A 57,671-nucleotide genomic window follows, 5' to 3' on the forward strand; every position below is an offset into this window, starting at 1 on the left:
GCAACCCGTTACGAAAAAACCGCACGAAACTATTTGTCCATGGTGAAATTAGGCTGTATTCGACTCTTTTACAGGCGGTTATCTAATTAAGGGACGCAGTCTAGTTTTCATGTTATAGCCATTGAGCAAGTCCTGATATTGTTTGCTCGTATATTGACTTCCTCTATCACTATAAAAAACAGAATAGAGTTAAAAAACAATAACAATTAATTTAAATTTATATAAATAAAAAATATTATTTATCCATGATTTATTGTTATTATTTAATATTGGAAATATATATTATTACAACTTATAGTTTCATCAATAAAATCAAACTGAAATTTAATTTAAAAAAATAAACATTAAGTTTGTTTGATTTAAATCAATAATCACATCTTTATTAATTTGTTGTTAATATGCTATATTTCAACTCAACGAATTATGAGATCCCTAAATTAAATTATATATTTTTCTTACGTCAGCAATGGGATATGCAAGGAAATTAATATGCAACTTGTAAATATAATAAAACCAACCCATAGATGTAATTTAGCGTGCAAATATTGTTATAACGAAGATATAAGACATCCTGTTATGACACTGGAACTTCTTGAAAAAACAATTAAAGATACGTTTGACTATGCCAGTGATAAGAAAGTATTTACTTATGTTCATTTTATATGGCATGGTGGTGAACCAATGCTACCCGGCATTAGTTTCTATGAAAATGTTGTTTCTTTTCAGGAAAAATACAGCAATGGTATAAGGTACTTAAATGCCCTTCAAACAAATGGAACATTAATAACTCAAAGATGGTGTGATTTTATTAAAAAAAATAAATTTTTCATGTCTATATCTATTGATGGACCTAAAGATCTAAATGATAAAAATCGAGTTACACACAAGGATACTGGGAGTTTCAATAAGATTATTGAAGGAATCAATAAACTAAGGAAAAATGATATTGATGTTGGTTGTGCTTTAGTAATGAGCAAGACAAACATGAATCATACGGATGAAATATATAATTTCATGTTTGAAAACAAACTACCATTTAACGTGATTCCATTAAATAAATCAGGAAATGCCGTAGATAATTATCAAGATCTCGGATTAGGGCCTGATGAATATTATCTACCATGGAGTAAACTATATGATAAATGGTTTTATGCAGAACCTGAAAATTACATTTTTGTTTCTGATTTTGTAAGGAAAACTCAGGCAATTCTAGCAGGAAGAGCGGCTGATTGTATAGGAATGGCTCAATGTGGAAATACCTCCTTTTCTGTTGATCCTGTTGGAGATTTATATCCATGTGCAAGTCTCTCAGCTCAACCTGATATGAAATATGGTAATTTACAGAATAATTCTATTTTAGAATTAATGAGTGGCACAAGGGCAACAATATATAGAACAAGAGAAAGCACTGATTCATGTAAAAAATGCAAGTGGCAACACGTTTGTCATGGCGGTTGTCCTGCAAGGGCATATAAATATCACGATAATGATATATCTCATAAAGACTATTACTGCCCAAGTTTGTATAAAATGTATGAACATATAGAAAAAAGATTAAATGAAAAAGGGCTAACTGCAAGTAAGCCATATAGTAAACATATGAGTGATGGTCTGCTTGGAACTAGTGCTTTTTTAGAGATAGAAAAGCATAAATCCAAGTTAATAGAAGTAATAAATATTAAATAAACATGATAAGGAACTTACTATGAAAGACTTAAAAAAAAGTAATTTATGGAATAAAGCACTATTAGATTGCGTAGGTGGGACAGGAAAAGATGTTGGTCAGTCTGTAGAACCTAAGCAAGTAAACAAACTTGTAAAACGAGCAGCTAGTCCTGGTTGGGATGGTAATATATATAAATATGGTTTTTAATTAGTTATAGGGAGAGGGAGTCCCCTCTCCCACTCATATTTTTATTGCACATCTAAACATTCATAATAAAAAAACGTCCTATTAATCCGTTAAAGTTTCGTAGTTCTGTGGCTTTCACCACAGATGGAGTTTTTTCAGATGGTTCTAAGATCTTTAAATATTTCAAAAATAGCGTGAAAGTTTTTTTTATAAAGCAGAATGATTTTCCTTGAAAACTTTGATAGAAATCAAAAAATTAACTTTTGAAATTTTTAAAAAAATGATTAAACTATATAATTATTATGAATCGTAAATTTTAGAGGCTTATGTGATGAGTAACGAAAAAAAAGTAGTTTTTTTTATTATTTTAATTGTATCTATATTTACTGCGTTTATTGGATTTATAGTTCATGTTATTAACGTTGAATGGTTAATACCATACATTAGAAGTGAAGTAAATAACGTATCTGTTTTACCCTCTTGGGATGTTAGGTACTTGGCTGCATTCACAAGTATAGAAACAGGTTTTGGTATAACAATCTTATATATACTCATAAAAAAGGGAATGCCTACATATAATTCTTTCACGAGAGGAATTATTATGTGGTTACTTGAATTGGCGATCATGGGTAGACTAGTTCGGCAACCATTAATGGATTTTGCTATAGGAAATCCTTTCTTAATATCTATATTACAAAACTCAATATCGTGGATTAATTGGTTTTTAATTTGTCTTATAACTACATTTTTATATGATTATTTAATTAAATCATGGTGTGAAAATAATAATGGATGAAGGAATATTCAGGAACACAAATAAAAAAAACAATGAGAGAAAGTGGGTTCCTAATACAATAATTAGGATTTACCCACCCTCAGTTATTTTGTATATAATAACATTTTTTTTGATGAGCTTTCTTCTTATTTTAATTTTTGTATTAAAGATAAGTAATAAAATTGAAATAGAAGGTGAAGTTAACTCATTTCCTTCAACAGTAATAGTAAGATCGCCGATAACGGGATATATTGAATTATCTAATGTTAGTATATTAGAATCTTCTAAATTACTTAAAGGGGATGTTATTTTAAAAGTAAAAAATATTGATGAAGATATCAACGGAGATTTAAAAAATCAAAAAATCAAAAAATTACATTCAATAATGGATAAGTTAAATAAAAATATAAATGATAAAAAAGAATTAAAAATAAAAATAGATGAATTTTATGAAAAAAACATCACCTTTACTGATCAAGAAATAAAAGTCCTAAAAAACGAATTAAATGAATCAAATAAAATCATTCAAAAACATAATGATACTAGAAAAAAATATGAGCTTTTCTTGAAGAAAGGATATGTAACTATAGAGCAACTAAATTCAATAAGTAACAATTATGCTCAGAATAAAATTAGTTATATAAACATACATCAGCAATTAAATTCTTTATTGGAGAAAAAGTCTCAATTTTTTATAGATAGAGATAGCAAAATAAATGACATAGATAATAAAATTTCATCATTGCAAGAGCAAATAAATCAAATTGAACTAAAAAAAATTGATATAAACTCTGATACTAACAGAATTATAACATCGCCTATTGATGGAGTTTTGGATTATCAATATAAGACATTAGGACAGGAAGTAGTCAAAAATGATCCTCTACTCAAAATATCGCCCAAAAAAATAGAATCATACTTTATTGTTTTTAGTATAAAGAGTGAACATTATCCTTATGTGAAGATCGGTGAAAAAATCAATGTAAGATTTAAGTCATACCCGTTTCAAAAGTATGGCTCTTTTGATGGTGTAATAGATAAAATTTCTCAATCTATTACAAATAATGAAAATATTATTTCACAGAAATTAAAAAGTGATACTATAAATAATGGTGATAACCTTTATTCTATACAAGTTAAAATAACTGATAAAAATATAGATAAATTAAAGCTAGTTGCAGGAATGAAAGCAGAAACATCTTTAATCATTGAAAATAAAACTATTTATAATTTTATGGTAGACAAAACTAAATATAATTTTAAAAAATACATGGAGTAATTATGATAAATAAAGATGCATTGTTTTACTTTGTCCCCAGTGTCTTTTTTAAAAGAAAAATTAACATTATCTATCAAGAGAATATTGCAGATTGTGGAGTTGCATGTATTGCCATGATATTATGTTATTATGGACATGATACGACTCTAAAAGAGCTAAAAGAAAATAATAACTTTTACTCAAGAGGGTTACGCTTAAAAGATATGCTAAGTATATCAGAAAACAATAAATTAAATACTAATGTATATTCTTTAGATGTTGATGAAATAAACCTTTTAAAAAAACCATGCATACTGCATTGGGATATGAACCATTTTGTGGTTTTAGAAAAAATAACTAAAAATAAATTCTTTATATTTAATCCTGAAAAAGGAGAGGAAGTATTATCTATCCATGACATTTCAAAGCATTTCACGGGAGTAGCAATAGAATTAACACCCGCCCCAGAATTTAAAAAGAAATCAACCAATTATAAAAATACAATTAAATTAATAGATCTTTTCAAGAGCTCCAAAGGCTTGGCAAGTTCTCTTTTTAAGATATTTGCAATTTCTATTCTTATAGAGAGTATCGCGCTTACTATTCCAATTGGAATCCAGTTAATAATGGATCATGTTATAGTAACAAAAGATACGCTATTGTTGTCATCAATCTGCATATTCTTGATATTTTTCACTCTAGTTAAAACTTTTTCTGATGTAATAAGATCTTATATGTCTCTTTCTATAAACGTCCTTTTGGATATGCAATGGAAAAATAGTCTTTTTGGACATTTGTTGAAAATCCCTCTTGATTATTTTTCAAACAAAAAATTAGGAGATATTCAATCTAGATTTAATTCAATAGAAGATATTAGAGAAACGTTTTGTAATAATATAGTGAATTTAATTATTGATTTTTTGATGATACTAGGCTTGTTGAGTATGATGATTATTTATGGTGGAGGTCTAACTGCTGTAGTAATATTATTCTCAACTTTATATTTTATGGTTAAATTAATTGTATATAGAATATATAAAAAATCATCAGATAAAAAAATCAGAAATGAGGCTGCTATAAATTCTTTCTTTATGGAAAGTCTTTACAGTATGCCAACAATTAAAGTACTTGGATTACTTAATAATAGATTAAGAAATTATGGTGATAAAGTTAAGAATTTAAATAAATCCGAAATAAAAAAGAAAAAAATAGAAATTATTACTAGTGCGCTAAGTTCTATAATTGTTTCTCTAGATCAAATCATTATTCTTTGGGTTGGTTCATATTTAGTAATAAATAATTCTATAACTATAGGTATGTTTATAGCTTTCAATACTTATAGAGGCCAATTTTCAGATCGTGTTACTAATGTAATTAATAAATCCGTAGAATTGAAATTGCTCTCATTACATAATGAGAGGCTATCTGATATTGTTTTACAAGATAAAGAAGTTTTCAAAAATGATATTGATATTAATATTGATAATAATATGGCATCTTTAGAGCTATCAAATATTTCTTATACGTATGATGGTGCATCTTATCCAGTAATATCAGATTTTTCAATAAAAATTAACGAAGGAGAATCTGTAGCAATAATAGGTCCATCCGGCACAGGAAAATCCACTCTTATTAAAATAATGTGTGGGCTTATTCAACCGCAATCAGGAGAAATACTATTCAATAATAATGATGTGTATTTTCTGGGAATTAATAACTACAGAAAAAACATCTCTTGTATTTTACAGGAAGATAAGCTTTTTTCTGGGTCAATTGCAGAAAACATTTCAGGGTTCGATGATAATATAGATATGGATTATGTTATTGAATGTGCAATTAAGGCCAATATAAATAGTGAAATAGCTAATTTCCCAATGGGATATTATACACAATTAAGTGAACTAGGAGGAAGTATCTCAGGTGGTCAAAAACAAAGAATAATGATAGCTAGAGCACTCTATAAAAAACCAAAAATTATTTTTATGGATGAAGCAACAAGTCATTTAGACACAAATAATGAGTCATTTATTAATAAATCAATTGCAAATTTGAATATGACTAGAATAATAGTGGCGCACAGAGAATCCACCATTAAAAGTGCAGATAGAATTATTCATTTAAATGCTGAACTAGAGCAATAAAATGCGTATTTTTTTCAATAATGGCTCGGATTTTATAAAAACTAACGTGCCTTGTTTTTACATGTGTTCAGATTTTTCACTCTGAATACATGTACTGTTCTTTAAAACCTTTATCGCAGTGAGTGGTAAAACGCAGGAGGCCAGTTTATTGCGTCAAATCTAATTTTTGTAGGATTTTATCCACACCCACACATAAATTATGATTGCTCACCGAGTCCCATTATAAAAATTTGACCCTGACTCATTCAATAGATACAGTGTTTAACTGTAATCACTAACGATCCTATCGCCTGCAAGGATCACCTATCGGGTGGCGAAACAAATCTATGGTCTTCTGAAAGGGAGTGCATGCAATGCGGTACATCTGCGCACTTTTGGAAGCAGATATCATCAGACCAATAACCCACGGTTGGTGATGAAAGTTTACCGGTGTTATTCGCCACCGGCTACCCACACAACAGGGCAGAACATTCTCTGTCTCAGGCTGAACGTTACCATTTTAACCGGTACAACATTCACCCACATTTTGCATTTATCACGATAAACGTCCCGAATATTGCGCGGCGTCACTTGTGTTAAAGCGCAGCGTTTACCAAGTGACGCCGCAAAGCGGCAAACGTCCATAGCCCATCCGGTCTGGTTTTACGACCGATTAGAACCCCGCATTACTCAGTGAAACCACGCAAAACAGACTATTAACCACCCTGTTAAACGATTGTCCTATCGGATTTTCAACCCACTGCCTGATTGTAGGCTGATGCAGTAAAAATTAAGGAGAAATGAATCACGTCAAGATAATGAGGCGTTCATCCTGATGAGATCAGGCACTGAACGGGGAGCATGTCATCGCTGTGCTGAGCACGTCGCGAGCTCCTGCAATAACTCAACACAATCCCGCCCTGCTACACATTATCTGACGCACCACGGAACGGTGAACCTGAACCGACACGCAGGGAATTGTTTTAAAAACGACTAAAAATGAATAAAACAAACGCAAAGTAGCAGAAGAGGCGAGAATGGCGCAGGGATCGACACGTTCAAAGGTTGAGCAGTTCAGAAAAGCCTTTATCACGCATGCCCGACAGGCGGGCGGAAGTTTTGTTACGGTGGCGGATCGTGAACGGATTGCCCGGCAGTTCCTTGATTATCTGAAAGACAATGGCATCAAACTCCGGCAAATGGATAGCCTGAAGGTGAAATATATTGAGCGCTACATCGCTGAACGCAAAGCCAACAATCTCAGTTATCGGACACTGCAAAATGAAATGTCGGTGCTGCGAGCCATTTTAGCGCAGGCGGGAAAGCATAAGCTGGCTGATCCCAATAATGCCCGCCTGAGTAACCGGACATTGGGTATCGCGGATACCAGCCGCAAGGGAACGAAAATGGCGCTGGCACCGGCTGCATTCCGGGATATTTTTCAGCAGGTGGAGCAAAAAGACCGGCGTGTCGCGGCTGTTATGCAACTGGCGTATGTGCTGGGACTGCGTACCAAAGAAGCGGTGGAAGCCTACAAATCGTTAGCGACCTGGAAGAAAGCACTGGAAAACGGGCATACGTCTGTGCGGGTGGTGTTCGGTACTAAAGGTGGACGCCCCAGACAGACGGTCATACTGGATCGGGAAGCCCTGCAACACGCGATTGCTTATGCTGAACGCGAGCAGGCCAGGCGCAGTGGTAAACTGATTGATAAGCCGACGATCACGCAGGCCATCGACCGTTACCGCTATATTGTCAGAAGCTCAGGATTGACGGGTAAGAACGCCCCGCACAGTATGCGTTACCATTTTGCTCAGCAATCCGGGGAGCATTATATAGCGCAAGGATTTAACGAGCGGGAAGCGCTGGCACTGGTCTCAATGGATTTAGGGCATGGCGATGGGCGAGGGCGTTATATTAAGCAGGTGTACTACCAGAATATTGAGGGCGAATAAGTTGTATTGGAGCACACACGCTCTGTTGCTCTGGTCATTGGAATATGAGCAAAGCAATCTTGAATCTTAGGCGATTATCCCTATGTTACGCTAACTCACTTTTGGACAAAACCAAGCTATATACCTTTTATAATACAGCAGTTTTGTTGGGATACCTAAAGTTTCAACCGCCTGCGGGACGGATGTAATCCTGTTAAACAACTAGATTGCCTGTTTCTCTTTAAAGTTATCGGTAAATTTTGAGGGATGATTTTCTTTTCATAAAGATACCTTAATTAAAGTCATTCCATTCCTTTACTAAAGTGTCCTAATTTATTAAATCATAACACTATTTTTAATAACTTATTGATAAGTCATTTCATGATACTATTTTGTTGAATTGAAAAAAGCCAGCATGTTATTCCAGCCACTAAAGAAACAATGATGATCAAACTCCAGGTGCTCACATATCCATCTGATTGAATATAAGCACCGATTAAAATATAGGTAGGCATAAGAAGCACGTGTCTGATTGTTGTCAATATCCCGCTTATACGCCCGCGATGGCTGCTTGGAGAGTGATTAGCCAAATATACACCTTCTTTGGTTAAAAGTAGAATTTCTCCAATAGCAAGGAAAAACCACGCTATAAACTGCATACTGGCTGAACTATAAAATAGTATCAAACTATAGCCTAGTGCAAAAATATAACCGGAGATGGAAAGACTTTTAATGTCGCATAAATTTGACGTCAATCTGATTATTGCAGGTGTAATAATAACTACTAAAATGCTTACAAATGTCATTAATTGTCCGTATAAAATTGGACCTTGCTTGTCAAATACATGGCTTAAGTAGAGAGGAGTGGTTATTGTCATTTGATTTAAGGCAAACCAAAGAAAGGTACACAAGACACCGAAAATAAGTAATCTGGGTCGCTCCTTAAATACCTTCCATACTGAACCATCAGTTGCTTTTTCAAGTTCTGACAGCTCTATTTCACTGGTTTTATGATCGCGAATATGATTGCTTACACCGAATAAAACGATGAGAACAGCGATTAAGCTTGCAATCCCATTTCCCCAAAAAACCCAGGCCGTAAAGTTCCAAAAAAGGTAGCCAGCCAATATAGGTCCAATGCCGGAGCCTAAGTTGTATGCAAGGTAACTTAATGACATGACAGCACTGCGATTATTTGGAGACGATATATCTGCAACAAGTGCATTACTGGCAGGAATAGACAGGCCATAGAAGGAATAGCTTAGAAAAAGTAAAACAGGAAGCATCACAGGCCAGTCTGAAAAAAAACCGCTAACGATTAGAACCAATGAACCGGCAATTTCTCCATATACCAGTACCCTTTTATGCCCGAAGGAATCAGCTATTTTACCGCCAATAAGACTACCTATAAGAAAAAGCGCAGTTATTCCCATAGCTAACCCGCCGGCTATTGTTGTTGAGTACCCAAGTTTTTGTGTTAGCAAAAGAATAATGAATGGTATAATAAAATTTCCAAGGCCAAGAACAAATTTTGCTAATGCAATAAAATATATATCTTTAGGTAATCCTCGGTACATCAATAATGGCGTAAAAAGCTTCATGGGTATTTACATTTTCCTATTATTTTGTTTAAAAAATTGTTTTATTGGAAAAGGAAGGACTCAATATTAAGAATTTTATGCGAAAAGGTAATGATAACATACATGTTAAATGTATCATGCTAAATCTCATATGATTTTAATTCAGGAAAACAAACAAAAATATCAACAAGTATAATGAATTTTATGATGCTGATTGATTATATGATATCTCAATGTATAAAATTAAAAAATATTCATTAACAATAAATTATCTATTTATTATGAAATGTATAATATAATTGTTTTGGTGTTTATTAAAATATATCTATTATGAATTTCAAGTTAAGGCTCTTAATGATGAAATAGTGATATAAACCTCAAATAAATAAATATAAAACATGTGATAAAGTTAAAGTGGTCGCAAGAAAAAAGAATTAATGATTGCTTCAGATTTTAAAGCTTCGGTATTTTTTCTTTTTGATATGATTAACAGAGGAATTATAAATGAAAAATGATAAGGTGATGACTTCGGCAAGCAGACGTGATAATAAATATTTATCGACATCAAAAAAACACATGCAGCCAGATCATCATACTCCTGTAAACCACCGATTGTCAGTATATTATAAGCTAAGCGGCTATTTGAATATTGAGCTATTTCACCAGGCTTTAAATGTTTTATTGATTCGGTATGATTCATTATTATCAACATTAGTTGAAGATGATCATGAATCAGCGATTAATACTCTGAGTAATAATATTGAATGCCTTTTTTTAATTTCTGATATTCGCACCTCTGAAGACAAAGAAAATAAGGTTGCTCAGATTATTGATAACACACTTAACACTTCTTTTAATCTTGCTAATGGACCCTTGTTAAGGAGTTTATTAGTATTATTGAAAGAGGATGAATATATCTTTCTGTTAAATATTCACCCTATTATTGTTGATAGTTTATCTGTTAAAATTTTGATTAATGAATTATGTATCATTTATAATGACCTGTTGAATCATCGAACGCTTTCTTTACCTCTTATTGCTCAACACGAAGATAGTGAAATTAGCTGGACTGAAGAACAAATATCAATACAACGTGAATATTGGCAGCAAAAACTTGCTGGTGCACCTCCTTTACTCACTTTACCGACAATATCTCCCAGACTTAATCAGTTATCCTCAAAAGGAGATACCTGTTCGTTTACTCTCGATAAAGAATTCACGAATCAGCTTAAACAAATTAGCCAAGAACACGGAATAACACTGTTAGAGACAATCATGACGGTTTGGGCGGTTGTGCTTCATCGCCTTTCAGGGCAGGACAGTATCATCATAGGGACCTCCTTTACGAATAGCAATATAACAGGTACAGAAAAAACGGTGAGGCCCTTAGCCAATATTTTACCAATCCGGATTGATATTGATGATAATGCCACCGTTGCAGCAATGTTTGCACAGGTAAATCATACCGTCATTGATGCGCAAAATAATCAAGATATTCCGTTTAAGCACCTTATTGAAATCATCAATCCGGGATCTCATGTCGCTGATTCACCTATTTTTCAGGCTATCATGACCTGGCCAGATTTTTATGATGGAGAGTTTGAACTGGAGGGAATTAAAACGTCACCCATGGGTTACAGATCTAATTACATAAAATCAGAGATTGAGTTGTTTATATTCCACCGAGATGATGAGCTTGTCGGAGGAATAACTTATGCTACAACGCTGTTTGAAAAACAAGTTATAGAACGTCAGATAAATTACTGTCTTACTGTGTTACACACTATCGCAAACAATGTGACTCAGCGCCTTAAAGATCTCGATATTCTGTCAGCAACTGAGAAAGAACTGTTATTAAATCAATGGAATGACACTGCGGGTTATTACCCTTCAGAATATTGTATCCATGAATTACTTGAGCAACAGGTGACAAAAACACCAAATGCACCTGCATTGGTATTTGATGATCGTATTCTGAGTTACGCTGAATTGAATCAACAGGCTAATCGCTTAGCCCATCGGTTGATTGTTGAAGGGGTAGTGCCGGATAGTTGCGTAGCTATCTGCGTTGACCGAACACCCCTGATGGTTATTGGTTTGCTGGCAATACTTAAAGCGGGCGGGGCTTATGTGCCGCTTGATCCCAGTTATCCATCAGCACGCCTTCATTATATTCTTGATGATGCTGCTCCTGTTTTACTATTACATGATGGTATCGGCGCAGATAAGTTGTATGACATTTCTGCGACAAAAAAACAGTTGGATATTGGTACTCTTCTGTCGGAGGACGTTGAATTCTCGGCAGAGAATCCCTGTGTTATGGGACTCAGCTCACGTAATCTGGCCTATGTTATCTATACCTCAGGCTCAACCGGCAACCCGAAAGGTGTGCAGAATGAGCATCGTAGTGTGATAAATCGGTTGTATTGGATACAGCAAACTTATCAACTTACCCCTGATGACGTGGTTTTGCAAAAGACCACGTTTAGCTTTGATGTTTCTGTTTGGGAGCTGTTTTGTAGCTTCATGAGTGGTGCCAAAATGGTATTGGCGACGACAGTGCAACAGAAAAACCTCTCTCAGTTAATTGAACTAATCAGTCAGGAGAAGGTAACCACTCTGCATTTTGTGCCTTCGGTGTTGACCGCATTCTTAAAAGAACCGGATGTGGCCCGTTGCTTAACGCTAAAACATCTGTTTTGCAGCGGCGAAGCGTTACATCCTATTACAGTGAAGCAGTGCCAGGCATTGATGCCTTGGGTCAGAATATACAATTTATATGGCCCGACTGAAGCTGCGATCGATGTGACATACTGGCATTGTCCCGATCATTTTGAGGGCCAGGTGGTGCCGATAGGTAAGCCCATTACCAATTCCCGTATTTATTTATTAGATAACCAACAACGGCCGGTCCCTTTGGGAGCGATTGGTGAATTATATATTGGTGGTATCGGTGTTGCCCGAGGCTATCTGAATCGACCAGAGCTAACAGCAGAACGGTTTCTGACAGATCCTTTTCATTCAGAACCGGATGCCCGCATGTACCGTACTGGCGATTTAGCCCGTTATGATAATGACGGCAATATTGAATATCTTGGGCGTAATGACCATCAGGTCAAAATTCGTGGTTTTCGTATTGAGTTAGGTGAAATTGAAACTTGCCTTGAAATCCATCCGTCTGTACAGCAAGCGGTTGTTGTTGCCCATGCAGAGAATGGGGAGGATAAACGGCTGGTGGCTTATATCGTCTTGGTACAAGGTAATGAATCAGATCAGATTACGGCAGAATTACGTCAATATCTGTTGTCTGTATTACCTGAATATATGGTGCCGGCTGCGTTTATGGTGATGGCACATTTCCCACTGACGCCTAATGGTAAACTTAATCGAAAGGTACTACCGGCACCAGATGCCACCGCTTATCAGCGTCAGTATTATCAGCCCCCGCAAAGCGAAACAGAAAACCTGTTGGCAGAGATGTGGGGCCAATTACTGAGTATCAATAAAATCAGTCGATTTGATAACTTCTTCGCACTAGGTGGTCATTCGTTGTTAATAGTACAACTAATGGGATTATTGCGGGAGAAAGGCTATACCGCCCAACCTGGGGCGCTGTTTTCCAGCCCGGTACTGGCAGAGCAGGCCGCTTTGCTGACAAAAATGGATGATACCTTCGCTATTCCGCTAAATCTGATAAGCCATGAGTGTGAACGGATCACGCCGGAAATGTTACCGTTGATTGATATAGAACAGGCAGACATTGATAGGCTGGTCAGTCAGGTGCCAGGGGGAATCGCCAATATTCAAGATATTTATGCCCTGTCACCATTACAGGATGGCATTTTATTCCACCATCTGTTGAGGGAAAAAGGCGACCCGTATTTGCTAACCAATCGGATAATTTTTGATAGTCGATCGTTGTTGGATCGCTATCTGGCCGCAGCGCAAAAAGTGGTTGATCGTCATGATATCTTGCGCACCGCTTTTGTTTGGCAAGGGTTATCAATTCCAGCTCAGGTGGTTTGGCGTCAGGCGCTTTTGTCCGTGACTGAATTGAAATTAGACCCTGCTGATGGTCCAGTGAGTGAGCAACTGGCTCAACGTTTTGATCCGTTTCATTATCGTCTTGACTTGGGGCAGGCACCGCTGCTGCGTTTTGTGGTAGCCCAGGAAGCTAATGGCCGTTGGGTAGCATTACAATTGTTGCATCATCTGGTTGGCGATCATGTAACGATGGAGGTGATGAACCATGAAGTTCAGGTCTGTTTTGCTGAACAGGAAAATAGCCTGCTTGCGCCAACGCCTTTCCGTAATCTGGTTGCCCAAGCCCGATTGGGTGCCAGCCAGACAGAGCATACCCGTTTCTTTACCGACATGTTGGCGGAGGTGGAGGAACCAACGTTGTCATTTGGGGTAACGGAAGTACATAGTGATGGCTCTCAAATGATGGAATATCATCAGATGCTGGCGGCCGCATTGAATGATCGCTTGCGTACTCAGGCCAGACGGTTGGGAGTGAGTTTGGCTGCTTTGTGCCACCTTGCCTGGGCGCAAGTATTATCACGTACCAGCGGGCAGGAAAAAGTGGTATTCGGTACTGTGTTGTTTGGACGTATGCAGACGGGGGAAGGGGCTGGCAGCGGGATGGGATTATTTATCAATACCTTGCCACTGCGTTTAGATATCAATGAGACTCCGGTACGGGATAGTATTCGTGCAGTTCATAACCGTCTGGCCGGATTACTGGCACACGAACATGCTTCGCTAGCATTGGCTCAGCGTTGCAGCGGAGTTGCCAGTGGCATGCCATTATTCAATACCTTGTTGAACTATCGGTATAACTTACTGCCAGAGGGTTCGGATAAGACTTTGATTGGCATTAAATTTCTGGGTGAACAGGAACGTACTAACTATCCGTTTTCCTTGTCAGTGGACGAGTTTGGTGACGCATTGGGTCTGACTGCTCATGTCGTACAGCCGTTTGACCCGGCAAGAATATGCAGCTATATGCAGCAGGCACTGGAAAGTTTGGTGGAGGCACTTGAACAGGCCCCGGAGACACCAGTACGGACATTAGAAATTCTGCCTGAAACTGAACGGACGTTATTGTTGAAAACCTGGAATGCGACGGAGACAGCGTATCCCGATTCGTTGTGTATTCATCAATTATTTGAACAGCAAGTGGAGAGAACTCCGGATGCGACAGCGTTGGTATATGAAGAACAGACGCTCAGCTATGCGGAATTGAATGCCCGTGCTAACCGACTAGCCCATCAACTGATTGCATTAGGTGTTGTACCAGAGCAACGAGTAGCCCTTTGTGTCACACGATCACTGGCTATGGTGGTGGGATTGCTGGCGGTGCTGAAAGCGGGTGGGGCATATGTACCACTGGATCCCGCCTATCCAAGTGAACGTTTAGCGCATATCTTAAGTGATGCGGCTCCGCTAGTGGTACTGGCTGATCAGGCGGGGCAGATAGCGCTGGGTGAAAAAGCGCTTACCGGATTGGCTGTAATTGATCCGAATTCATTGCCAGATCAATCGGACAGTAACCCCCAAATACAGACATTGACTTTACGGCATCTGGCTTATGTCATTTACACCTCCGGGTCTACTGGTACGCCGAAAGGCGTGATGGTTGAGCATGGCTCTGTATTGAACTTATACGGAACACTGATACAACGTACTTTTGCAAAATTATCTATCACTAGGATTGGCCTGAACGCTAGTATTTCATTTGATGCAGCAGTGAAAAACTTATTGAGTTTGTTGAATGGCTATACGTTAGTCATTGTGCCACAGGATGTACGAGCCAATAGTGTGGCTTTTTTGCAATTTTTAACCACAGCTAATCTTGATGTAATAGATTGCACACCAGTGCAATTAGAGATGTTGCTGGCTGCGGGGTTAGACCGGTATAACAAACGATTGGTAATATGGGTTGGTGGTGAAGCCATATCTCCTCCAATCTGGCGCACTGTTGCAAATCTCCCGTTCTTGACAGCCTATAATGTCTATGGTCCAACCGAATGCACAGTGGATGCAACATTGGCAGTTATAGAGCCTGCGCATCTTTACCCGACGATTGGTCGCCCCCTTTCCAATATTCAGCTTTATTTACTGGATAACTTTGGTCATCCGGCGCCATTAGGCGCAGTGGGAGAATTGTATATTGGTGGTGCGGGCGTAGCCAGGGGTTACCTCAACAGGCCTGAACTCACCGTTGAGCGTTTTCTGGCTTGTCCTTTCGTCGCTGGATCTGATGCGCGGATGTATCGAACAGGGGATCTGGCGCGTTACTTACCGGATGGCAATCTGGAATTCCTGGGCCGTAATGACTATCAAATCAAAATCAGGGGCTTTAGGGTAGAACCTGGAGATATTGAGACACGATTAACTGAGCATCCGGCTGTGAGTGAAGCGGTGGTGCTGGCATTGGGAGAAGGGCAGGAGCAACGTTTGGTTGCCTATGTCGTGGCTGAGCCTGATGACGGATTGGCTAAGTGTCTGCGTGATTATATAAGTGCTCTTTTACCTGATTATATGGTGCCGGCGGCCTTTGTCCGATTAGAATCACTGCCGCTAACACCAAATAACAAGCTGGATCGTAGTGCATTGCCGGCTCCAGATGATAAAGCTTTTGCCCGTCAGATATATGAAGCGCCACAAGGAGAAATGGAGATTACTCTGGCCGCTATCTGGCAAGAATTGTTGAAAGTTAAGCGGGTAGGGCGACATGATAATTTCTTTGCCTTAGGTGGGCATTCGCTACTGGCAGTGCGGATGATGAGCCGGATAGTGGCCTTGGGTGTTGAATTACCGTTGACCACATTATTTAAGTCCCCGACTTTGGCTGCTTTTACTGAGGAGATAAAGGGGCGATTTTGGGAGCAAAAAGTTAGACTTCCCACTATCCTGCCGGTCTCTTCTGGAGATCAGTTACCATTATCATTTGCTCAACAGCGTCTATGGTTTTTAGCTCAATTTGAGGGGATCAGTGAAATCTACCATATCCCGATAGCTCTGCGTTTGCGTGGTCAGCTTGATATTAATGCCTGGCAGCAGGCACTTGACGCTCTGTTTGCCCGCCATGAGACTTTGCGTTCGGTCTTTATCACGATGGATGGTCAACCTCGGGTTAAATTATTACCGGCAGAATCAGGCTTGCCGATGAAAAGACATGATCTACGTAAAGTTGCTGATATCCATGAACAGCTCGAGCATTTATGTGTGCAAGAAACAGAAGCAGAATTTGATCTTATCGAGGGCCCCTTAATCCGCGCTAATCTGATACAACTGGCTGACAGTGATTACGTTTTTTTACTGATTCAACACCATATCGTGTCAGATGGCTGGTCTGTTGGGATACAGATGCGTGAGTTAAGTGTCCTCTATTCAGCTTTTCTGACAGAGCAACCCAATCCCTTCCCACCGTTGTCAATTCAATATTCTGATTATGTGGCGTGGCAACGCCAGTGGTTATCGGCAGAACGGATACACATTCAGTCCGATTATTGGAAGATGAATCTGGCCGATACACCCATCTTGCTGGATTTACCGACTGACCGAGTCCGCCCGCCTGAACAATCATTTTCCGGGAATGCTGTCTCTATCCATCTGGGGACAGAATTAACAACATCTCTCAAACGTCTGGGTGAGCGACACGGTGTCACACTATTTATGATTCTGTTATCGGCCTGGGCCACAGTTTTGTCACGTTTGTCGGGACAGGATGATGTTGTGATAGGTACCCCAAGTGCAGGCAGAAATCGTCAGGAAACGGAATTATTAGTCGGGTTTTTTGTTAACACGCTGGCCTTACGTATCGATTTATCGGGGGCGCCAGATGTCACAGAATTGCTCATGCGTGTCCGACAAACTACACTGGCAGCACAGGAACATCAGGATCTGCCGTTTGAACAGGTGGTGGAAATCGTGCAACCACCACGCAGATTAGCGCATACGCCGCTGTTTCAGGTGATGTTTGCCTGGCAGAGTTTTACCGGGCAAAGCAGTGAACACCAGAATTGGGAACTGCCGGGCCTGGCCGTTACCCCAATGGATCAGGTTGTTAATAAAGTTAAATTTGATCTCGAACTGAGCCTGTTTGAGGAGAATGAGCAGATAGTTGGAGCACTGCATTACGCTACTGCACTTTTTGACCAGCCAACCATCGAGCGGCATATCGGGTACTTACATACAGTACTGCAAGCCATGGTAATTGACCATCAACAATGGGTCGGAGAAATCGATCTGCTGTCGGCGGTGGAACGTAAGTTATTACTGGAAACGTGGAATACAACTGAGACTACGTTTCCTGATACCTTACATATTCATCAGTTGTTTGAACAACAGGCAGCGAAAACCCCGCATGCAACGGCGCTCGTGTATGGAGAACAAAAATTCAGTTATGCGGAACTGAATCTCTGGGCTAATCGGCTGGCACATCAATTAATCACGCTGGGTATAACCCCTGATCAGCGGGTTGCGGTTTGTGTAACACGCTCACCGGCTATGGTGGCAGGACTGTTGGCTGTGTTGAAAGCGGGCGGAGCCTATGTGCCTCTGGATACTGATTATCCGGGTGAACGTCTGGCTTATATTCTGACGAATTCAGAGCCTGCTATCGTCTTAGCGGATAAGGCCGGACGTCTTGCTTTGGGCGAAAAAGCCATTGCTGATTTAACGGTACTCGATCCCAATGTGTTACCAGACCAGCCGGCGAACAATCTACAGATACTCAATCCACAGGTACTGGCCCTGACCCCACAGCATCTGGCGTATGTGATTTATACCTCCGGTTCTACCGGTACGCCAAAAGGCGTGATGGTAGAACATCAGCAATTGGTGCATCAAATTACTGCACTGAATCAAAAATGGTCCTTTAACACGTCTGATCGGGTATTGCAGTTCTGCAATCCTTCTTTTGATGTCTGCGCGTCAGAAATATTTTGCGCAATAACTCATGGTGCAAAACTCGTATTGCGGACAAATCAATGGACATCCAGTGCGCAGGAATTCTGGCGTCTGTGTGAACTTTATCAAATTAGTTATGTGTCAATTCCGGCTCAATTTTGGCGGGTAATTGCCGAGGCTAATGAAGCCGCTATCTATCAGGGCTTACGAGTCATGTGTATTGGTGGGGAAACGGTACCGTATCATGAATTAAAACACTGGTTATCTGTTCACCGAAAACGGCCTGTTTTGGCGAATTGCTATGGACCGACAGAAACGACAATTACCACGACGATTTCGTGCCTGAATGAAAACACAGAACAGGCCAATATCATTGGTCGGCCCCTTGCGAACACGCGTGTTTACCTGCTGGACAATTATGGTCAGCCAGTGCCATTGGGAGCAATCGGTGAATTGTATATTGGTGGCGCGGGTGTAGCTCGGGGTTATCTGAACCGTCCAGATCTGACGGCAGAACGTTTTCTGGTCGATCCATTTAGCCATCAACCGGGGGCTTGTATGTACCGTACCGGTGATTTGGCCCGTTATCTGCCGGACGGCAATCTGGTATTTGTCGGCCGCAATGACCAACAGATGAAAATTAGAGGCTTCCGTATTGAACCGGGTGAAATTGAAATACGGTTAACCGAGCATTCGGCAGTGCGTGAAGCCGTGGTGATATCGTTGGGAGACCAATATGATAAGCGTCTGGTTGCCTATGTCGTGGCAGAAGCGCTTGATGAGTTGGCTAATAATTTACGAACTCATCTGAGTACAGTTTTGCCGGATTATATGATACCGGCAGCTTTTGTCCGTTTAGATACATTTCCGCTGACACCAAACGGCAAGCTGGATCGCCAAGCACTACCGGCACCGGACGAAAAAGCTTTTGCTCGTCAGATGTATGAAGCGCCACAAGGAGAGATAGAAATCGCTTTGGCCACTATCTGGCAAGAGTTATTGGGAGTTGAACAGATTAGCCGTGATGACAATTTTTTTGCCTTAGGTGGTCATTCTTTATTGGCTGTACAGATGGTGGAGCGCTTACGTCATCAAGAGATAATGCTGTCGGTACGAAATTTATTCCAATCGCCGGAGTTGTCTAAACTTGCCAGAACAGTTGCCGAAAAATGGGGACAATATCGGATTGTGACAACGCCAGCCAATGTGATTACACCGGCAACGACAGCATTAACACCGGAAATGTTACCACTGATTGATTTGACCCAATCTGAGATTGACCTCATTGTCAAACAAGTACCGGGTGGTATTGCCAATATCCAAGATATCTATGCCTTATCACCATTGCAAGACGGTATTCTATTCCACCATTTACTAGCCGATACAGGGGACCCATATCTGTTAGTCAGACAAGCGCGATTTGCAGATCGATTTTTGCTGAATCGCTATCTGGCGGCCGTTCAATGGGTTGTTGATCGGCATGACATTCTGCGTACGACCTTTATTTGGCTGGGGTTATCTGTTCCGGTTCAGGTGGTCTGCCGTCAGGTTCCCTTATCAGTGCTTGAACTCACATTAAATCCTGCTGATGGACCTGTTTGTGACCAACTAATCCAACATTTTGATCCTAATCAGTATCGTCTTGATGTGAGTCAGGCTCCGCTATTGCGTTTTGTCTTGGCACGGGAAGAGGATGGTTCCTGGCGAGTATTGCAACTGTTGCATCATTTGATTGGTGATCACACAACGTTGGAAGTCATGAATCGTGAAGTTCAAGCATACTTTGCCGGAAAAGAGAGTAATTTGCCTGCTCCGGTTCCTTTCCGTAATTTGATTGCACAGGCACGACTAGGTATGAGTCAGGAGGAGCACATTCGCTTCTTTACTGATATGTTGGCTGAAGTAGAAGAACCAACGTTGCCATTCGGGTTGACTAGCGTACATCACGACGGTTCTAAGGTGACACAATCACACAGGATGTTAACCACTGCACTGAATGAAGGCCTTCGCCGTCAGGCCCGACGTCTGGGAGTCAGTTTAGCGGCGCTATGTCATGTCGCCTGGGCCCAAGTGCTGTCGCTTACCAGTGGGCAACAGAAAGTGGTATTTGGTACGGTATTGTTTGGACGTATGCAGGCGGGTGAAGGTGCGGATAGCGGGATGGGGCTGTTTATAAATACCTTACCGCTGAGATTGAATATGGATGATACCCCAGTACATCATTGTGTACAGGCTGCACATAATCTGCTGGCGGGATTGTTGGAACATGAACACGCTTCATTGGCATTAGCTCAGCGTTGTAGTGGCATCCAAGGCGAAGCGCCTCTCTTTAGTTCCCTGCTTAACTATCGACACAATACACCGTTGGTGGAAATAGATGACAATATGGCGGGGATTGAGTTTCTTGATGGACGGGAGCGAACCAATTATCCGTTAACATTATCGGTAGAGGATTTTGGCGAAGCACTGGGTCTGACTGGACAAATAGTGCAGCCATTTGAGCCAGAACGGATATGTAGTTACATGCAACAGGCACTGGAAAGTCTGGTGGACGCGTTGGAACAGGCCCCGGAAACACCGGTATGGCAGTTGGACATCCTGTCAGAAGCAGAACGCACGCTGTTATTAAAAACCTGGAATATGACGGAAACCCCATATCCTGCGACCTTGTGTATTCATCAGTGGTTTGAACAGCAGGTGGTGAAAACCCCGCAAGCCACCGCACTGGTCTATGAAAACCAGACGCTCAGCTATACGGAATTAAATACCCGGGCTAACCGGCTAGCGCATCAGTTAATCGCCTTGGGGCTAGTACCGGAGCAACGGGTCGCTATTTGTGTGTCACGCTCCCCGACCATGGTGGTTGGGGTTCTGGCCGTCTTAAAAGCCGGCGGGGCCTATGTGCCGCTGGATCCAGCTTATCCGGGAGAACGCCTGACTGACAATCTGAGAGATGCAGCTCCGGTAATAGTGCTGGCAGACAGGCTTGGTCGGTCAGCCTTAGGTGAGAACGTATTGGCAGAGTGCAACATACTCGACCCGAATACCAGATTTGACCAGCCGGACAGCAACCCGCAAATACTGGCATTGACTTCACGGCATCTGGCGTATGTGATTTACACTTCCGGTTCGACCGGCAAGCCGAAAGGGGTAATGGTTGAACATCGTGGATTTGTTAACCTTATCCAAGAAAAAATTACGCAATTTGCAATTGGTGCGGAGAGTCGGGTGTTGCAGTTTGCTTCATTGAGTTTTGATGCCAGTGTCTGGGAAATCATGATGACGTTGTGTAGTGGTGCTATGCTGGTTATTCCCGCAGACCATGTGCGTCAGGACACAACCCAGCTATGGCGTTATCTGGAAGCGCAAGCGGTAACACATATTTGTCTGACACCGTCTCTGCTTCATAATGGGGCAGATGTACCAGTATTAACGAAAAAATTCACTTTGACATTGGCGGGGGGAATTCCCAGTACGGCGTTAATCTGGGCACTGTGTGGCCGGGTCACTCTGTTCAATGCCTATGGCCCGACCGAAATAACGGTGTGTGCTACGATTTGGCAGTGTCCGTCAGACTATACCGATTCCGCAGTACCTATTGGGCGTCCAACGGCGAATACCCAGATTTATTTGTTGGATGCGCATCATCAGCCGGTACCGCTAGGAGCAATGGGTGAACTGTATATAGGTGGAGTGGGAGTGGCTCGGGGTTACCTCAATCGGCCTGAATTAACTGCTGAACGTTTCCTTATCGATCCATTTAGTGATAGCCCGGATGCGCGCATGTACCGGACCGGGGATTTAGCCCGTTATCTGCCGGACGGCAATCTGGTATTTGTCGGCCGTAATGACCAGCAGGTGAAAATCAGGGGCTTCCGTGTTGAACCGGGAGAAATTGAAGCCCGGTTGAACGAGTATCCAATGGTGAGGGAATCACTGGTGTTAGCGCAGGGAGAAGGGAAGGATAAGCGATTGGTGGCTTATGTAGTAACAGAACCAGTAGTAACGGAAATGGGGGACACAGAAGCGAAAGCGGCGGAAACCAATAAAGGACTGGCGAACAGCCTGCGTGCTCACCTGAGTGCTTTATTACCGGATTATATGGTGCCGACCGCTTTTGTCCGTCTGGATGCGTATCCACTAACACCGAACGGAAAGCTGGATCGTCGGGCATTACCGTCACTAGATGAGAAAGCCTTTGCCTGTGAGATCTATGAAGCACCACAAGGAGAAATGGAAATTGCTTTGGCTGCTATCTGGCGAGAATTGCTAGGAATTGATCAGATTAGTCGGCATGATAATTTCTTTGCCTTAGGTGGTCATTCATTACTAGCGATACAAATGATGAATCGAATAATCACTTTAGGCATTGAGCTACCTCTGGCCACACTGTTTAAATCCCCCATTTTGTCTACTTTTGCTGAGGAGATGAAATGTCAGTTCGGTGAACGTCGATTGGATGAACATAGCAATAAACTGCCTGCTATTTTGCCAATATCCCGTGATAGCTACTTGCCGTTATCATTTTCTCAGCAACGGCTATGGTTCCTGACACAATTTGAGGGCGTTGGTAACACCTATTTTATTCCGATGTCTCTGCGCATGCGTGGTCAGCTTAATATTACTGCCTGGCAGCAGGCACTTGATGCTCTGTTTGCTCGCCATGAAGTACTGCGTTCAGTTTTTATCACGATTGACGGTCAGCCTCAGGTTGAATTATTACCGGCTGCATCTGGTCTGCCGATGAAAAAACATGATCTACGTAATTCACTGGATTCAGATAAAGATATTGAACGTTTATGTACACTAGAAATGGAAGCACCGTTTGATCTTGTTAAGGGACCCTTAATTCGCGCTCAATTGATACAACTAGCTGATGATGATCATGTTTTCCTGCTGACTCAACATCATATTGTGTCAGACGGCTGGTCTATAAGTGTACTGATCCGTGAACTGAGTGCTCTCTATACGGCTCTTTTGGAGGGAAATACTGAGCTGTTGCCGCCATTGGCGATTCAGTACCCTGATTATGCCGCATGGCAGCGTCAGTGGTTATCGGCAGAACGGGTAAAAATTCAGTCTGACTATTGGAAAATGATGTTGGCAAATGCTCCTGTCCTGCTGGATTTACCGACTGATCGGTCCCGCCCGCCTGAACAATCATTTTCCGGGAATGCTGTCTCTATCCATCTGGGGACAGAATTAACAACATCTCTCAAACGTCTGGGTGAGCGACACGGTGTCACACTATTTATGATTCTGTTATCGGCCTGGGCCACAGTTTTGTCACGTTTGTCGGGACAGGATGATGTTGTGATAGGTACCCCAAGTGCAGGCAGAAATCGTCAGGAAACGGAATTGTTAATCGGGTTTTTTGTTAACACGCTGGCCTTACGTATCGATTTATCGGGGGCGCCAGATGTCACAGAATTGCTCATGCGTGTCCGACAAACTACACTGGCAGCACAGGAACATCAGGATCTGCCGTTTGAACAGGTGGTGGAAATTGTACAGCCGCCACGTAGTCTGGCACATACCCCACTATTTCAGGTGATGTTTGCCTGGCAGAATTTTACCGGGAAAAGCCCGAACGCCAGGATTGGGAACTGCCGGGACTAGACGTTACCCCAATGGATCAGGTTTTTGATATAGCGAAATTTGATCTCGAACTGAGCCTGTTTGAGGAGAATGAGCAGATAGTTGGAGCACTGCATTACGCTACTGCACTTTTTGACCAGCCAACCATCGAGCGGCATATCGGGTACTTACATACAGTACTGCAAGCCATGGTAATTGACCATCAACAATGGGTCGGAGAAATCGATCTGCTGTCGGCGGTGGAACGTAAGTTATTACTGGAAACGTGGAATACAACTGAGACTACGTTTCCTGATACCTTACATATTCATCAGTTGTTTGAACAACAGGCAGCGAAAACCCCGCATGCAACGGCGCTCGTGTATGGAGAACAAAAATTCAGTTATGCGGAATTGAATCTCTGGGCTAATCGGCTGGCACATCAATTAATCACGCTGGGTATAACCCCTGATCAGCGGGTTGCGGTTTGTGTAACACGCTCACCGGCTATGGTGGCAGGACTGTTGGCTGTGTTGAAAGCGGGCGGAGCCTATGTGCCTCTGGATACTGATTATCCGGGTGAACGTCTGGCTTATATTCTGACGAATTCAGAGCCTGCTATCGTCTTAGCGGATAAGGCCGGACGTCTTGCTTTGGGTGAAAAAGCCATTGCTGATTTAACGGTACTCGATCCCAATGTGTTACCAGACCAGCCGGCGAACAATCTACAGATACTCAATCCACAGGTACTGGCCCTGACTCCACAGCATCTGGCGTATGTGATTTATACCTCTGGTTCTACCGGTACGCCAAAAGGCGTGATGGTAGAACATCAGCAATTGGTGCATCAAATTACTGCACTGAATCAAAAATGGTCCTTTAACACGTCTGATCGGGTATTGCAGTTCTGCAATCCTTCTTTTGATGTCTGCGCGTCAGAAATATTTTGCGCAATAACTCATGGTGCAAAACTCGTATTGCGGACAAATCAATGGACATCCAGTGCGCAGGAATTCTGGCGTCTGTGTGAACTTTATCAAATTAGTTATGTGTCAATTCCGGCTCAATTTTGGCGGGTAATGGCCGAGGCTAATGAAGCCGCTATCTATCAGGGCTTACGAGTCATGTGTATTGGTGGGGAAACGGTACCGTATCATGAATTAAAACACTGGTTATCTGTTCACCGAAAACGGCCTGTTTTGGCGAATTGCTATGGACCGACAGAAACGACAATTACCACGACGATTTCGTGCCTGAATGAAAACACAGAACAGGCCAATATCATTGGTCGGCCCCTTGCGAACACACGTGTTTACCTGCTGGACAATTATGGTCAGCCAGTGCCATTGGGAGCAATCGGTGAACTGTATATTGGTGGCACGGGTGTAGCTCGGGGTTATCTGAACCGTCCAGATCTGACGGCAGAACGTTTTCTGGTAGATCCATTTAGCCATCAACCGGGGGCTTGTATGTACCGTACCGGTGATTTGGCCCGTTATCTGCCGGACGGCAACCTGGTATTTGTCGGCCGCAATGACCAGCAGGTGAAAATCCGGGGTTTTCGCATTGAACCGGGTGAAATTGAAACCCGATTGGAAGAGCACCCTCTGGTACGTGAAGCGCTGGTATTAACCTTAGATGACGGGCAGGACAGACGTCTGGTGGCTTATGTGGTAGCGCACGCTAATGAGGGATTGTCTAATAGTTTGTATGCCTACTTGAGTACCCTTTTGCCAGATTATATGGTGCCAACAGCGTTTATACGACTGGATGCATTTCCATTGACGCCAAACGGAAAATTGGATCGGCAGGCATTACCTGCTATAAACAATGAAGCCTTTGTTCACCAGATTTACGAAGCCCCAAGAGGAAAACTGGAAACGACTTTAGCGGCTATCTGGCGGGAGTTATTGGGTGTTGAACAGGTAAGTCGATATGATAATTTCTTTGCATTAGGAGGTCATTCATTGCTGGCTGTACGGATGATAGAACGCTTGTGTCACCAAGACTTAACATTGACTGTGCGTGACCTGTTTCAGTCTCCGGTGTTGTTTGAGCTGGCTCAGTCATTAGATCAGCATCAGGTTGTGGAGGTGCCGCCTAATATCATTACTTCGCTAACCACGACGCTCATACCAGAGATGTTACCCCTGGTTGAACTGACTCAATCTGACATTGACTCTATTATTGAGCAAGTACCGGGTGGGCTTGCTAATATTCAGGATATCTATGCTTTGTCTCCGCTACAGGATGGTATCTTGTTCCACCACTTATTGGAAAATAAAGGTGATACCTACCTGTTGATCACTCAACAAGCTTTCGCTGATAGAGCCTTATTAGACCGTTATTTGACAGCAGTTCAACAGGTCGTTGATAGGCACGATATCCTGCGTACCACTTTTATCTGGGAAGGGTTATCGGTTCCGGTTCAGGTAGTCTGGCGTCAGGCTTCTTTATCCGTCACTGAACTGACATTAGATCCGGCTGATGGCCCGGTGAGTGAGCAACTGGCTCAACGCTTTGATCCACGTCACTATCGCCTTGATCTGAGGCAGGCACCGTTGTTGCGCTTTGTGGTTGCACAGGAAAAAAACGATGGGCGTTGGCTCTTGTTGAGGCATCAGCATCACTTGATCGGTGACCATACTACACTGGATGTGATGAATCGGGAAGTTCGGGCATATTTGTCTGGTGGAGAGAATCACCTGCCTGAGCCGGTTCCCTTCCGGAATTTGATTGCTCAGGCACGGATGGAAGCCAGTCAAGAAGAACATATTCATTTCTTTACCGATATGCTGCTTGAAGTCGAAGAGCCAACGTTACCGTTTGGACTAACGGAAGTGTATGGCAGTGATTTACAAATGACAGAATATCACCAGATGCTGACGTTTACTCTGAATGACAGCCTTCGTAATCAGGCCAGACGCCTGAACATCAGTTTAACGGCTTTATGTCACGTGGCTTGGGCACAGGTGTTATCACATACCAGTGGGCAGGAAAAGGTGGTATTTGGTACAGTGCTATTTGGACGTATGGCGGGAGGAAAAGGGACTGATAGTGGTATGGGGATGTTTATCAATACTTTGCCATTACGGTTGGATATAGATGAGACCTCCGTATGGGAGAGCGTACAGATAGCGCATAGCCGACTAGCTGGCTTGTTAGAGCATGAACATGCGTCATTGGCGATGGCTCAGCGTTGCAGTAGTTTACAGGGTGACGTTCCTCTCTTTAGTGCATTGCTAAACTACCGACATAATGTGTCGTCAACCACTTTCGATGAAATTATGGCTGATGTTGAATTTATTGATGCACAGGAGCGTACTAACTATCCATTAACGTTATCAGTAGAGGATCTGGGGGATGGTTTGGGCCTAACGGCCCAGATAGTACAGCCGCTTGATCCGAAACGGATATGCAGTTATATGCAACAAGCACTGGAAAGTTTAGTGGAAGCCCTTGAACAAGCGCCCAAAACCCCGATATGCACATTGGAAATTTTGCCACAAGCGGAACGAAATGTGTTGTTGGAAACCTGGGGTGTTACGAAGATAACCTATCCTAATACGTCATGTATTCATCAGTTATTTGAACAACAGGTGGAAAAAACCCCGGATGCTACGGCGTTAGTATATGAAGAACAAATTTTCAGTTATACCGAATTAAATATCCGAGCCAATCAGTTAGCTCATCGGCTGATTGCATTGGGTATAAAGCCAGATCAGAGGGTGGCAATTTGTGTTACACGTTCACCAGCCATGGTGGTGGGATTGCTGGCGGTGCTAAAAGCGGGAGGTGCCTATGTACCTCTAGATCCCGTTTATTCAAGTGAACGTTTGGTGCATATTTTGGCTAATACAGCCCCGTTAGTATTATTAGCGGACAGGATAGGGCAAGTAGCATTGGGCGGGAAACAGTTTGCTAATTTGGTGGTACTTGATCCGAATACGATTTTCGACCAGCAACAGATAGATAATCCATTGGTAGCAACACTGACACCACAGCACTTGGCGTATGTGATTTATACTTCGGGTTCGACTGGCATCCCGAAAGGGGTAATGGTGGAACATCAGGCTGTTTATCAACGTATTCTCGGTCTTAATGAGATCTACGCTGTCACAGAGCAAGACCGGATGCTGCAATTTTCATCATTTGCGTTTGATGCATCAATCGAAGAAATTTTCGCATCGTTATGTAATGGAGCTACGTTGGTGATACGTAATGATAGCTGGTTATCTTCCGTACAAGAATTTATTTCTTTAGTCCGGCAGTACCGTATCACGACCATGTCATTACCGACCCTGTTTTGGTCTGAACTGGCAGCCAGAAATAATACATTGCAATTACCGGATTGCCTTCGATTAATCATTATTGGTGGCGAGGCGGTGAAAAAACGGTCTATTCAGGATTGGTTTGCACAGGAAACCCATTACCTACAGTTATTAAATACTTATGGTCCTACTGAAAATACCGTGATTGCGACTTGTCAGGAGATATTCTCGCCAGAGGATACTCGTTCAATTGGTCAGCCGATAAGTAATACTTGTATTTATTTGCTGAATAAATATGGGCAATCCGTGCCATTAGGTTGCATTGGAGAAATATATATTGGTGGAGCGGGTGTAGCACGTGGGTATCTGAACCAACCAGAACTGACGTCTGAACGTTTTCTGCCAGATCCATTTAGTAATAAACCTGATGCACGGATGTATCGGACCGGAGATTTGGCGCGTTATTTGCCGGATGGTAATCTAGAATTCTTGGGACGCAATGACTATCAGATCAAAATCCGAGGCTTCCGGGTAGAGCCTGGAGAAATTGAAACCATACTGACAAAGCATTCGGCAGTGAATGACGCCGTGGTACTGGTATTGGGAGAAGGGCTGAAGCAGCGTCTGGTTGCCTATGTCGTAGCAGACTCCGATGACGAGTTGGTTAATCATCTGCGCGATTACGTGAGTGCTCTTTTACCTGACTATATGGTGCCGGCAGCCTTTGTCCATTTGGAAACACTGCCGTTAACACCAAATGGCAAGCTGGATCGCCGCTCGTTGCCGATACCGGGCGAAGAGGAATTTGCTCGTCAGGTGTATGAAGCACCACAAGGAGAGACGGAAATTACTCTTGCAGCAATTTGGCAGGAGTTGCTGAACGTTGAGCAGGTGGGACGGTATGATAATTTCTTCGTATTGGGTGGTCATTCGTTACTTGCTATGAGAATGATAAACCTTGCAACAAAACGGGGTCTGTGTTGTACATTGAATGCGCTGTTCCAATTCCCAGGGCTGGCAGAACTGGCTGCAAAAATTATATCAGACGGGTTGTCTCAGCCACAAAACAGGGCCGTTACTGTACGTTCTGGTGGAATACTGCCACCTTTATTCTTTGTTCCTACTGGGATAGGTGATTATTCCTATGCTTTCGGGGTGACTGAACATATCCAGTCAGGTTGTCCGATTTATGCCTTACCCTGGCCTGCTATGAATGAGGAACTGATATCGACAATGGAAATGCTGGCCACCAGAGTGATCACCTTTATGAAAGCCGTTCAGCCTGAAGGTCCATACAGGATATGTGGTTACTCTTCTGGTGGGATATTGGCTTATGCTATTGCTCAGCAACTGTTGAATAGTGGTGATAACGTCAATTTCCTCGGACTGATTGATACATATGCTCCTCACTGTTTCAGAGAACAGGGAACTCAAAAATATCAATTCCTAGCAGAATTGGAAAGGCAACCAGGCAACAAACACACTGAAACGATAGCGGCATTGTATCCACAAGTAGATGAATTAACTTGGGTACAATTAATTGAGTTCGCACAGAAATTAGGTTTATATCCCTCAAATTTGCGTTCAGATGTAGCTGCAAAACAGATGGAGCAGAGAGAAAATTATGCGCAAATAGTTAAAGATTATGTACCAACTGCATTAACAGTGACGTTACATCAGTTCTATGCGATGGATACTTCTGCTTTTATACCTTCATCTATGTCAGTTTCTACAGATTCCGAACAGACGTCTTTAATTATGGACTGTTCATTGGGATGGAGTGAAGTAATGCCAGCTTCTTTAATGCGATTGATTGCTATACCTGGTAATCATTCCAGTTTATTTGAGGAGAAAGAAAATAGAACTGTTTTATCTCAGGCGCTCAATATGGCGTTAGCAAGGTAAGAATCCGGTGATCCCACCTTATTTTTATTCGATAAAGTAAGGTGGGATTTCATCTGTATAAATTAGATCCGTTTGCCTTGATTATGTAACCTTCACGCGATGCTCAACTTTAACATCTTATAACGTTGGCTTGTTGAAGCCAGTCGCGTTGATTTTTACCTAGTTTAAAATTGGCAAAAATACCCAACGTGTGAGCAAGCAGTTTTCTGGCAATTCGATTACTCAAATGCCACAAATCCCGTGCCCAGCACTTCTCGATAGCAAATTGTCCCGCGAGTTGACCAATCACCGTTTCAATTAAACGGCGTTTGGCGTTAATGACCCTTCTCGTTTTTCTGGGGATGGGATCATCCATATTGGCCCGCACAGGGGTAATCATTTCAATACCCTCTGCCTTCATTTCCTGTTTAAATTCAACGCCTAAATATCCTTTATCACCCAGCAAACAGCCTTTTATCGAGCCGATCACATCCCAGGTTGCTTCACGCTCACTGACATTGGCAGGCGTCAGTGTAAACCCGGTTACCACGCCGATTTCGTCTATCATGAGATGTCCTTTGAAGCCGTAGTCAGTTTCGTTTTTAGCGGCGCAGTACCCATAATCGGCTTGTCCTTTGAAGTTGGCACAGCCTTTTGCTCTTTTGAATCCACAGACGGGCAGCGGAAATCCGTCGATAATATGTACCGGCCTGTCGAGCGCACCCAATAACATCGCCAGCTTCTCTTGCAGTTTTTGTTTTACAACCCAAAGATTCGAGGCCTGTTTAGCAAAATTGGCGCGTGAACCTAGCCCCGGAAACCATTCACGCCAGTGGCCATTAAAGTACGTCCAAATGCCTTTATCTGTTGAAAATCCTAAAAATTCACCCACCACTTCCATCGTGATGGCTTCTGCATCGCTCAGTTTAGGCGGATATCCCCGGCTTCTGAATCGCCTACCTTGCTGTAACTGCGTTAAATTGTCATCTACCCAACAAAACACCCAAATGATAAAATCTTGCTGTGACATAGCCTTTTGTTCCTTTATTTCTCTATTTTTGACGACTTAAAGTTATAAAGGAGCGGCTATGTCATTTCAACTCACCATAAAAGTCGAGCATCGCGTTAACCTTCATTGTAATTTAGTGAAGCAGACTATGTGTGCAAAGCGAACATTAAAATCTAATATACAACACTAGCTGTTTAAAAGACATTATTATTCATTGTATTACAAAAAAACCTGTAGAATAAATGTTCATTTTCTGTCTTGTTAATACCAATTTTGATTTCGCTATATTTATTGCGCCAGTTTTACCTGTGAATTATAAATAGGGAATTCTTGTACTTTGCCTATCCATTAGAGCATGTATCGCAAAGAGCGTTGAACGCGACTCTGTTTCTCATGATCACTAACACGTTTTGGGGCATAAACGTGTTAGACCAAACGGCCTGAATGGGTCACCGCGTATTGACAGGCTCTCTCTGACGCCCAAAAATTCCGTCGTGCTCCTGACATTATTTTTTTTCCCGGAAAATGAATTACCCATTGACCTGATGATTTCTGTTTATTAGCGTAGTCAGACTTATCCATGATCCGGTCGCTTGTGAGGATCACCTTCGGGCAGCGACAGCAACACTCCTGTAGCCTGCAAGGGAGTACACTACGGTGTGGTACATCTGCGCCCCTTTGGAAGCAGATATCGTCAGTCTGATGACGATGAAGGTCGCTTAATCTTATCCATGATGGCCAACCGGCCAGTCACCCAACGGGGAACACATTTCCCATTGGGTCAGGTGTTCTCCGTTGTTTTTATCAGGAGAATACCATGCAACAAAATACTCCCCCGGCCACGGTGCACACTGTGCCCCCGGCTGAATTATCCCCTTTTGCTGAAATTTTTCCTCACACCGGTTCACTGGAACTGATGTTGCTGGAGCACACGTTCATTAAAGCTGCTGCCGGTCTGTGTGACGATGACCGGTGTGACCGATGGCAGTATCGGAAGGTGTCAGACCGCGTCGCCTATATCGTGCCCATGCGGCCGGATTCCTCTGGGGTCAATGTGAGTACGACGGACTTTAAAGGTGAAGTCTCCGCCGATGCCTTTGGACTGATGGTGACACTGAGCGTATTGAGTTATCTGACTGACCTGATGAAGCTGGACGGATATGCTGAGCGGTTTTGCGCCCTGCGTGAATATGCGCGGCAGCATCCTCAGGCTCAGTGTATCCGGGCGGCTCTGGGTTTAAAGGGAGAACGTGATGCCGGATAATGAACTGATGCTGCTGGACAGCCTGGCCCTGTCGGTCGTGTTTCCCGACAAAACTCCACTGGAACGGTTGTTTCTGGGATTCCTGCTGGCGAATACCGCCTCACAGTTGTGTGGTGAATATCGTCCTGAGCAGTGGCGCAGCCGGAACGTGTCTGATTCCCTGACGTATATGATCCCCACCGCGGCAAAAACCTATTCGGTTTATCTGCCGGAGACGAAATTAACTGCCACGTTATCTGCGGATGCGTTTGGTCTGGCCGTCACCGCGATTGTGTTTGCCCGTATTGCTGAGTTAGATGAACCGAATGCCGATGCGTTCCGGTTCTGCGAACTGCACGAATACGCGCTGCACCACCCGGAAACCGGGCTGATACGTGCCGTACTGGCGTTAAAGCCCAAAGAGGACATCACCTTCCACGAACCTTGCTGTGGTGCGGCCTGTATGATGCTGGCAGCCGCAGAGGTATTAAGAGAGCAGGGACATGATCCGTTGTCCAGTATGTGGGTGTCTGCGATTGATATTGATCCGCTGGCAGCGGTGATGGCGTATATCCAACTTTCCCTGACCGGTATTCCGGCGGCGGTCACGATCGGTGATGTGCTGAATGATCCCGGCAGCCAACGAACCCGCTACACACCGGCCCATTATCTGGGCAACTGGTCTGGTCGCAGCGTTTGCAGGACTATGAACACGCGGCCTGAAACCTGATTTTTCTTTCTTTCATATGCGCCTTTCGGGGCGCTTTTTTTATATTTAAATGACGTTAATGAACTGATTTATGATGAAAATTAAGCGGATTCAGTAAGTCGGTTAATGGATGAAGCGAGTCAGTTTAATTTTCATTTCCGTAAAAAGAGTTTCGCCTTGTTTCCGATTGGGATCCACCGACACTGGGGCCAAATTTGAAAAGGAGAAAAGTGATGTTTACACGTTTTAAATCGCATTTTACCCGCTCGCCAACGTCACAGAAAAAATCATCAGGGCAAAAAACGAGCGAGGCTTGTGATAACGGGGACTATTTCCGGCCACAATCAGTGGATGCGTTGCTGGCAACGCCCTTGCGCCGTCAGTGCCTGCAACAATTATGGCAAAACAGTACGCTGCCTGAAGGGTTGTATCAGCGTTTTTATCTCGCCCCGATTAAACAATTATTGGGCAGTGTTCAGCAGATACCTGCCTCTCCAGAAGGAAAATGGTCAGTCAGTGGCGGATTTGCTGACCTGACACTGCAATTTACCACTTGTGCCGTGCGGTTAGCGAAGGGACATTTGTTGCCGCCGGGTGTGGCACCGGAAACGCAGGCCGCACAGGGTGTCTTATGGCAGGCGGTGGTGTTCTGGGCGGCGTTGTTTTACCACCTGCCTTTGTTGCGGCAGCTCGAAGGGGAGCTGGAAGACGGGCAGGTCTGGCAACCGGGCATCGGTATTCCCGACAAACCGTTTCGTTTCCGTTTTCGCGCCCCGGAGAACATACCGTCGGCTCCGCAGGAAGTGTTGCTGGCCGCCTGTCTGTTACCGGAAAAAGCCATGATGTGGCTGGTGACTGTACCGGAAGTCTGGCACTGTCTGATGTTGCACCTCAATGGCCGCCCCTCCAGCGTTCCGCTGATAGATACCTTGCTTCAGGATGCGGCCGGACAGCTCCATTCCCCTTTGCAGGTGAAACCGGTGACGGAGACCGTGTTCTCTACTGAAGACAACCCTGTGCCGGAAACGACAGTGCGGACTCCCGCCAGTGACATAACCCCACCGCCCACCGCTCCCTCTGACGATACGCTGACATTATTGTCATTATTTCAGTCACCGGATGAATCTTCACCACAAAATCAGGGAAAAAATCATCATCACGGTCCGAAACTGACCAAACAGCCGGGACGGGAGAAAGAAAGTATTGCCACTGACAGTCACCCACATTCATCATTTAAAAGTAAATAATTTAAAGGGTTATGTGTATTTTATTGCCGTGAATTGTTTTTGGACAGGAAACGGCAGGATGAACCGAGGAAAAAATAACATGTTGAATACAGCAGAAACGCTCAGTTGGGAAGAGCTATTAGAAGAGTACTTTTTTTCACATATCCTGCGACCGGATACCGAATGGAGTTATCGCAAGGTCACACGGGGTTTTATCCGGTTTATGGGAGAAGCCACCTCACCGGCACAGGTTATTCACCGGGATGTGCTGCGGTGGCGGCGTCACCTTCTGGTAGAAAAAAAGCAGTCGAGTCATACCTGGAATAATAAGGTGGCTCATCTGCGGGCGATTTTTAATTTCGGCATAGAGCGAAAACTGCTGCCTCACACCGAAAATCCGTTTAACAACGCCGTGGCTAAAAAAGAGAAGAAAAAGAAGAAGATTTTGAGCCAATCGCAGATAAACCGCATTAATCTGTTGATGGGCAAGTTTGCTGAGGAAGAAAGCATCGAGATGCCCCCACGGGGAGGGCGTTGTGCCCTGTATCCGACCTGGTATTGGTCAACAGTGCTGGCGACATTGCGCTTTACAGGAATGCGTCAGAACCAGTTACTGCACCTGCGGCTGCGGGATATCAATCTGGACAATAATTATATTGAACTGGGGCTGGAAGGCAGTAAAAACCACAGTGAATGGGAAATACCGATCATTCCGCCGCTTAAACTCCGGCTGACAAAATTAGTGGAAAGGGCAGTTGCTGCCGGTGCGAAAGCCCACGATCCGATTTTCGATCTCAGCCGGTTGGGTGTCCCGCACCCAAGCCGGCTTTCCCGTTATCAATACGATATCAACCGGGAAAAACAACAGCTCCGTTCTTTCTTTCGCCGGCTGTCCAAAGAGTGTGATTTTGCGGTCTCGCCTCACCGTTTCCGTCATACGTTGGCGACGACCCTGATGAAATCACCGGATCGTAATCTGCCGCTGGTGAAACGATTATTGGGGCACCGTAATGTGGCGACTACGATGGAATACATTGATCTTGATATGGAAGTGACGGGCAAAGCGCTGGAGCGGGAACTGGGGTTGTATACTGATTTTGTTGATGAGCATGCCGATGAGAATGAATAAAACGGCGTAAAAAAGACAGGGCAGGTCTCAGACAGGATTGAGGTGGAGGTGTGAGTGAACTGCCCTGCATCAATAGGGATGGTATGAAAAATGGCTAATATCGATCCGGCATCCCGTAAAGTTTTTCCCTTACTTGACATCAGAATCAATTACTGAAATCATTACCTTAAACGAGAAAAGGGTAACTGTTAAAACAGCCACCCTGTAATCTTGTCTTAAATGTTCTTTTCAACTAAACAGTACAAATTGAACTGACTAGGATTCAACATTTAATTAACGATTGATTCTTTTTCGCGCTTTTGTCAGGAAATTTAACAACCTAGGACAAACCCGCATGGAAACTTGGTGCCGGAGGCGGAATCGAAAAACATTATAACTTGTTGAATAATAAAAGCCTATAACCTTGCCTTCCTTTTATGCCCCTTTTAATGCCCTAGATTTTTTTGCTTGCTTTTTCTTTCATATCTGACTGATTTTTATTATTTATATCACTAATTGTGTGCTTTTTGATCATCTTAAAGCAAAAAAGCCGTGAGGGTTAAAAATGGTCAAATTGGGCTGCCATTTTACGCTCAGGGCTTGATATAAAAAATTCTCATTTTTACGACATCGATCACAAATTGAAGCGGGTTATTCCTGTGGTTTACTGCGAGCCTTACGCTCAACTAATCGACCATAACTATCGAAATAACGACTTGGCCAGATTTCTGAGGGATGGATGCCAAGATAATCTGCGATTATCCATTCGCCTTTAGGCCACTGTCTGCTGAGTGCGTTTGCTAATGTTGATGAACTGAGTCCCGTCTCACGGGAGAGCGCCGCTAAGGTTGTACCGCGTTTACGTAATGCTGCGATGATATCGGCCTGATGCCAGTCATTTTGAACATTGTTGTTATTCATTCCTGCTACCCCTTCCATTAATTAATATTGATGGTGGCGATTCAGACAGGGTTAGCAGACCGGCGCTTACTCCGGCGAGACGTGAGTCTCCCCTGCCTGAACCGCCATAGAAAAGGCGTATGCAGGCACACTGGTAAAGATTCTTACCAGTGTATAAGCGCACAAGGCTGCTAAACCTTGACCATTGGATTGTGCCAATGGCGGGAATACTTTAACTGATTGCTTTAGCTTACTCAATAACTGAACGGCTAAGTTTAACGGCTATAACTCCCCTCATGAGCGCACAAACTCAGGGGAGAATACGGACGGCTAAATCAATCTTTGTTGTTTATTCTCGTTCGTAATCGTTTCGCTGTCCGTATTTCCCCTTTGTTTTTCAGACTAATTTTACTCATTTAGAAACATTTTCCCTGCGTGTCGGTTAGGTTCACCGTTCCGTGGTGCGTCAGATAATGTGTATACAGGGCGAGGATTTCGGTGAGTTATTGCAGGAGTTCGCTACGTGCTCTGCACGGCGGTGGAGTACTCCCCGTTCAGTGCCTGATTCAATCAGGATGAACGCCTCATTATTCGTGACGTGTGATATCTCCTTTCTTTACTGCATCGGCCTATTACAAGGCGGTGAGTGAAAAACAAACGAAATAAGTGAATTAAGGCAGAAAAATGCCAATGAAAAGTGGTTTCACTGAGTAATACGAGGTTCAAATCGGTCGTAAAGCCAGACCGGACGTGTTCTGGACGTTGACGCTTGGCCGCGTCACTTGGTAATCGCTACGCTTTAACGCAAGTGACGCCGCGTAGTTTTCAGGACGTTTATCGAGCATTTAATCAGCGTATAGGTAAAAATCGTACAGAATAAATTGAGATTGTGAATATGGCAGGAGCTATTGCTCTGCATGAATGAAAAGCCGGTGCATAACGAGACCGGGAAACTTTCACCGCTAGACGATAGGTTAGGTGTCCGGCGATATCTACTTCCAAAAGTGTGCAGATGTACCGCAATTATGCTCTCCCTTTCAGGCTACAGGAGTTTTTCGCCACCAAATGGATGATCCTTGCAGACGATGAATCATTAATAAATAGGTTATACTGTATCGGTTGAATTGAGCGGGGTCAAATTTTTTTCAATGATGGGGAGTGGAAAAAGCACCATTATTTTTTGATGGAAATGACTTAGCCTTTGTTAATAATCTCAACATACTTTTGGTCTTTATAAGATTATCATTCCACTACACACCATTTTTATTAAATTAGCATCGATGATTTGATTATATTTTCATAATGCAAAAATTCAATCACACTAATATTTATTTATCATAGGTATAAAATTCGAAATGTTGAGTTAATCTACCAGTTTCCATAGAGTCACCAAAAATTCCAGTGGATCCATGAAACACTCTGGCCATAATAATTACAGCACGATTAAATCGCATTGGAATTTCACCAATTTTATCCCAATTATTATCATCCTTAAAGTATGAAAGAACTCTCTTATGAAAATCATCGCCAACGGTAGGGAATCCTTTACTTTGAATTACAGTTTTATTAAAAAAAACCTCTCCTGTTTTTTTATGTTTATAAAAAGCAACCCCTCCTTGGCAAAGAACGTTAGGTGTTAGATATATAATTCCTGAATATTTCTGTTGATCTACATGGACATTATCTAGACGTTTTTTATTATCATTTGCAACAGCAATGCGAAATTTTCCCTGTGCAAATCCATCCGATTTAGGACAGGGGGCACTGACATCTTCATTTATGTATGACATGAGAGTATTTCTAACTATTTCCCAATTTCGTTCAGATGTAGCCTCCATTCCTGGATACGTAGCTCCATTTTTTTGTTTATAATCAAGTGAAAGTGCATGCTTTCTGATTTCAATGGGATTATGATAAAAATCATCGATTACAATAATACTTTGTGATTTTAACATTTTATCACTCCAAAATTAAGAAACACTAATTGCTTTGGGAAAACTAACATGTGTGATTTTTACATTGAAAAAATAATTATAATTAATCTTCAAATACAAAAGAATTCAATACATGATCTTGCCATACTCCATTTATCTTAAGATATGATTTGGCATAACCTTCTTTAATAAACCCAATTCGTTGTAATAAATGAGCACATCTATCATTAGTTGGAAGGTGATTAGCCATTACGCGATGTAGTTGATATTTATTTCTGATATGTTTTAATGATTCTGTTAAAACTTCACGCATCACACCTTTACCCTCAAAACTAGTATCAATTGAGAAACCAAGGTGGCATGCTTGAAAAACCCCAAAAACGAAATTAGTAAAATTGATATTCCCAACTATATCTGATGAATTTTTGGGAGTAAATACAAGTGAGACTCCTTTATTTTTCTCTTGCAGATTCACAGTTGCTCGAATACGCTTTTTTACTTCATTTAATTCGTAATATTCGTAAGTCCTTAATGGCTCAAATGGAGCTAATCTATCTTTATTATTCACCAAATACTTCTGAAAGGCATTAGCCATTTCCTCATTGAAGTAGTGAACATCCATTTGTTTTGTACTAAATGATGTAATATAATTACTTTTATGCATAATATTTTCCTATTAATTGCGTAATTAAGAATGGTTGCTAGGGTTATGTGAAATTAATTAGTGAAACAAATAGTCATAATAAAATAGTTCCTCAAGAAAAAATATATACTTAAATATTGAGAGCGATAAGTAACATGCTATTGTTATACTCTATAAATTAGTTTAAGTATAGTCAAAATTATATTTAATTCATTGAATTAAAAACAGAATTTTCAGTATCTATTTGTGGGGTGGTTTTTATATAGAACGTCAAAAGTCCTCCTATCAGTGCAATCACTGCTATTTCTAACAAGATATATTGTGCAGGCTCTGCACCAATACCAGTAAAGGTTAAATAGACAGAATAAGCACCATATAATATAATTACAGTACCTGTTATGAGACTCAAAGAAAAGGCTCGGATTTCCTCAGGTAAGCGAGAAAGAAAATTACTGATCGCCACGTCTTGACCAATAGTCACGGTCGTTCTAAAAAACAAAACATACAAAGTTAATGCTAAAATTCCGTTGAAATAAAGATAAAGAAGATAACAAAGTCCTGAGAGTAACATCAAACTGACGAAAGAAATCATAATCATCGTATTATCTGAGAACTTTGCTGCTACACGTGGAACTATCACACCTTTAATATAATGAGCTACATCAAATGATATAATAAAAAAAAATAAAGGAATTAGATAATCTATTTCAACCTGAATTATATTGTATTCTCTGAATTCAGAAATCATGAGATAGGTATGAACATGAATCATAGAGAAATTTAGAAGAATTATTACTATAGAAAGTTTCAAAAAAATCAAAAATTGGGTATGTGATAATTCACGCATATATAAAATAAAGTGACGTAATGTACTTTTACGCCTGATGTGATCGTTCTTTTTTCCGAGATTTTCATGCATACCACTCAACTGAGGAAAACACCATAGCCATATCCCTAAACCAATAAACATTATAGTTGGAATAAATAATATAATTTCAGCATGTCCTATAGTCCGGTAAAGCACTAATAATAGCAATAAAAAAAGAACAGGAACGATAGAAACAATTTCTTTACCATATCGTTGGGAAAGTAGAAGTGCTTTTGTACGTAGAGTGCTCTCTTCACCATGTTTAATGATTTGATAATCAATCAAATCCTGTAACATTGCTTGATAAGCACCAGAAATCAAAGACATCGCGATGGCACTTAAAAAAGAACTGATAATAAGTAATGTAATTTGATTATTGATATTATCTGCCGTTGCGAGTGAATAGTACAATATAAGTAGGGCGATAGCACTAAACCAGTTCCCTAAAGCAACTGTTTTAAAATGACCTAATCTATCAGCCAGTAATCCAGAAGGAACTTCAAGGAAGAGAGATGAATAGAATGCAATAGAAACACGTAATGAAACCGCTGTACCAAACATACCACCTAAGCTTCCGACTAATAAATGACTAATTTGATTTGATGTTGATTGCATTGCACGCGATATGCTATCTAGATAACCTATGTTTTTTAACCAATTTTGATTTTTCATTTCTTATTACTCACATTTGGCCAAATAAAATTTCACTAAATAATCTATTGCTAATCTGGCATCTTGTTTTTTAGGGTGCATAGTGTCGTCTTTAAATAAAGAATACAGCTGCGCTATGTCTAAATGTGGAGCAATCTTAAACATGGCATCAATCACCCGATCAATGTAGCGTTCGTACCAAATGATTTGTCGTACCAAAGCCATCATCTGACGTTTTTGTAGTGAACTTATCTGCCCTTCTGCCATCAGATAGCAAGCAATATATTCTATATGCACATAAGAGAGCGTGATTTCCTGATAATTATCAGTATGATATCGCAGAGCCACATCTGCATCTGAGTGGTAATACCCGAATAGATATCCCTGAAATATTTGCCCTATTCCTACCATTCCTTGAATGTAGCAGTCTGCAGCGCGCAATGCTCCCATGCTGGAACTACCGAGTAGAATTCCTCCTGCGTTGATAAAATTTAAGCACTCCACTACAGTAATCGACATATTGCTACCAAAAAGGCCATCTGTAATCAAAACCGGCCTACCACTCCCTGACAGTTCCAGTAAATCTCCTGTCTGGATTGGTGGGCGAAATTCAATTATTGCGTCATAACGCTGATCACAGGGTAAGGAAGAACCACCAAACACAACTGGTTTTTGTTTACGAGCAAATAGCACGATTTATTTCCTCCTTCCTGGATTAACATGCCAATCAAATAGCCCTGGGATAATAGCTTTTACCGTATGAAAAGGTACATCGGGCAGAGATAAATCCGTGATATAAACCTGTTCCTTTCCTTCCTCCGCTAGCTTTTGGGTTAAAAACTCGGTAGCAGAAGCCGGTGTTGTCGGGGCATTCTGCTCAGTCGATATATTCATCATTTTATAATGCTTGCGAAATAATTCGCGCAGTACGTAGAAACGTGAATGATTAAAGAAATTCTTATCATCATACTTTTTCTGCTGACGGCTTAAATCTTCTCGTGAAGCTTGTAAACAGACTACTAATCCCTGAACTGCTTCCATTAGCGCAGCATCCAGAGCTAGTGTTTCAGTAAATCCAGAGGCGGAACCGGCAACCATAAATTTTGGTCCCATATTGGTTGGATCGTATAAAGCTACATAACAAGTCGGTATCGTACCGTAGATACGTAAGGCGAAACTTTCATACCCTTTGTCAGATAACGATTGCCATAAAGCTTTTGTCGACGGGTAGTTGATGCTTTCTGGATCTATAATATCTGCACAAATACTCGATAAACAGTTTTGGTAAAATAGAGAAGTAATATTGCGTTCAAAGGATTCTAATATAGCAAAACAGATCGCTTCTTCTAAGGTACCACCACACGCCAGTCCCGAAGTGTGAGCGTGTATATTTACCCGTTGAGTATCTGAACCATGATAAGGAAACTGTACTTCTACAGCAGGTAATAAAATTTTTTTTCCAGTTTGCAACTCGTATCCTGGTATCCAGTCTTTGATATCATACTCTGGATCAAATCCCAGTTGCCGCTGTATGAGACGGTCATAATAATACGTATTTTGGTGAACAATCAGATCATCACACCAACAAGCACAGTGGCGTTCATAGGCCTCCATTAATGCGCTACAGGTGGCTGTATATAAATTTCGCCCTTTTCCTTGGGTGGTTGATATTTGTCCTTTTTTCAATGTGGTACGAACTGCATTTACTATACTGATGCCAGCAATATCCACAAATTCACCAACAGAAGCCAAGCGTGAGATTCCCAGTTTCTTACGTAATGGTAAAATTAATTTCAGTGCCTCTCGGGTAGAGTAACGGCGCAACCCTAATTCAGTGATGGAGATCGTCACACTCAAATTCCTCAGTAAAATCACGTGCAATATTAAGAAATTTCAATCGAACATAGTGCATCACTGCTTTCCTTAGCTCAGGGTTTAACTCATCATATACAGCTTGGGTATCCGCCAGAGACATTTGCTTCACTAATAGTAAAAGAGCCTGATATAGTGAGGCAGTAATAATTTGATTATTACCTTGGTATTCGTGGCTTATTATATGACGCAGTTGATTTTTCTCTAGGCTGCTTTTTAAGCTACAACCCGGACTCAAACGTAACAATCCTGAAACTACTTCTGGATTAAACGATGGAGCGAATAGTTCGACTATATAGTCACCAAATACCACCGCATCAATATGGGTGGAAAGCAACATTTCGATTGCCTGTTCTGCCCGTTCTACGATAGGTTTTCCACGAACATTAAACGATGTATTCAATAAAACGGGAAATCCAGAAAGTTTGCCAAATGCGGAGAGCAAAGCATGGATTTCTTCATTATCATTGACAGACACTGTTTGTACACGTGCTGAACCATCTACATGCGCGATAGCGGCAAGTTGCTCCCGGTATTCAGGACGAACTGGCAGCACTTCAAGCATATATTTATAGTCACCTTCACCTTCGAAATAACGACTCAGGTGCTCAGTAGCAACCATCGGCGCAAAAGGACGAAAATCCTCACGGAACTTCACCCAGCGATTGATGAATTTCCATGTATCCATCGAGCAAGGGCTAGCTAGTATTGAACGGGCACCCAACGCACGTGGACCAAATTCAGACCCTTTAGTACAGGAGTAGTAACCAATGATCTGTCCCGCATGTAACCGTTCGGCTAGTGTAACAGTATCAATAGGTTTCACTATTACCCTATCAGCAAATAAGTTAAGGGCTCTGGCAATATCTTCATATCTGTAAACTTTTCCCAGATAATCGTGATTAAAAGCATCACTAAGAATTCGGTTATGCCTTTTATAATAAGCAGCATTAGCGGCACCGATAGAAATACCAGCATCATGTTGAGCTGGGAATAAATAGAAATCACGTAATTGAAAGTTCTGACGCACCTTATAGTTCACTACAGAATTTAGAGCAACACCTCCTGTCATGACAAGAGGTTCATTATTAGTTATGTGGTAATGCTCTAAGCGAGAAAAAATCCCTTTTTCCAGAACGAGTTGTACCGAAGCGGCCAGATCTGCGTAATCCATCACGTTAAGTGTTTTCTTGCTAAATTTTTGCTTCCAAGTATAACCAAAAGAAATACCCTGCGGGCTTTCAATCGCAATCTCCTCAGCAAATTTTGGTATACCATAAGGTGCAAGCCCCATTAATTTTCCAGAAGCGTGCCAAGAATTAAAAACAAGTTGGCTCACAGAGGCATAAGCCTCGCCCAATGAGCGACTTCCAGTTCGAATATTAAATGATGGGCTGTATTCACGGGCTAGCAGCGTATATCCATTTTCACAAAAGGTATAATGAGAAACTACATGCAATTCCGGTTTATACTCTTTAAGTCCAGCATTTAAGTACTCAGAAAACTCTTGCCCAGAGATGAGTAAATCATTTTGTCCTACGACACTACCTCCGGAACCATCCGCTACCACTACATTTCCTCTGGAAAACTTTGACCCCGACCAAGCGGCAAATGCGTGACACAGATGATGGCTAACAACTACAGCCTCTGGAGAGAAGGGGTCAAACAACGAAAAATCTGTACTACAAACAGGCTGATTTAGCCCGATATACTCCGGAGTCATTGATTGAATATTATAGGCAAAACAGCTTACATCTTCCCGCATTAAACCAGCGGCATTCAGACAATAATCTACAGCTAAAGTAGTATTGAGGGATTGGCTTCCATCGTGTTTGACACGGGTTAAACGCTCAAGCTGAATTCCATAACGAATTTTTCCGTTAATCATCACACAAGCAGAAGCATCGTGACTTGCAGAGATACCAACAATAATTTCATCGTCAGGCGCGACAATTAGTTGCGAGCTAATACATTTTATTACCAGTGTGTTCTGACATGCCACTGTCACATGATCGAGACGTCCTACAACGCATACTGTAATATTAAGGGGGGATTTTTCAAGCAAATGAGCTGGTATTAATAATGTACCTCTTTGCCCTACAATTTCTTGACCATTGATTACGGTTGTCAGGCGTGTTTGTCTGGCAATGGACGCTTGATAAGAAACGACCAATGCAATTTGATTGTTTCTGACGGATGTGTTTGGAGTAAGCGTAAGCAGTATTTCTGCTTCCTTCGAACGCTCCAAAGGAATACTCCATGTTTGAGGCATGCTTTCTTGCTCTGATACATCATCAAAAAGATATCTACCTTGAAATGCTTGGCTCATGCAAATCATGGCTGCATGTAAAGCATGGCGATCATAGACCATTTGATTTCTTTTTAACCACGAATGAAGTTTTCCAGCCAGACTAGCGAGATAGACTACTGCCGCAGAGGTACCTTTTGTTGTGGTTAGTGCCCCTTGTTCGTCGTAGGTGGAATAGTCACATTCTTTGACCAAAAACTCGATATTACCCCATCCTAAGGGTGTCATACCTGGAATACTGCCATTATGGCATAATAATCCTACGCCAATAGTTTCACTGCATGACCCAGGAAAACGCTGGCGACCAAAATCATGGCCTACAGAAGCTAAAATATAAGGAGCTAGTGCTTTATCATGGAATGTAGATAATGAGGTATGAATATCTGTAATATATTCATCCTCTGGCAGAGAGTATGCATGTGCTTCTATAGGGCAGATGTCAAAACGCTCATATATATGAGTGCGCAACTCTGAATATCCTTGCTCAAACGCATCCAAGTAGCTGGCTGATATTAAATCCAGAGAGACTTGTGTTGTCCATGGAAAAGATATTTGTGATAAAATATTAGCGATTTTAGCGGTATGATTATGTAAATTATTCTGTTGAGAAACGTCATTAAGCTTGGATAACTGATTTTTTTTAGCACTATCGATAAGAAGAATAGATGTTCTATCATTTTCCATATACTCATTACCTTTAAATTTGCAATAACCTGATTATCAGCTCTTGTTTGTTTATTCAGAATGAAGGGATAAACGCCATTCGTTGACAAATATCTTCAATATTCTGTAAATCTGTACGGATCACAATTGGAGTAATTCCCACCCCTAACTCATATGTCACAGCTTTCAGATTTGGGCACTGAGCTAGTGCCTGTTCCAACAGTGGGAAAACACTATCAACAATTGGTTCTGAGTGTGTATCACGGTATCTCCATGAATGGTTTGGGTGTACACTCCCCCCAGCAATATGAATTTCGTTCACTGAGGTCAATGGAAGGCTGGCCAATACATCCAGTGGCTGTAGATCACAATAAATGGCATATGAAAATACGTGGCTAATGTCTAAAACAATATTACAGTCTGTCGCATCAACTAGCCGATGGAAAAACTCACCTAAAGCCATTTCTCCGGCAACAATGCTGAAAGAAGGTATTTCCGCAGAAAAAGGAATACTGGAAACAGACTGAATCGTTTTCACACCTTCAATTGCCATAGAAAGAACGGATTCACAAAGTACTGGTGCAGCAAAATAAGGTAAGTTGTAAGGGCCAATATTCCAAATACCGATATCTTCCAGACACCAGTATGCCTGAAGAGTCTCACTAATGGCATTTTGCCTTACAAGCACATCAGAGCGTAATCCATCAATACCTGCTGGCTCCATTCCAGAAAAATGATGAATGATAGGATATTGAGGATATTTATTACGAAAAGCTTGTGCAATATCCTCATTAGGTATGGCCACGACAGATAAATGACTAATTCCGTTTTGCGCTAATTGTAATAATTTAGTTAAGTCATAACCATAATTATGTGTATAATCAATTCCTAACCCTACTCGTGCATTCATACAACCTCCCGACAGGATAATGCCACTTTGCCACTTTCGTTATGAAAGCGAAGCTTAGCTAATTTATTTTTAAAAATTATTTCCTTGAGAGAATTTATTGTATCTAATTTAGATAGAGTAAAATAACGATCACAGTTAATTTCTTCTGTTATGGATTTTTCATTGTTTCTGGAAATTGTAGAACTCCATGGTGAGTTTATCATTCCAGTAGAAATGCCAGAATAAATACCATCAATAAGAAAAGGAATTTTTTCTTCTTCCATCAAATCTGCATTTGTATAAACAAAATAGCAAAAGCTTTCAATCAATGTTCTACTATTCCAATTCCAGAAACTATCCGAATCACAATATAAATTTACAAGCTTAAGGAAAAAATCCTTACTAAAAAAGCGTGGAGAAAAATGCATATCTGCATAAAGTACTGTACGTAAATTTCTGCGACGAGCAGCCCGCTCAACTACCAGTCTGTCGTGATCCATTGTAGAATGGATATAATGATACTCTTTTTCCGCACCTGTAATACAAAAATGATCACTATATAGTAGTGATACGTAGGCTTTTTGTAATAACTTAGCATCCATTTCATCCTCCTGAAATAGCTATTTCAAAAGACAAAATGTCTCCATCATTTAATGAAGGATTACTCTCTACTGACATGACATTATTTATAAAAAGAGTAACGAAAGGTTTAAGTTTAAGATTATCGTTTTTAGATATCGCAATCAAAGAAAAAATATCGGTATGTTTCTTCTGCATATTTTTTAATATTTCATAAAGATTATTTGCTGAGATAACAATCTGTCTATTTCCGCTAACAGATTCAGGAAATGATACAGTAATCATATTAATTCCTTCAATTATTTATTGGTTGTGACACAAACAGTCAGTGCGTCTCTTGGTCTCTAATAATTGATATTTATTATTTAACAAATCAAGTTTAAATAGCTTTCCATCTAATGTATCACCTATATTTAGAATAATTTTCAATGCTTCATTTGCCTGATGTAATCCTAAAATACCCGGAATAATTCCAACTACACCATTCTCAGAGCATGAGGGGGACAAAGTTGTTGGTGGAGCTTCGGGGTAGATACAGCGGTAGCAAGGAGAATAAGGTTGAGTACGTGCCATTACATGGCCTGTAAATTGTTGTACGGCAGCAGAAATTAATGGTTTATTTGCCTTTACTGCAGCATCATTTATCGCATAACGAGCATTAAAGTTATCTGTACAATCGATGATTATATCGTAATCCTCCAGAATAGGCTGAATATTCTTGGTATTAATGGCAACATCTATGATTTTTATTTTGATGCCAGAATTTAATGCTTTTAGCGTATGAAGGGCTGATTCAACTTTTTTCTTTTGTAACATCGTTTCATTATGGATAACTTGCCGTTGTAGGTTACCTAAATCGACGATATCGTGATCAACAATGGCAATCTCACCTACCCCAGCGGCTGTCAAATAAAGCAGACAAGATGAACCTAGTCCCCCTGCTCCAATGACCAGTATTTTAGACTTCATGATTTTTAATTGTCCATGAAGTCCAATATCTTTTAAGGAAATATGACGTGCATATCGGTTTTTCTCGGTTTGGCTTAAGATTGTGGAGGGTTGTTCTACAGAATTACCTCCTGCTTTCCATGCTTCGAAACCACCCTCAAGAGAATATATATTAACGAAATTCAGTGCAATTAAGCCCAATGCAGCGTATTTTGAACGAAGCCCACTAGCACAAAACAGAACAATTGGATGATCTAGTTCAATTTGTCTGTTTTTTAGCTCAATTTCCAAAAAACCTCGTCCTAGGGTTAATGCTCCGGGAATTGTGCCATTAGCAAATTCATGGCTTTCCCGAACATCCACCAATAGAAAGCTATTAAGTTCTTTTAATGCATTAATTGTTATTGTTTCAACATCTTGAATATCACCCATAATATTGCTCATATTAAAGTCTGTTTTTAGATGAAAAACTAATTTTAATTAAAATTATATGGTTAATAATTTTAGTCGTGATTTAGACATGGCCGCATCGCGGCCATGTAGTATTATTCTTGCCACTCTTTGTTGGAAACTACACCTGTAATATCTAACAACAATTCATTTTCCGCATCGGAATTTTCTGCATTCAGTTCGGCTACAGCAATTTCCAATTCTTGAGCTTTATCCATTTTATTTTCCTTCTATATATGTTTGTAAGAGTGTAAAAAATGTCAATATACGCACCATTTTACATTTTATGTTGCGAACAAAACCAATGTTAATTTAATGTGTTTTTTTGTCAAAAAAATGTTCTATCTTGTATATGAAATATTGATAAATGATAACGGCATTTCTGATATTGGCTAGGAGAAAATATATCCGTTATTCCGCACAGCGATATCTGTAATACAATGATTTTAAAGCGTTTGCATAATACTTGCGTAAATATTAATTTTTAATTAAAACAATGGATTAAGAATACGATTCGGAATGTAGATGTATCTTCAGATCACATATTTTATGATCTCTGATTTAAATTATCTGGGATATACACCTAACGCGTTGGATTATATTTTGAAGTTATTGTTAATTAAATTTAAATTTAAATTTAAATTTGACTGACAAGAGTATATGTAGATACATTGCTTGGGCATTAACTTGCAGGTACTCCCGTCGTTCCTAAACATTGAGTTATGTCGGGTATACAACATTATTAGGGCATATCTCTATCATCGATAGTTCCTGCTGATAACCACTTTAACCTACTTAGAGCGACACTGACGCGCTATGCTTGTCTTCTCCGAGTTACCGGGCTAATACATTAACCCAGTAACTCGGAGAGCTGAAAAACACCTTCCAGAGAAAACTTTTTTGCTTACCCCCTGTATTAAAGAATTAGGGATAAAACTGTTCACCCTGTTCACCCTGTTCACCTTTAAATATTTTTGTTTAAATTCATATTGTTAAAGGTTGATGACTTGAAATAAAACTCATCACCACTCTTCACCTAACCGTTCACCTCAAACTAAGATAAGGTGAACAGAGGTGAAGACTTGTGAACAGTTTAAAAATAACTATTCACCCTATAATATATTGATATATCTGGTTTAAATTATAGAGTGAACAGGAATGAACACTTTTTTATATTTCTTTGAAAAATGTCTGTAATCAGAAAGAATTATTCTTCTGGTAGGTTATCCCTTGTCAATTTTGGCAGCCACTCGATGGCAGTATCAAGATCCAGACTCAGATTGCTGCGAATACCCTGTTTGCTTTTCTTGCGCAGGTATTGCTGGTTGTACTCTGCCAATGCGCCCGGCATATCCATGCCAAAGCGGGTCACGGAAACGGGTTTATTCAGGTTATTGCCTTTCATATAAGCAAGGTAAGCGTGGTAAAGGTATTTGCGGGGATTGAACGGCATAATTTCTGCATTGCCGATGAGCAAGCCGTCAGCTTCATCGGACGCAATCAGGTAGCCGCAGAAATCGACCAGTGGATCGGTACCGCGTTTGATATCCAGTGCTTCTGCGGACTTTTGTTGCTCTGCCAGTAAACGCCTTGCGGCTTGTGAGTCAGCAAACCGATGCAACAGGTGCCGGATAATCACAGGCAGTTCTGTTGCGATTTTGTCCCGCAAGAGCGGATCGCGTTCATTCTCCGGTACGACTTCGGAAAAATTGAAGATTACCCGACGCCGTGATACGCCACCACTGCGATCACTGAAACTCATGGCATTATTATTCACCGCCAGTACCACAGCAGGAATGCGGGTTGAGTAGGGCTGTTTATGCTTTGGATCGATAGCCACTTCATCGCCGCCTGTAATGGCCTTAATACCTGAGCCATCGCCCACATAGCGGGTCTGGTCTGGCAGGATAATCAGCGAATAGCCGACAATCAACGCCCGTTCCCGTGGAATTTCTAATGCAGACATACTTGCTGAAACAGTATTACCTTTACCCGCCAGCATGGAACAAATTTCAGCAAAGATACTTTTGCCGCTGCCTCCGGCACCAGTGACTTCCAGAAATAGCTGCCAGTCGTAACGGTTCGCCAATACCATAAACAGTGCCGCCAGTACCCGATCAAACTTGTTCTCACAGTTGACTGTTGCCCGGTTAAGCCAGTGCCAAAAATGTGAAGCATGGTCTTTCAGGGTTTCCCCCGAAACAGGGGAATTGAATTCAACCTCATTAGCCAGCAGCAACCAATCATGTTTACGATGAGGCCGGAACTGGCAGGATTTCAGGTCAAACACGCCGTTGCTGAATCCGATTAAGTGACGTTCTGGTGGCTGCATCATAGGAAGCTGTAATTTGAGAGCATCCACGGCAGAGCTGATGCCATGCGGTGAATACGGTAGTTTCTCTTCCATAAAGGCAACCACCATTTCCCGTCGTAAATCGCGGTCACTGACCGGACGCCAGACAATACCATCATAGTGATGGATGGTTTCCGAAGCGCCATCCAACGCCAAATTGCTGTCATAACGCGCCAGCAACACTTCTCCGCGCTGGCTGGCACCCATCTGGCATAATGTCAGCTTAGAAGACTCGACGTCATTGGGCTGAATAGCTTCTTTTTTCTTTGTTGGTGTCGGTTGATAAAGCCCCTGAACAAAGGCCAGCTCTGCTATTTTCACACTATTTTTCTGACGATAATCATCCCAATCGGCTTTAACAGCATCCGGTGGTAACGTGACCCAACCATTCACCGCAAGGGCAGCTTTTTCTGCTGAGATCTTGCCGACATTCACTTTGGGTTTGCCGTTCTTATCCAGCTCGCCGGGAGAGTGCCAATCATTATCCGCTGCAATAATGATTTTTGTGTCCGGCCAGCGTTCCCGAATGGATTTGGCAACAGAAGATAAATTGCCCTCATCCAGCGCCGCCAGAACAGTACCTTTATAGAGCTGGCTAACCGTGAGTGCTGTGGCGTAACCTTCGGTGATAATTACCGTCTCCGGATGCTCTTCCAGCGCTGTCAAGGGAATAAACGCCCCTTTTTTCTGGCTACCGGGGAAGAATTTTTTCTCGCCATTGGGTTTAATGATCTGCGCCCCGGTGACTTGTTTATCCAGTGCTGTCAGTACCAGCACTGTCGAATTATCAAACAGTAGCCGCTGATCAAGATGTTGCAGACCCTTTGCAGCCAGATAAGGCGATTGCCCCACGACAGTTTGCGCCATCAGTGCTGCCACTCTTTCAGCAATCGGTAGTGTTGGATGGGTTTCTTTGGTTGGCTTGGGATCTGGTAAAGGTAGCGCCAGTACATTAGCGACAACTTTTGCCGCCTCAGTAACAGAGATCCCTTTGGTTTTTGCCACTAAATCCAGTCCATCACCATAATTCGGCGCGTCACACTGACGGCAATGCCAGTTGCCGTGATGGTGATCATCGATAAAGTGGAAACGGTCAGTACCACCGCAGATGGGGCAGGCGCCATGCTTTCCCTTTACCGGAACAGTAATACCGCAAGCGGGCAGCAGGTTTTGCCACGAATACATGGCGGATGTTTTTACGGTCTGGATCAGATCAAGCGGTTTTTGATTGCCCGCTGTTTTTTGAACTGTAAATTCAGGGCGAGTTTGGGTATGCTGTGTATCAGCCATAATTTTTTACCTTACGAATGGTTATTGGTTAAACGCCTCAGATGTGTTCTCAGCACGCTGGGGCGTTGTGTTTTATAGTAAATGTCTTATGTCATAGTCTTTTGTTTGTTATGCCGCTCGCGATTCAGCAATACGCTGGGCAATCCAGTCATCAATCTCTGCTTCAATAAAAGCAACGGAACGCGGGCCAATCTTGACCTGCTGCGGGAATGCGCCGTCGCTAATCAGTTTGTAGATCCATGCTTTGCTATAACCCGTTCTGCGTTGCACTTCTGGCAAACGAATCAGGCTTGTTTTCAATGCTGCCACTGTCATGTCACTTCTCCTGTTACCCAGTCCCTGAAATATCATCGTGGACGTTGTTTGATGACAGGCGGATTATTTAAAAAGCAAGACTTAATGAACAGCGTTAATTGTTTTTCTCCCGATGAAAATTAACGGGTTGCAAATTGTACTAGCGGTTTTTCCTGTCACGCAGCGGTTTGGCGAAGTCATAGGGTGTGATTGACTTTTCCCGGTTCGCATCCAGATAATCCGCCCACCACTGCACCATCAGCCGCCGTTCATGCAGATGTTTAGAAGTGTGAATATACGCCGCCCGGACGTTGTTTCGTTCGATATGACTTAACTGGCGTTCAATGGCATCATCACTCCACAGGCCGGATTCACCCATTGCACCGCGTGCCATTGTACGGAAGCCATGCCCGCAGACGTCGGTTTGGGTATCGTAGCCCATCGCCCGTAATGCCTTGTTAACCGTGTTTTCGCTCATAACTTTCGCAGCATCATGATCACTGGGGAATACCACTTCGCAGTTGCCGCTCAGTACGTTCAACTCTTTGAATAACGAGACAGCTTGACGGCTCAGCGGTACGATGTGATCCGTTTTCATTTTCATGCCGCGCTCAGAAAAACGAACGCCTTTGATGGGTTTTCGTGTAGCGGGAATTTTCCAGACAGCGTTTTCAAAGTCGATTTCCTGCCAGCGGGCAAATCTCAGTTCGCTGGAACGGACAAACGTCAGCAGTGCCAGCTCGACCGCGATCTTGGTCAGCAGGCGACCACGATAGGCAGATAAGCGAGTCAGAAAATCGGGCAAATGTTCATGGGGCAGGGCGGGATGGTGACGAGATTTTGCGGTGGTAAGTGCGCCTGCCATGTCATTAGCCGGGTTGGATTCCAGAATATCATTCTGGACGGCGTAGCGCATGATGGCAGTGATACGCTGGCGCAGCCGCTGGGCGATATCGTGTTTGCCCTGTTCATCAATGGCCTTGACGGGGGCTAAAAGCTGGCTGGTACGTAACGTGGTAATATCGCGTGCGCCGATATGCGGGAAAATAGACTGCTCAAGGCTGCGCAGCACTGTTTGGCTATGTCTGTCACTCCAGCGTTTGTTACTGGCGTGCCATGCACGGGCGACTTCTTCAAACGAATTGATTTTGGCGGGCGTTGGTGTGCCTTTTTTCTCGGCTTTGGGGTCGATACCCTGAGCCATCAGCTTTTTGGCTTCATCGCGTTTAGCGCGGGCATCGGCTAACGATACAGCCGGATAAACACCGAACGCCAGACGGTCTTCTTTCTTATCGGTGGGTCGGCGGTACTTCATGCGCCAGTATTTCGAGCCGCGTGACGAGACTTCTAAATAAAGGCCCCCGCCATCGGCGAGTTTGTAGGTTTTTTCTTTGGGTTTTGCAGTTTCGATTTGCCGGGCGTTTAGTTTCATTATTAAGGGCATTCCTTGAATCGAACGGTAAGTGCCCCGAATTATGCCCTTCGCTGCATCTTGATTGCAACAGACGAAACTAGACGTAGAAATAAGAATGGATGTTGATTTTACTGGATTTAGTATGAATTGTTTTACTGGGCTGGACTTCACTGGAAGTTGAAGTGGTGCCCGGAGGCGGAATCGAACCACCGACACGGGGATTTTCAATCCCCTCGTAAGTTAATTCAATGTAAAATCGCCTGATTTGTACAATTTGTACGCTTACTTTAATGAGTGTACAAATGAAGATACTCCCCATCATTTCTCCCAAAGGCGGAGAAGGTAAATCCACGCATGCCGCGAATCTGGCCGGATTTTTGGCCGATGCGGGTTTAAATACTCTCCTGATTGACGCCGATTATTCCCAACCCACCTCCAGCAGTATTTTTAACCTGGGCTATGAAGCGCCTGCCGGGCTGTATGAGCTGTTGATGCAGACGGTGGATCTAAGGGAATCGAAGCGGATCATTTCCCGCTCGGTGATCAATCATCTCGATATTATTGTCTCCAATGATCCCGATGAACTCTTGCCGACCGCGATGTTACACGCTCCTGACGGGCGTCTTCGTCTGCGCAATATTTTGCAACATCCCATTTTTCAGCAATACGACGTCATTATTATCGACTCCAAAGGGGCAACCGGAGTGATGACGGAGCTGGTCGTGCTGGCTGCCACACACCCTGTGCTGGGGATAATTAAACCGATCCTGCCGGATGTGCGGGAGTTCCTGCGCGGCACGTTGCGGATGCTGACCCGCCTGAAGTCATTTGAAAATTACGGCATTCAGCTTCCGCTTATTCAGATACTGGCTAATGGGATTGAAGGTACCCGGTTGGATCGGGATACGCTCAATGAACTGACCGATATTATCGAACAGCAACGGTACGATACGTCCGCGTTAGGAGGCCGGTGTGTTTATCAGTTATTGAAAACCCGGATAGATCTGCTGGATATCTACAAATTGGGTCACGTTCGTGCCCAGCCTGTTCATCGCCTGGAATATAAAACTCACCGCAAAAGCCCGGCTGCCGCCCAGACCATGCACCGTCTGGCCTGTGAATTGTTTCCTGAATGGCAAGCGAAATTTGATGCCGTGCTGGTCAACCAACCGACGGGGAACGCGCAATGAATATTATCTGGCGAGCCGTCTGTTTTTGTTATGACAATGCGGAATTACCCTTTACGGATACACAGGATGAATGGTTTGTGTTTGTCGATGCGCCTGATCGTAAAGCGGCACTGGCGAAATACCAGACATTATTACCCGTTATCTGGGCTGTTCCGCCTGAGCCGATAGAGTATTTCATTCCCCGTCATGAAGATGAATTGCGTGAACGGTCACTGTGGGTGCCCGGTATATCGGATGATTTGGCCCTGCTGGAGTGCGGCTGGGAAAAGGGCAAACCACAGTATTTGACCGCAAAAGACGTGCTGTTCTGGGTGTCTTCTCCCCATCAGCAACAGCGTTTAGTGAAGGCACTGAATGCCGTCAACAGGGAGGTGGAAAATGAATTGGGATCATGATGCTTTACAGGCCATCAGTGAAGCGGCACCCAGCTACGCTTATGCCGAGGTGGGGGTGATTGGCGGGCTGGTACTGGACAATGATCGCTGGGACAGCGTTGTTCAGTTGCTGGCGGCCGACGATTTCTTCTTCCCGGCACACCGGATAATTTATCAGGCGATTGCGGAACTGAGCGAAAAAAACTGTCCGTTTGATCTGATCACCCTGACCGACAGGCTGACACAGCGGGGGCAGATAGACAGCGCCGGCGGTTTTGCCTATGTGGCGGAAGTGTGTAAAAACACACCCAGTGCGGCCAACATTGAGGAATATGCCCGCATTGTGGCAGAAAAAAGCCGGTTACGTCAGTTACTGGCACTGGGTAAGTCCCTCAGCGCGGAAGTTTTTCAGCCCAATATTTTGTCAGAAGCCCTGATTGAGCAGGCAGAAAGTCAATTGTTTAATCTGGCGGAAAAAGGGGCGGCACGGCAACATCAGGCCGTGACCCTGCTGCAAGGGGCGGATGCCCTGATTGCCCATCTGGAGTGCATACAGGGCAGTAATGGGATCACCGGTACACCGACAGGTTTTCAGGCGCTGGATGACATGACCTGTGGCTTGCAGGCTGGCGATCTCATTCTGCTGGCTGCCCGTCCTTCCATGGGCAAAACCGCACTGGGGCTGGCCTGTTGCCTCGGTGCGTTGCGGCAGCGGGACGATGCGGTGGTACAGGTTTTCAGCCTGGAAATGCCGACCTCACAACTGATGCTGCGGCTGTCTGCCATGGAAGGCGGCGTGGCGTTAACCGCGCTGCGCAGTGGCCTGCTGGACGATGAACAGTGGGGGCGCATCAGCCAGAGTCTGGAGCAGTTTGCTAAATGGGATCAACGGCTGGTTATCGATGATTGCAGTTACCAGACCCCTGCACTATTGCGTGCCCGTGCCCGCCGCTATACCCGACAATACGGTAAACCGGCCCTGATTATGGTGGATTACCTCCAGTTAATGTGCGCCCCCGGGCAGGAAAACCGTACCCAGGAGATTGCCGACATCTCCCGCAGCCTGAAAGCGTTAGGTAAAGAGCTGGAGTGTCCGGTGCTGGCGTTGTCCCAGCTTAACCGGCAGGTGGAAAACCGTGTTGATAAACGCCCTAACAACGGCGACTTACGTGATTCCGGCTCATTGGAGCAGGACGCCGATTTAATCCTGCATCTTTACCGCGATGAAGTCTATCACCCGGAAACGCCGGATAGGGGGATTGCCGAAATTATTATCGGTAAGCAGCGTCAGGGACCGACCGGCACGGTGCGTGTGCGGTTTGACGGCCGGTATACGCGTTTTTCTGATATCGACAGCGGCGGGAGGTAAAGGATGGGACGCAATACGTTGAATTTAGGTAGTGCCTTGTTACAGCAGGGACGACAGGCTGTGGCTACCCGCAATGACAGCCCGCCGATGGCGGAAATGCCAATGGTATTGACATTGGATCAGCTTCGCCCGAATCCGGATAACCCCCGAACCCGCCGAAACCCGCGTTATGACGATATCAAAGCGTCCATAAAAGTCCGTGGACTGGATACGGTGCCGAAAGTCACGCGTGACCCGGATGGCGATGAAGTCTACATCTTCAGTGATGGCGGGAATACGCGCTATCAAATCCTGTCCGAATTGTGGCAGGAGACCGGGGATGAACATTTTTATCGGGTTCATTGCCTGTTTAAACCGTGGCCGGGGCGTTTACAGTGTGTTATCGGGCACCTGGCCGAAAATGAGCTGCGGGGTGAACTCAGCTTCATTGAAAAAGCGTTAGGCGTCTGCAAGGCCAGAACCCTTTATGAAGCGCAGAAACAGCAGAAAATCACCCAAAGTGAACTGTCTGCCCTGCTGGGGGCAGCCGGTTTTCCCGTCAGTCGCAGTTATATCAGCCGGATGGAAGATACGGTGCAGTACCTGTATCCGTGGATGCCCAACCTGTTGAATTCGGGGCTGGGCGTCGCGCAAATCCGGGCATTGCTGGCATTACGACAGGATGCAGATGCCGTCTGGCAACAGCATGTGACCAGTATAAACCTAAAACCTGCCGTCACCTTTGATGAGGTTTTTGGGGCCTGCTGCCGCAAGTTTGATGCGCCGGAAATCTGGTCGCCGGAGATGTTCAGGGATGAGCTGATTGGTGATTTATTACCGGCCCTGCCACACCCGCAGCTTAATTACGACCGCTGGGTACTGGAATTAGATCCGAAAGAAAGCAACCGCCGACAGCTCTTTGGTGAGCAGGCCAGCACGTTTGATCCTGTGCCGGTACCGGCAGAGCCTGAAACGAAAAAAACGGCGCGGGTTCGAGCGCCAGACAGGGGATCGAACCCGCGCCCCCTTTCTCAGCCCGCCGCCCAGGCCGTGCAGGCACCAGCGCCGGAACCCGCGCTGGTTGATAAGGCACCCGGGTCTGCGCCGTTAAATCCGGTTATTCCGCCTTATCAGCCGGATAGCGCGGATAACCCACCTGTATCCACGCTGCCTGTCCCTGAAACCGAATGTCTGGCTTTTGCCCAGACGGGGCTGGAGCCGGTCAGTTCGGTCTGGGC

General features: G+C 42.8%; 34 protein-coding genes (1 of these 34 running past the window's edge). 16 read left to right on the forward strand and 18 right to left on the reverse strand.

The features are described from left to right. Positions 1-489: 489 nt before the first annotated feature. The 6 genes from dynA to Xets_RS13475 all read left to right on the forward strand — a co-directional run bounded on the left by dynA (position 490) and on the right by Xets_RS13475 (position 7,960). Entirely contained in the window at positions 490-1,686 is a 1,197-nt protein-coding gene (dynA, locus tag Xets_RS13450; RefSeq protein WP_187651865.1) for a dynobactin maturation radical SAM/SPASM protein DynA, read from the forward strand. Between the two features lie 19 nt (positions 1,687-1,705). Then, on the forward strand, positions 1,706-1,873 hold the full coding sequence (gene dynB / locus Xets_RS13455) for a dynobactin A family peptide antibiotic (RefSeq protein ID WP_187651866.1): 168 nt from the start codon (positions 1,706-1,708) through the stop codon (positions 1,871-1,873). Positions 1,874-2,183: 310 nt separating this feature from the next. Then, complete coding sequence (locus Xets_RS13460) at positions 2,184-2,648, forward strand: hypothetical protein (RefSeq protein WP_187651867.1); 465 nt, start codon at positions 2,184-2,186, stop codon at positions 2,646-2,648. Then, positions 2,641-3,906: an HlyD family secretion protein gene (locus Xets_RS13465; protein WP_187651868.1), complete on the forward strand. Its 1,266-nt coding sequence runs from the start codon at positions 2,641-2,643 to the stop codon at positions 3,904-3,906. The genes Xets_RS13460 and Xets_RS13465 overlap by 8 nt, the downstream gene beginning before the upstream one ends. 2 nt (positions 3,907-3,908) lie before the next feature. Beyond that, on the forward strand, positions 3,909-6,026 hold the full coding sequence (locus tag Xets_RS13470) for a peptidase domain-containing ABC transporter (RefSeq protein ID WP_187651869.1): 2,118 nt from the start codon (positions 3,909-3,911) through the stop codon (positions 6,024-6,026). A gap of 1,016 nt (positions 6,027-7,042) precedes the next feature. After that, positions 7,043-7,960, forward strand: coding sequence for an integrase domain-containing protein (locus Xets_RS13475; RefSeq protein WP_187651870.1), 918 nt, complete (start codon positions 7,043-7,045; stop codon positions 7,958-7,960). A 353-nt stretch (positions 7,961-8,313) separates the two neighbouring features. On the opposite strand, the gene Xets_RS13480 is transcribed toward Xets_RS13475, so the two are convergent. Further along, positions 8,314-9,540 carry an MFS transporter gene (locus Xets_RS13480; protein WP_222941603.1) on the reverse strand — a complete coding sequence of 409 codons (1,227 nt, stop codon included), beginning with the start codon at positions 9,538-9,540 and terminating at the stop codon, positions 8,314-8,316. Between the two features lie 483 nt (positions 9,541-10,023). Here Xets_RS13480 and Xets_RS28690 point away from each other — a divergent pair, with 483 nt between their 5' ends. Then, entirely contained in the window at positions 10,024-24,057 is a 14,034-nt protein-coding gene (locus Xets_RS28690; RefSeq protein WP_370588242.1) for an amino acid adenylation domain-containing protein, read from the forward strand. Positions 24,058-24,068: 11 nt separating this feature from the next. Continuing rightward, entirely contained in the window at positions 24,069-30,191 is a 6,123-nt protein-coding gene (locus Xets_RS28695) for a non-ribosomal peptide synthetase (protein ID WP_187651871.1), read from the forward strand. Between the two features lie 109 nt (positions 30,192-30,300). Here the strand turns inward: Xets_RS28695 and Xets_RS13495 are convergent, their stop codons facing one another. Then, on the reverse strand, positions 30,301-31,200 hold the full coding sequence (locus Xets_RS13495) for an IS982 family transposase (RefSeq protein ID WP_187651872.1): 900 nt from the start codon (positions 31,198-31,200) through the stop codon (positions 30,301-30,303). An 832-nt stretch (positions 31,201-32,032) separates the two neighbouring features. Here Xets_RS13495 and Xets_RS13500 point away from each other — a divergent pair. From Xets_RS13500 to Xets_RS13520, 4 genes are all read left to right on the forward strand, one after another. Continuing rightward, positions 32,033-32,443, forward strand: coding sequence for an antirestriction protein (locus Xets_RS13500; RefSeq protein WP_370588243.1), 411 nt, complete (start codon positions 32,033-32,035; stop codon positions 32,441-32,443). Beyond that, positions 32,433-33,152: an antirestriction protein gene (locus Xets_RS24725; RefSeq protein WP_255430641.1), complete on the forward strand. Its 720-nt coding sequence runs from the start codon at positions 32,433-32,435 to the stop codon at positions 33,150-33,152. Before Xets_RS13500 ends, Xets_RS24725 begins: the two co-directional genes overlap by 11 nt. 212 nt (positions 33,153-33,364) lie before the next feature. Next, on the forward strand, positions 33,365-34,378 hold the full coding sequence (locus Xets_RS13515) for a TraI domain-containing protein (RefSeq protein WP_187651874.1): 1,014 nt from the start codon (positions 33,365-33,367) through the stop codon (positions 34,376-34,378). 79 nt (positions 34,379-34,457) lie between these two features. Then, complete coding sequence (locus Xets_RS13520) at positions 34,458-35,486, forward strand: site-specific integrase (RefSeq protein ID WP_187651875.1); 1,029 nt, start codon at positions 34,458-34,460, stop codon at positions 35,484-35,486. A 630-nt stretch (positions 35,487-36,116) separates the two neighbouring features. Here Xets_RS13520 and Xets_RS13525 read toward each other — a convergent pair. The 16 genes from Xets_RS13525 to Xets_RS13590 all read right to left on the reverse strand — a co-directional run bounded on the left by Xets_RS13525 (position 36,117) and on the right by Xets_RS13590 (position 53,539). After that, a complete protein-coding gene (locus Xets_RS13525) occupies positions 36,117-36,386 on the reverse strand; it encodes a helix-turn-helix transcriptional regulator (protein ID WP_187651876.1) in 270 nt (89 codons plus the stop codon). Between the two features lie 66 nt (positions 36,387-36,452). Then, positions 36,453-36,623, reverse strand: a complete 171-nt coding sequence (locus tag Xets_RS22600; protein WP_167450541.1) for a hypothetical protein — start codon at positions 36,621-36,623, stop codon at positions 36,453-36,455. A 1,070-nt stretch (positions 36,624-37,693) separates the two neighbouring features. Further along, positions 37,694-38,320, reverse strand: coding sequence for a DUF6445 family protein (locus tag Xets_RS13530; RefSeq protein WP_099130991.1), 627 nt, complete (start codon positions 38,318-38,320; stop codon positions 37,694-37,696). Positions 38,321-38,402: 82 nt separating this feature from the next. Next, positions 38,403-38,963, reverse strand: coding sequence for a GNAT family N-acetyltransferase (locus Xets_RS13535; RefSeq protein WP_222941604.1), 561 nt, complete (start codon positions 38,961-38,963; stop codon positions 38,403-38,405). 184 nt (positions 38,964-39,147) lie between these two features. Then, positions 39,148-40,482 carry an MFS transporter gene (locus tag Xets_RS13540; RefSeq protein ID WP_187651877.1) on the reverse strand — a complete coding sequence of 445 codons (1,335 nt, stop codon included), beginning with the start codon at positions 40,480-40,482 and terminating at the stop codon, positions 39,148-39,150. Positions 40,483-40,488: 6 nt separating this feature from the next. After that, entirely contained in the window at positions 40,489-41,154 is a 666-nt protein-coding gene (locus Xets_RS13545) for a TfuA-like protein (protein WP_099118160.1), read from the reverse strand. A 3-nt stretch (positions 41,155-41,157) separates the two neighbouring features. After that, the gene (locus Xets_RS13550) at positions 41,158-42,312 is read right to left on the reverse strand and encodes a YcaO-like family protein (RefSeq protein WP_167450542.1); all 1,155 of its coding nucleotides are present in this window, start codon (positions 42,310-42,312) and stop codon (positions 41,158-41,160) included. Further along, a complete protein-coding gene (locus Xets_RS13555) occupies positions 42,293-45,325 on the reverse strand; it encodes a carbamoyltransferase C-terminal domain-containing protein (protein WP_187651878.1) in 3,033 nt (1,010 codons plus the stop codon). Before Xets_RS13555 ends, Xets_RS13550 begins: the two co-directional genes overlap by 20 nt. A gap of 55 nt (positions 45,326-45,380) precedes the next feature. Further along, positions 45,381-46,214 (reverse strand): DUF692 family multinuclear iron-containing protein, encoded by an 834-nt coding sequence (locus Xets_RS13560; protein WP_099130995.1) that lies wholly within the window; start codon positions 46,212-46,214, stop codon positions 45,381-45,383. Further along, entirely contained in the window at positions 46,211-46,795 is a 585-nt protein-coding gene (locus Xets_RS13565) for a hypothetical protein (protein WP_099130996.1), read from the reverse strand. Before Xets_RS13565 ends, Xets_RS13560 begins: the two co-directional genes overlap by 4 nt. A gap of 1 nt (position 46,796) precedes the next feature. Further along, entirely contained in the window at positions 46,797-47,057 is a 261-nt protein-coding gene (locus tag Xets_RS13570) for a MoaD/ThiS family protein (RefSeq protein WP_099130997.1), read from the reverse strand. 18 nt (positions 47,058-47,075) lie between these two features. Next, positions 47,076-48,164, reverse strand: a complete 1,089-nt coding sequence (gene moeB / locus Xets_RS13575) for a molybdopterin-synthase adenylyltransferase MoeB (protein ID WP_099130998.1) — start codon at positions 48,162-48,164, stop codon at positions 47,076-47,078. Between the two features lie 101 nt (positions 48,165-48,265). Beyond that, a complete protein-coding gene (locus Xets_RS24730) occupies positions 48,266-48,388 on the reverse strand; it encodes a hypothetical protein (RefSeq protein ID WP_255430643.1) in 123 nt (40 codons plus the stop codon). Between the two features lie 989 nt (positions 48,389-49,377). Continuing rightward, positions 49,378-51,813, reverse strand: a complete 2,436-nt coding sequence (locus Xets_RS13580) for a toprim domain-containing protein (protein ID WP_099130999.1) — start codon at positions 51,811-51,813, stop codon at positions 49,378-49,380. A gap of 108 nt (positions 51,814-51,921) precedes the next feature. After that, entirely contained in the window at positions 51,922-52,128 is a 207-nt protein-coding gene (locus Xets_RS13585) for an AlpA family transcriptional regulator (protein WP_074025128.1), read from the reverse strand. A gap of 139 nt (positions 52,129-52,267) precedes the next feature. Beyond that, complete coding sequence (locus Xets_RS13590; RefSeq protein ID WP_187651889.1) at positions 52,268-53,539, reverse strand: integrase arm-type DNA-binding domain-containing protein; 1,272 nt, start codon at positions 53,537-53,539, stop codon at positions 52,268-52,270. Positions 53,540-53,823: 284 nt separating this feature from the next. Between Xets_RS13590 and Xets_RS13595 the strand changes: the two genes are divergently transcribed. The 4 genes in view from Xets_RS13595 to Xets_RS13610 are tightly spaced (at most 3 nt apart) and all read left to right on the forward strand, a layout consistent with a single transcriptional unit that may run on beyond the window. After that, a complete protein-coding gene (locus Xets_RS13595; protein ID WP_187651879.1) occupies positions 53,824-54,711 on the forward strand; it encodes a ParA family protein in 888 nt (295 codons plus the stop codon). After that, positions 54,708-55,106 carry a hypothetical protein gene (locus Xets_RS13600; protein ID WP_187651880.1) on the forward strand — a complete coding sequence of 133 codons (399 nt, stop codon included), beginning with the start codon at positions 54,708-54,710 and terminating at the stop codon, positions 55,104-55,106. Before Xets_RS13595 ends, Xets_RS13600 begins: the two co-directional genes overlap by 4 nt. Then, complete coding sequence (gene dnaB-PI / locus Xets_RS13605; RefSeq protein ID WP_187651881.1) at positions 55,090-56,454, forward strand: SPI-7-type island replicative DNA helicase; 1,365 nt, start codon at positions 55,090-55,092, stop codon at positions 56,452-56,454. The genes Xets_RS13600 and dnaB-PI overlap by 17 nt, the downstream gene beginning before the upstream one ends. A gap of 3 nt (positions 56,455-56,457) precedes the next feature. Further along, positions 56,458-57,671 carry the 5' portion of a ParB family protein gene (locus Xets_RS13610; protein ID WP_187651882.1) on the forward strand. The gene runs 373 nt beyond the window's last position, so only the first 1,214 of its 1,587 coding nucleotides appear in the window; the start codon lies at positions 56,458-56,460; the stop codon falls past the right edge of the window.

This window comes from Xenorhabdus sp. TS4 (assembly GCF_014467265.1).
GTDB classification, from domain to species: domain Bacteria; phylum Pseudomonadota; class Gammaproteobacteria; order Enterobacterales; family Enterobacteriaceae; genus Xenorhabdus; species Xenorhabdus ehlersii.

Coding starts and splice junctions, on each gene's coding strand:
- dynA (WP_187651865.1), top strand. CDS start 490: ATGCAACTTGTAAATATAATAAAACCAACCCATAGATGTAATTTAGCG.
- dynB (WP_187651866.1), top strand. CDS start 1,706: ATGAAAGACTTAAAAAAAAGTAATTTATGGAATAAAGCACTATTAGAT.
- Xets_RS13460 (WP_187651867.1), top strand. CDS start 2,184: ATGAGTAACGAAAAAAAAGTAGTTTTTTTTATTATTTTAATTGTATCT.
- Xets_RS13465 (WP_187651868.1), top strand. CDS start 2,641: ATGGATGAAGGAATATTCAGGAACACAAATAAAAAAAACAATGAGAGA.
- Xets_RS13470 (WP_187651869.1), top strand. CDS start 3,909: ATGATAAATAAAGATGCATTGTTTTACTTTGTCCCCAGTGTCTTTTTT.
- Xets_RS13475 (WP_187651870.1), top strand. CDS start 7,043: ATGGCGCAGGGATCGACACGTTCAAAGGTTGAGCAGTTCAGAAAAGCC.
- Xets_RS13480 (WP_222941603.1), bottom strand. CDS start 9,540: ATGAAGCTTTTTACGCCATTATTGATGTACCGAGGATTACCTAAAGAT.
- Xets_RS28690 (WP_370588242.1), top strand. CDS start 10,024: ATGAAAAATGATAAGGTGATGACTTCGGCAAGCAGACGTGATAATAAA.
- Xets_RS28695 (WP_187651871.1), top strand. CDS start 24,069: ATGGATCAGGTTTTTGATATAGCGAAATTTGATCTCGAACTGAGCCTG.
- Xets_RS13495 (WP_187651872.1), bottom strand. CDS start 31,200: ATGTCACAGCAAGATTTTATCATTTGGGTGTTTTGTTGGGTAGATGAC.
- Xets_RS24725 (WP_255430641.1), top strand. CDS start 32,433: ATGCCGGATAATGAACTGATGCTGCTGGACAGCCTGGCCCTGTCGGTC.
- Xets_RS13515 (WP_187651874.1), top strand. CDS start 33,365: ATGTTTACACGTTTTAAATCGCATTTTACCCGCTCGCCAACGTCACAG.
- Xets_RS13520 (WP_187651875.1), top strand. CDS start 34,458: ATGTTGAATACAGCAGAAACGCTCAGTTGGGAAGAGCTATTAGAAGAG.
- Xets_RS13525 (WP_187651876.1), bottom strand. CDS start 36,386: ATGAATAACAACAATGTTCAAAATGACTGGCATCAGGCCGATATCATC.
- Xets_RS13530 (WP_099130991.1), bottom strand. CDS start 38,320: ATGTTAAAATCACAAAGTATTATTGTAATCGATGATTTTTATCATAAT.
- Xets_RS13535 (WP_222941604.1), bottom strand. CDS start 38,963: ATGCATAAAAGTAATTATATTACATCATTTAGTACAAAACAAATGGAT.
- Xets_RS13540 (WP_187651877.1), bottom strand. CDS start 40,482: ATGAAAAATCAAAATTGGTTAAAAAACATAGGTTATCTAGATAGCATA.
- Xets_RS13555 (WP_187651878.1), bottom strand. CDS start 45,325: ATGGAAAATGATAGAACATCTATTCTTCTTATCGATAGTGCTAAAAAA.
- Xets_RS13560 (WP_099130995.1), bottom strand. CDS start 46,214: ATGAATGCACGAGTAGGGTTAGGAATTGATTATACACATAATTATGGT.
- Xets_RS13565 (WP_099130996.1), bottom strand. CDS start 46,795: ATGGATGCTAAGTTATTACAAAAAGCCTACGTATCACTACTATATAGT.
- Xets_RS13570 (WP_099130997.1), bottom strand. CDS start 47,057: ATGATTACTGTATCATTTCCTGAATCTGTTAGCGGAAATAGACAGATT.
- moeB (WP_099130998.1), bottom strand. CDS start 48,164: ATGAGCAATATTATGGGTGATATTCAAGATGTTGAAACAATAACAATT.
- Xets_RS24730 (WP_255430643.1), bottom strand. CDS start 48,388: ATGGATAAAGCTCAAGAATTGGAAATTGCTGTAGCCGAACTGAATGCA.
- Xets_RS13580 (WP_099130999.1), bottom strand. CDS start 51,813: ATGGCTGATACACAGCATACCCAAACTCGCCCTGAATTTACAGTTCAA.
- Xets_RS13585 (WP_074025128.1), bottom strand. CDS start 52,128: ATGACAGTGGCAGCATTGAAAACAAGCCTGATTCGTTTGCCAGAAGTG.
- Xets_RS13590 (WP_187651889.1), bottom strand. CDS start 53,539: ATGAAACTAAACGCCCGGCAAATCGAAACTGCAAAACCCAAAGAAAAA.
- Xets_RS13595 (WP_187651879.1), top strand. CDS start 53,824: ATGAAGATACTCCCCATCATTTCTCCCAAAGGCGGAGAAGGTAAATCC.
- Xets_RS13600 (WP_187651880.1), top strand. CDS start 54,708: ATGAATATTATCTGGCGAGCCGTCTGTTTTTGTTATGACAATGCGGAA.
- dnaB-PI (WP_187651881.1), top strand. CDS start 55,090: ATGAATTGGGATCATGATGCTTTACAGGCCATCAGTGAAGCGGCACCC.